This window comes from Pararhizobium sp., assembly GCF_035497515.1.
Lineage (GTDB): Bacteria > Pseudomonadota > Alphaproteobacteria > Rhizobiales > Rhizobiaceae > Pararhizobium.
Genome location: NZ_DATJDJ010000166.1, coordinates 1 through 42183 on the forward strand (window position 1 = coordinate 1; position 42183 = coordinate 42183).

Here is a 42183-nt window from a genome sequence, read left to right on the forward strand (position 1 = left end):
ATGGCCGACCTGATGGACGTGATCGACAAGGGCGTCGGCCGCCTCGTCGACGCCGACATGAACGAAGAGTCGACCCGCCTCAAGGCCCTGCAGACGCAGCAGCAGCTCGGCATCCAGGCGCTCTCGATCGCCAACTCCAACTCGGAAAACATCCTGTCGCTCTTCCGTTAATCGGATCCGCATGCAGGAAAGAGACAGCGGGCGGTGCATATCGCCGCCCGCCATATTCAAAAGGCCGCGCCCCGCAAGGAGCGCGGCTTTTGCGTTGTTTCCAGGGGGAGCGATCTTAATCTTTTGGCAATCGAAATTTATTTTTCTTCATTCTCATTACCGACTTGCTAATGCCCTTAATGGTTTGTTAACCATGAGATTGTTAAGTGTCCGTTAAGAGCGATAGGCTGTCCCTGGGCTAAACATTGGACAGTTTGCATGACGCTGGTCCCGTCGCTACCGGTTCTCGATCCGGAATGTTCCGTTTAATTTTCGAACTGGGGCAATGACCATGACCAGCATTTTGACCAATTCCGCCGCGATGGCGGCTCTCCAGACATTGCGTTCTATCAATACGAACATGGAAACGGTCCAGAGCCGTATCTCTTCGGGTTATCGCGTCGAGACCGCAGCCGACAACGCTGCCTACTGGTCGATCGCGACGACCATGCGCTCGGACAATGCAGCGCTCTCGACTGTTCAGGACGCGCTCGGGCTGGGCGCGGCGAAGGTCGACACGTCCTATGCCGGCATGAGCTCGGCGATCGACGTCGTCTCCGAAATCAAGGCCAAGCTGGTCGCCGCACGCGAACCGGGCGTCGACAAGACCAAGATCAACAAGGAAATCACCGAACTCAAGAACCAGCTCGCCTCGGCAGCCGAATCGGCATCGTTCTCAGGCGAGAACTGGCTCTACAATTCGTCGATCACACCGCCCGGCATCAAGTCGATCGTTGCATCGTTCAACCGCTCCACCGACGGCAGCGTTTCGGTTTCGACCCTCGACTTCGACACCGCAGCGTCGGTCCTGATCGACACCCAGGATGCATCGCTCGGCCAACTGACCAAGGCTATCACGGTCGAGCAGGGCGCCAATGTCGGTACCGGTACAGCCAACGGCACCTATCACCTGATCATCGCATCCGGGGGGACGGCTCCCACCGGTTCCGTCGCGGTCGAACTGGACACCAACACAGCCGACGACGATATCGAAGGCATGATCAGTGCCGTCGATGCGATCTTCAGCTCGCTGACGGACGCCGCCTCGACCCTTGGCGCCATCACCAGCCGCATCGACATGCAGGAGAACTTTGTCGCCAACCTGATGGACGTGATCGACAAGGGTGTCGGCCGCCTCGTCGATGCCGACATGAACGAAGAATCGACCCGCCTCAAGGCTCTGCAGACGCAGCAGCAACTCGGCATCCAGGCGCTCTCGATCGCCAACACCAACTCCGAAAACATCCTGCGCCTGTTCCAGCAGTAAGCATGATCCTGGCGGACCCGTGGGCATCAATCCGGTTCTTGCCATCTCTGCGCACCGTCGCCTCGTTTCAGGCGACGGGCACGCCCTTCCGCCGCGTCGCCGGTCATCGGTTCGGTGGAAACGGTTGGACCGCGCTCATTGCCCAAGCGCGGTCCAACACCCTACATTTTCGCGCAAGTTTGGCCGGATAGTCTCCAACCGCAGCCATCCTCGTCCCGGTTGCCAGCCAATATGAATGTTGCGCTGCCGTTGTATGCGGCCCCATGCCTCCGGTCAGCCGGGCATTGAGCTGATACGGATAGAAAATGTTCGGGCCAGGCCTGTCGGCAACAGCCGCTTGCAAGGTCCTGAAGGAGACATTCCGGAAGTGTCACAGTCTTATGTTTTCAGGTCTCCGGGCCAAATGCTGTCGGCAACCGAGAGGGGGCCTGGACGGACCGTGACTTTGACCCCGTTCACGGGAGCGCGCCCATGAGCGCATCCATCTCACGCTATCTGAAGGATTTCAGCACTCCGAAGGTCGATTTCTCCATCGTCCCGCCGCGCTATTTTCCGGATCTGGATGACGATGTTTCGACCGAACGCGTCTTCGCGATGAAACAGCAACCTCATATCCCGCAACAGCCGCCTCAGCCGCAGGTCGATCTTGAAGCGGAGCGCCGCGAGGCGTTCGCGCAGGGTCGCAGCGAAGCCGAGAGCGAGCAGGCCGCCTTGCATGCCAGGGACATCGCGACACTGACCGGGCGTCATGCGGCAGAACTCGAAGCCATGCGCATGCGCTGTGACACCGAGATCGCCGCGATGATCCACGATCGCTTTTCCGAGATCGGGTCGCAGATGGTAACCATGCTGTCCGACCAGACCGCACGCGTGCTGGCGCCGGTCATGGATCAGACGCTGCAGCAGAAATCGATCGCCGACCTCGCGCACATGATCAACCATTTGATCAATGCCGGCGAAGGCTGCAAGATCCACGTGAAGGGGCCGCTGTCGCTGTTCGAAGCGCTGAAGCGTCATCTCAAGGACGAAACCCTGATTTTCCGCCACCAGGAATCCACCGATATCGACCTGTCGGTCGAGTTCGGCGAATCGATCCTAGTGACGAGAATGGCCGCATGGGCCGATACCGTAGGTAAGGTGCTGGCATGAATGAGAATGAAGGCCATCATCACGGCAAGAACGAGATCATCATCATCAAACGCCATGGCGGTCATCACGACTCTCATCACGGTGGCGCCTGGAAGATCGCCTATGCCGACTTCATGACGGCCATGATGGCGTTCTTCCTGGTCATGTGGTTGATCAATGCGGCCAACCCGCAGACCAAGGCAGCCCTTGCCTCCTACTTCAACCCCGTCCAGCTGAGCGATGCCAAGCCGTCCGAAAAGGGCGTCAAGGCGCCGGCCAGGGACGCCAAGGGTGAAGAGGACCAGATGAAGTCGAAGGTTGACGGTACCGAGACCAAGACCGGCGGTTCGGCCAAGAGCGGCACCGACATGACGGCGACCTCGGGCGAGGAAACGCGGTATTCCGACGCCGACTTCTTCGAAAATCCCTATTCGGTCCTGTCCGAGATCGTCAACGAAACCGGCCATCAGGCGAATATCAGCGCCAAGGGCGAGGGTGGCGCGTCGATGTCGGGCCCGGCCACCGGCGCCGAGGGCGGCGAAGCCTATCGTGATCCTTTCGATCCGGACTTCTGGACGAAGCAGGTCGAGCTTCAGAATGCAGAAAAAGGCGGCGAAAGCCTGCAGGCGAAGGCGGGCAATGGCCCGACCGACGACGCGAAGGATGCCGCTGGCAAGGAAAAGTCGCCGGAGGAATTGAAGGCGGAGGCAGAGAAGGCCGCGTCACAAAAACCGGACGAGAAGGCGGCCGAGGCGTTGAAGGCGGAGATCCGCAAGGAAATCGGTGGCGCCGCCGGCAAGCTGTCCGAAGGACTGCTGGTGACCCCGACCGAAGGCGGACTTCTGGTCACGATCAGTGAGCAGGGCGATGCGCCGATGTTCGGCGTCGGGTCGGCCGTACCGCAGAGGGACATGGTCGTCGCCATGGAAAAGATCGGCGAGTTGCTCGCCGCCCGCAAGGGAAGCGTCGCCATCCGTGGCCATACCGACGGACGCCCTTTCAAGAAGGGTGGCTATGACAACTGGCGGCTTTCGTCCGATCGCGCGCAGAGCGCCTATTACATGCTCCTTCGCGGTGGCCTTGCCGAAGGTCGCGTCAGCCAGATCAGCGGCTTTGCCGACAAGCGCCTGCAGGTCACCACCGACCCGCTTGCGCCGGCGAACCGGCGCATCGAAATCCTGTTGCAGACGAATCAGGGCTGAGCGTGATGTTGAAGGCGATCCGTACACTTCTTCTCTGCGCCAGCGCGATCGGGGCCCTTTCGGGCCTCGTGGCGCATGCAGGCGAGCTTGACGATCTGCCGCCCTACAAGATGCTGCGTTCCTTGCAGCATATTCAGGATTCCATCGTGCTCGGCGACCACTCGGCCGCCGAGATGCAGCGCTTCATGCTGGCAGCGATCGACAAGAGCCTGCGCGACGCCGATCCGTCGGTGTTCGACGACCCGCGAAATGTCGATGCAGCCTTCATCTATGCGATGAGCGGTGGTAACCCGGCGACGCTTTCCTATCTCGCCAACCACGACCTCGAAGGCAATTTCGACAGTCGCATCATTGATGCGCTCAATCATTACCTCGCCGGCAAGGGTGGCCTGATGGTCACCAATCTCGAGAAGGCGATACCGGAATACCGCAATTCGCGGATTGGTCCCTATCTCTACCTCGTCCTCGGCAACGCCATCGCGATGCAGAATCCCGCTGACTCACTGAAATATTATGACTGGGCGCGGCTGACCTCGCCTGGCACCAATATCGAGGAAGCCGCCCTGCGGCGTTCGATTGCGCTGGCGACACGCGGCAACCGTCCGGATAAGGGCTTCGCTTATTCCCTGTCCTATGCCCGTCGCTTCCTGACGTCTCCCTATGCCAGCCAGTTTGCCGATGTCTTCGTCGAACTCGCAGTGACCAACTACGGTGCGGAGACGGAAGCGAAGATCCAGGAAATCCTCGGCTTCATGGACAAGCCGCGCCAGCGCGAGGTTTACCTCCGCATTGCCCGGCGCGCCGCGATCGGCGGCATGCAGGAACTGGCGACGCTTGCTTCCTCGCGCGCCGAAGCGCTTTCTGATGGCACGGATGCCGGTCCGAACGCCCTGGCCAGCCTCTATTCCGGTCTCGTCGGTATCCCGTCGAAGGGGATACTCGAAGCCGTCAAGGATATCAGTGCCATTCCCGAAGCCGAACTCTCGCCGCGAGATCAGGCGCTGCGACAGGCGGCGACCGTGGTCGCCGAGGAAGTGTTGCGCGCTCCGGATCCAGAAAGCCTGACGCAAGCGACTGTTTCTAAAGTCGTTCCGGAAAAGACAACAGAGGAAAACGGAGCAGAGACGGGCAGCGGCGATAGCCCGTTTGCAGCCCCGGCATCCGATGCGGCCGCAGATGCCGTGCCATCGGACGGGGAACAGCAAGTGGCATCGTCGGAAAACAGCGCGCCTGATCCGGTTCTCGATGCGTTTCTGACCCATGGTCGCTCGAAACTCGCCGAGATCGATTCTCTCCTGAAGGGGGACGAAGACAAATGACGACGGTTGACGACAACCTGCTCGCGGCGAATTTACGCTCCGCCAAGTCCGGATCGAAATTGGCCGGCAAGCACCATGAAACGGATGCGGCCAAACAGCATTCGGCTTTCGAGAACGCCTTTGCCGATGCGGGCAAGAAGAAGCAACCGTCGATCGCCATCGATGGCAAGGCCGACGCGGAAGCCACCCCGCGCGCCAATATTGCAATTGCACAAAAGCTGACGGCCGGAGCCGCCAGGACGGCGACGTCGCAGCATGAAACGATCAACAGCAAGTCTCAGGTTCACGACGAACCTATCGCCAATGCGGAAATCAAACTGGCGGCGAAGGAAAATGCAAAGGCAAATTCAAAAGGCGACGCAAGGACGACGACCGTCATTTCCGATGACGACAAGGTCAGTCCGGCCCCCATCGGCGTGGATGACAGGACAACTGTCGCGAACAGATCGACCGTATCCAGCGATGTCGGGGGCGCCGATACGCGCATGACCACGGACCCTCTGCCGGTGTTCGATCTGAAATCGGATGTGAAGTCGGGCCTGTCGGTTGCCGACGATACGGATCTGCAGCCGGCACCGGTGCTGTCGAAGCCTGACGTCAAGGCGCGTGACGTGCCGTCCATCAGCCTGCAGCACATCGGCGCGAACGCCGAGGCCGGAAAGACCGGGAATCCCGCGGTTGGCGAGAAGGTCGCCGATCTGATCAGGGACCCTGCGGTGAAGACGACGGAGGCGAACGACGCAGGAAGCGAAAAGCCGGTCCACACCGCCGCGTCCAAGGCTGCTGATCACGACGCACCGGCCGCCACGGATGTCAGCCACCTGCTGACGCTGCTGAGCCCGCAAACGTCGCCGGCACCGGCAATCTCGGCGCCGCACGGGGAGGCGACGCCAACCATGTCGGAATTCCATGCGCTGGCGGTTCGCGCCGGCAAGGCCACGACGCTGCCGCAGGATGCGACAACGGCGAAAACCGAGGCCGCCGACAAGCCCGCAGCGACCACTGATACCGACACGGCCGCCTCGGCGGACACCGACCAGATCTTTCGTTTCGCCCGCGCCGACGGCAAGGGGCAGGCGGTTTCGATGAACGTTGCCTCGGACGGTGACAAGGCCATGGTCAAGAACGACGTGACCGGGGTCAGCGCCAAGGCCGAAACCGTCACCGTCGTCGAGGCCCGGCGTTATCTCGGTCTCGCGCCCGCCAGCAATGCATCCGCCGTGACCAGCCAGATCGTCAGCAATCCGGAATGGGCAAAGGCGCTGCAATCGACAGAGGCTGCCGGGCCTCTGGCGCAGGACTCCACGGGCAAGGTTCTCAACACCCTGAAGATCCAGATGCATCCGATCGATCTTGGCACCGTCACGGCCACGTTGCGGCTCAAGGAAGACGAACTGCATGTCGAACTGAAGGTCGAGACGGGTGATGCCTTCCGGCAGTTCAGCGACGACCAGAATGCCATGGTGAAGGCGCTGCGGGCCCAGGGCTTCGCCGTCGACCAGGTGAGCATCGTTTTCAACGCACCGGATTCGTCCGACGGCACGACACAACAGCAGGCGCAGTCTCAGACCGGCCAGCAGGGCCGTGAGGCGTCGGCGGATGGCACTTCACAGGGCAAGGGCCAGCGCAACGACAATGGCAGCCAGCAGCAAAGCGGCGGAAGGTGGACCGGGAATGAAGGCACGAGCGACCCGTCTTCTGGGACTGACGCTAACCGGACTGGTGACGTCTATATGTAATGCCCATGCGAGCGTCGGCGCCTGCGAGGGCGAGATCACGGCGGCCGCGGCCAAGTATCAGGTTCCGCCGGGCATCCTCTATTCGGTCGGCCTGACCGAGACGGGGCGCAAGGGGGCGCTCCAGCCCTTCGCCATGAATATCGAGGGAAAGGCCTATTTCGAAAACAGCGTCCAGGACGTTCTGCAGCGTTTCGCCGAGGCACGGGCGCAGGGCGCCAAGCTGATCGATCTGGGCTGCATGCAGATCAATTATCATTTCCACGGGGAGAATTTTTCCTCGCCGAGCGAGATGCTGGACCCGAAAAAGAACGTCGAATATGCGGCGCGCTTTCTCTCCAATCTTCACGCCAGGCATGAAACCTGGACCATGGCAGTCGCCCGCTATCATGCGGGACCGAATAACGACCCCGCGCAGAAGAAATATGTCTGCCGGGTGATCGCGAATCTGGTTGCGACAGGCTATGGAAAGTGGACGACCAACGCGTCTGCGTTTTGCCAGTAGCGCAACTTTAAAGGGAATTTTGGGTGCGGCTTGACTCGCTTGGAGGAGTCTGGCGAAATGTGGAGAAATTTTGAGCACAAGCCACTTCTTAAGGACGCGTTAACGTTTCCACAAAAAAATTAGTGCTCCATTTTGATGCACCCACTACATCTAGCCCAAATCGGCACAGAAATCTTAATCTACTATTAATTTCACCCACTAACTTTCCATAGTTGTTCGAGAATCCCCCGATTCGTACCTCTTGGTCATTGAAGCACCATACTGATTCGGAGGCGGACGAATGATCGTAGTGGTTGATGAACGTGAGCTCGTGAAAGACGGGTATACTTCTCTGTTTGGACGTGAGGGCGTGCCCTCCCAGGGGTTTGATCCGAAAGAATTTGGCGACTGGGTCTCCACGGCTGCCGACAGCGATATCGATGCTGTCGAAGCCTTCCTGATCGGCCAGGGCGAACGGGCGATGGCCCTCCCCCGGGCGATCCGGGACCGGACGACCGCACCGGTGATCGCGATCAGCGATTCACCGTCCCTGGAACAGACACTGGCGTTCTTCGACTGCGGCGTCGACGACGTCGTGCGCAAGCCGGTTCATCCCCGGGAAATCCTGGCCCGAGCTGCGGCTATCCGCCGTCGCCTGAAGGCCCTGGTGAACTTCACCGACATCGGTCCGATCCGGGTCTTTTCCGACGGCCGCGACCCTGAAGTTCAGGGCGATGTCTTCGCACTGCCGCGCCGCGAGCGCCGCATTCTCGAATATCTGGTCTCCAATCGCGGACGCCGCGTTTCCAAGTCCCAGATTTTCAACGCGATCTACGGCATCTTCGACGAGGACGTCGAAGAGAACGTCGTCGAAAGCCATATCAGCAAGCTGCGCAAGAAACTGCGCAAGAAGCTCGGCTTCGACCCGATCGATTCCAAGCGGTTCCTCGGTTATTGCATCGACTGGGAATAATCGTTTGCGAACCGGTGGTTCGGATGTGGCGGCACCCACCTCAAGACAGGTTCACGCAAGGCCCACCTCCTAGTCTTGCGATAACGACTAAAACGAGGATCGGACATGAGTCTTTACGGAATGATGAGAACCGGTGGTTCTGGCATGAATGCGCAGGCAAACCGTCTGGGCGCTGTGGCTGAAAACATCGCCAATGCCAACACCACGGGTTACAAGCGGGCCTCGACGGAGTTCTCCTCGATGATCCTGCCGACGACCAACGGCTCCTACAATTCCGGTGGCGTCGAAACCAAGGTCCGCTACAGCATCGGCACCGAAGGCGCCAAGGTCTACACAACCTCAGGCTCCGATCTGGCGCTCGACGGCGGTGGCTTCTTCGTCGTCCAAGGCGGCAACGGCCAGGAATATCTGACCCGCGCCGGTGCCTTCACCGAGGATGGCGATGGCAATCTCGTCAACTCGGCCGGCTACAGCCTGCTCGGCTACGATTATGCCGCTGGCGCTGACCCGACAGTCGTGGTCAACGGCTTCGATGGCCTGACCAAGGTTAACCTCGCTTCCGACGGCTTGGTCGCCAAGGGCTCGACAGTGGGTACGATGGGCGTCAACCTTCCGTCCGATGCTGCTATCGGCGGCATATCGACCACGTCGCTGATCGTCTATGACAGCCAGGGCAATACCCGCATTCTCGACTTCAACTACGAAAAGACGGATGTGAACGAATGGTCGGTTGAAATCGTCGATCGCGACACCGGAACATCGCTTGGTACCAAGACGCTGGAATTCGATTCCGCCGGTGACCTGACAACGACGCCGACGACGATCTCGACCGCCGCGATAACCGGCCTTGCCGTCACGGGCGCCGATCTCGGTGCCCTCTCGATCGATCTCGGGAATACCCTTCAGAAGGGCTACAAGTTCGAACCGGCTGACGACAAGAACGGCGTCGACGGCAGCGCGCCCAGTAAGGTTGCAGGCTTCCAAATTGACGACGACGGCATCGTTTACGTCAAGTACGAGAACAACACGCTCGAGCCGCGCTACCGCATCGCTCTTGCTAACGTTCAGAGCCCTGACAATCTCGTGCCGCAGTCGGGCAACGTTTACTCGCAGGGTACCGATTCAGGCGTCATCATCACCGGCTTTGCCGGCTCAGGCGACTTCGGCAACATCATTTCCGGTGCGTTGGAAAGTTCCAACGTCGACATCGCGGAAGAACTGACGGCGATGATCGAATCCCAACGTAGCTACACGGCAAACTCGAAAGTGTTCCAGACAGGCGCCGATCTGCTGGACGTTCTCGTGAACCTGAAGCGTTGATCAGTAATCATTAAGGGACGGACTGCGCATGTCGCTCGCTGCCGCAATATCAACGGCCCAGACGATATTCAGCAATACGGGGCAACAGACTGCCATCGTATCGAAGAATATCGCCAATTCCGGCAACGCAGACTACGTGCGCCGTCTCGCCATGATGGGCGTCGATTCCCAGGGCTCGCACTATATCAAGATCGAGCGGGCCCAGAACGATGCATTGTTCAAGCAGAACATCTCCAATATCTCGATCGCATCCTCGCAGTCCCGTCTCCTCGACGGGCTGCAGTTGATGCAGTCGGTCTTCGGCGGCAACGAATATCCTTCTTCGCCGTCCAACTATCTCGCGACCTTCCGGGCCAGCATGCAGACCTATGCAGCGGCTCCGGGCAATGTCACGATCGCAGCATCGACCATCGCCGATGCAAAGGATCTCGCATACTCGCTGTCTACCAGTTCGGTCGCGATCCAGGACGTTCGCGCATCCGCCGACAAGGAAATCCTTGAACAGGTCGGCCAGCTCAACGATTACCTGACGCAATTCGGAACGGTCAACAATGAGATCGTCGGCAAGATTGCAACGGGCAAGGATGCCAGCGATGCGCTGGACCAGCGCGACAAGCTCTTGAAGGCGATGTCGGAAATCATCGGCCTATCGACCTCCACGCGCAGCAACATGGATACCGTCATCTATTCGTCCGACGGTACCGTGCTGTTCGAAACGATCCCGCGCAAGATCACCTTTGCGCCGACACAGGCTTATAATGCGACGGTCACCGGCAACAAGGTCTATGTCGATGGCATAGCGCTCAAGGGCGGAACCGGCGGCAACACGACCGGCGAAGGCTCGCTTTCGAGCATGCTGCAACTGCGCGACGATCTGGCGCCGAAGATGCAGTCGCAGCTCGATGAAATCGCGCGCGGTCTGGTCACCATGTTCCAGGAAGGCGGGGCTCCCGGCCTTTTCACCTGGTCCGGCGGCACGGTTCCCGCGGCAGCGACGCTCGAGCCAGGCATGGCAGCCAGCATCCAGGTCAATCCGATGGCCGATGCCGATCCAACCATCCTGCGCGATGGGGGCTTCAACGGCGTCGTATCCAATACGGATGGGAATGCCGGTTACACCGCTTTGCTCGATAGCTACATCGTGGCCATGGATACGACCATGTCCTTCGATACGGCGGCTGATCTCGGCGGCACAAGCACGATCATGACCTATGCATCGTCGTCGATCGGCTGGCTTGAGCAATTGCGCAAGGCCGCGACCACGGGGAACGAAAATAAGACCGCCATGCTGGCGCAGACCCAGCAGGCACTCAGCAACGAGACTGGTGTCAGTCTCGACGAAGAACTTTCGCTGATGCTCGATCTCGAGCAGTCCTACAAGGCATCGGCGAAGCTGCTCAGCACGATTGATGAGATGCTGACAACACTCCTGGATACGGTGAGGTAATCATGAAGACGTCCTTCGTTTCCAACCTGGCAGTTCAAAATGCCATGCGGATCACGATCCAGCAGGGACAGCTGGAAGTCATCAAGCTGCAGCAGGAAGTCACAACCGGCAAATACGCCGATAGCGGCGCCGAACTCGGCGCCAGCTCGTCGCGTGCGGTGAACCTGAAAAACGAGCTGTCGCGCCTGGGAAATCTCAAGGAAACCAATGCGGTCGTCACGCAGCGCCTGTCGGCGTCGCAGATGTCGCTGGAGACCATGCGCAAGGCGGCCGAGCAGATCAACACGACGCTGATCGCGTCGCTCGGCAACGACGACGCATCGCGCCTGAACATCGCCCGGACGGATATCAATGCCGCGCTCGATTCGTTCGTGGCCGCGGCCAACGTACAGTTCAACGGCGAATTCCTGATGTCGGGCATCAACACCGACGTGAAGCCGCTGGCGGAATACGGTGCCGGCTCGGCCGCCAAGGCCACCTTCGATACGGCGCTGTCGGACTTCATGACGACGAACGGCATCGCTTCCATGAGCGATTTTACTCCGGCGCAGATGGACGATTTCATCGAGACCACGCTGGAGCCGCTCTATACAGGCACGCAGTGGGATACTGACTGGTCGGAAGCCTCCGATCAGAACGTGATGAGCCGTATCAGCGCCAGCGAGGTGATCCCGAGCACGACGAACACCAACACCGAAGGCGTTCGCAAGTTTGCGCTGGCAGCGGTCCTGACGACCGAATTGCTTGGTGCCAACGTGTCGTCCGCGGTGCGGTCGACGATCAATTCCCATGCGCAGAACTACGTGCAGCAGAGCGTGACCGGCTTGATCGAGACGAGCAGTACGCTCGGTATCTCCGAATCCCGGGTCAAGAAGGCGAACACATCGCTGGAATCCCAGATCAAGCTGATCCAGACGCATGTCAACGACATCGAGGGCGTGGACCCTTACGAGGCGTCGACGCGCATGAACACGCTGCTGACCCAGATCGAGACCTCTTACACGCTGACGTCGCGGCTTCAGCAACTGAGTTTGATAAATTTCCTCTGATGCGGTGAGGACCAGGACAAACATGAAGGATGTCTGAATGTATCAGTTTTCATACGCCGAGATTATGGAGGACGGCGTCGCTGACTCCAAGGATCGCGAGCGGCAAGTACTCGACCGCTCGATTGCGCTGCTTGCAGCCGCAAGAACGCAGAAGGGCTACTCGAGGGAAGCGATCGAGGCGATCTACTATACCAGGCGCGTCTGGATCCGGTTCATCGAGGACCTTCGGGCCTCGGACAACCAGCTGAACGATGAGTTGCGCGCCAATCTCATCTCCATAGCCATCTGGATACTCGGCGAGACGGAGAAGATCCGCAAGCGCGAGTCCTCGAATTTCCAGGGCATCATCGATATCACAACCATCATCAGGGATGGACTCAAATGAAAAGCACACTGCGTATTTCGCTGAAGTCGGGCGAACGGATTTTTGTCAACGGGGCGGTGTTGCGTGTCGATCGCAAGGTCGCGGTCGAATTCCTGAACGACGTGACGTTCCTGCTCGAAAACCACGTCCTGCAGCCGGAGGATGCGAATACTCCGCTCAAGCAGCTTTACTTCATCGCCCAGATGATCCTGATCAACCCGGAAGGCGCCGAGCAGTCGACGATCATGTTCCGCAAGTCGGTAATCATGCTGCTCAACTGCTTCAAGAACGAAGATATCGTTTCGGAATTGAAGCGGATCGACGGCATGGTGACGCAGGGCCGTGCGTTTGACGCACTGAAGGCCATTCGCGGCCTATATGCTGCCGAGGACCGGATTCTCAACAGCCAGGAGATCACGCCTGCGACGATCGAGCAGATCCGCAAGGAGATCGCACCATGGCGGTAAGCGGCGTTTCGGCGAACAAGACAGCGTCAAACACGACGGGGACGGGTTCCGACGCGTCGAACGCGTCTGCCTCGGCCAGCCTGAACTATGACAGCTTCCTGAAGCTGCTCGTGGCGCAGATGAAGAACCAGGATCCGACGGAGCCGATGGATTCGACCCAACAGATCGCGCAGCTTGCCACCTTCTCGCAGGTCGAGCAGACGATCAAGACGAACACCAACCTGGAAAGCCTGTTGCAGCGCACCTCGCTCAGCGAAGCCAATGCGGTGATCGGCAAGACGGTGACCAGCGCCGACGGCAAGACGACTGGCGTCGTCAAGGAAGTGAAGCTATATTCGGACGGAATCATTGCCGTTCTCGATAACAAGGAAGAAATGGTTATCGGGCCCGGCGTTACCATAAAGTGAACGTCCATGAATGAGGCAGATGCCCTCGATATCGTGCAGGCGGCGATCTGGACCGTGGTCGTCGCCTCCGGGCCTGCTGTTCTCGCCGCCATGGTGGTCGGTGTCGTCATCGCCTTCATCCAGGCGCTGACCCAGGTTCAGGAAATGACCCTGACCTTCGTGCCGAAAATCCTCGCCGTCCTGGTGACGGTCGCACTTTCGGCCTCCTTCGTCGGATCGCAGATTTCGATCTTCACGAATATCGTCTTTTCCCGCATTCAAAGCGGCTTTTGACGATCCGGTGTCCGTTTTGCGGCATCGTCGCTCCCGGAAATGCCCTTCGTCTCTTTCCGACCTGGATGCCACCCTCGCGCAAGCTTGGGGCGTTAAATCTGCCGCCAGTATGGGCAGCAGGTATGAATGCTGTCCGCCTCTCATGAAGAGACGGAATTTCCGATGGCACAACCACCTGCACTCGTCATCCCGAAACTGGCGCCACAAGGCCGGGATATCGGCTTCGCGCTCGGCATCGTCGCGATCCTGTCGATCCTCTTCCTGCCGATACCGCCGTTTCTGATCGACATCGGGCTGGCCTTCTCCATCGCTTTCTCCGTTCTCATCCTGATGGTTTCGCTGTGGATCCAGAAGCCGCTGGATTTCTCGTCCTTTCCAGTCATCCTGCTGATCTCGACGATGACCCGCCTGTCGCTGAATATCGCGACGACGCGCGTCATCCTATCGCACGGTCATGAGGGACATGATGCGGCCGGCGGCGTTATTGCCGGGTTCGCCGAACTGGTCATGGGCGGCGACTTCGTCATCGGTCTGATCGTTTTCCTCATCCTGATCACGGTGAACTTCATCGTCATCACCAAGGGCGCGACGCGTATCGCGGAAGTCGGCGCCCGCTTCACCCTCGACGCCATTCCCGGCAAGCAGATGTCGATCGACGCCGACCTGTCGGCCGGCCTGATCGACGAGAAGGAAGCGCAGCGCCGCCGGCGCGAGCTGGAAGAGGAAAGTTCCTTCTTCGGCTCGATGGACGGTGCCTCGAAATTCGTTCGCGGCGATGCCATCGCCGGCCTGCTGATCACGGCCATCAACGTTTTCGGCGGCATCATCATCGGTTACGTCCGCCATGACATGTCGATCGGCGAAGCGGCCGATGTCTTCGTCAAGCTCTCGGTCGGCGATGGTCTGGTCTCGCAGATTCCGGCGCTGATCGTTTCGCTGGCCGCCGGCCTGCTCGTGTCGCGCGGCGGCACGTCGGGCTCGACCGACCAGGCCGTCGTCAACCAGCTGGCCGGTTATCCGCGCGCGCTCATGGTCGCATCCGGCCTGATCATCATGCTCTCCTTCATGCCGGGCCTTCCCTTCCTGCCATTCGCCACGCTTGGCGGCGGCATGGCGTTCATCAGCTGGGTCATTCCCCGCAAGCTCGAAGCCGCCAACAGGATCAAGCACGAACAGGAACAGCAGACCGCGCAGCAGAAGACCGACAGCGAGAAGGACTCGGTCAAGTCAGTCCTCAAGACGGCGGAAATCGAGCTGCTGCTCGGCAAGCAGGTGTCCACGCGTCTTCTCGGCGCTCATCAGGAGCTTGCATTCCGGGTCGGCAAGATGCGCCGCAAGTTTGCCGGCCAGTACGGTCTCATCGTTCCGGAGATCAAGGTGTCCGACGATATCGCCATCCCGGACAAGGCCTATCATGTCCGTATCCACGGCACGACGATCGCCTCCAACACGGTGCGCGTCGGCGAAGTCATCGTCGTCACCGGCGGCGGCCGCAAGCCGAGCCTGCCGGGCGACGATATCCGCGAACCCGCATTCGGCATGCCGGCTGTCTCGATCTTGGAGGCATTCACCGAAGACCTGAAGCGCGAGGGTTTTCACCCGATCGACAACGTTTCGGTCGTCCTGACCCATCTGTCGGAAGTCATCCGCAACAACTTGCCGCAGCTTCTGTCCTACAAGGACGTGAAGATCCTGATCGAGCGCCTCGATCCGGAATACCGCAAGCTGGCGGACGAAATCTGTACTTCGCACATGTCCTATTCCGGCCTGCAGGCGGTGCTGAAACTGCTGCTTGCCGAGCGAGTGTCGATCCGCAACCTGCACCTCATCCTCGAAGCCGTCGCGGAACTGGCGCCGCATGTCCGCAAGACCGAGCAGATCGTCGAGCATGTGCGCGTCCGCATGTCTCAGCAGCTGTGCGGCGACCTTGCCGACAATGGCACGCTGCGGGTGCTTCGCCTCGGCAACAAGTGGGACATGGTGTTCCACCAGGCGCTGAAACGCGATGCCAAGGGTGAAATCGTCGAGTTCGATATCGACCCGCGCCATCTGGAAGAGTTCAGCGAACAGGCGACCAAGGTTATCCGTGAACATCTCGATCGCGGCATGCCGTTCGTGCTGGTAAGTTCGCCCGAATCCCGGTCTTATGTCCGCATGATCATCGAGCGCCTGTTTGCCACATTGCCGGTCCTGTCCCATGTCGAACTCGCCAAGGGTCTCGAAATCAAGATCATTGGCTCGATTTCATGATTTCCGATCCTGAAGGCACGGTGCTGGCGCTTTTCGCCGCATTTTGCCGGATCGGTGCCTGCCTGATGGTCATGCCGGGATTTTCCACGGCGCGCATTTCGGTGCAGATACGCCTCTTCGTCGCCGTGGCCGTATCCATGGCGATCCTGCCGATCATGTGGAACGACATTTATCCGCAGATTTCCGGCAAGGGGCATACCTATATCTACATCGTTGCCACCGAAACCGTGATCGGCAGCGTCATCGGGCTGATCGCCCGCTATTATGTGTTGGGCCTGCAATTCGCAGGAACGGTCGTCACCATGATGATGGGTTTCAACGCACCGCCGGCCAATGACGTTCTGGAAGACACGCCGGAAAACCAGCTGACCAACCTGATCAGCTTTGCCGGCCTGATGCTGTTGTTCATGCTGGATTTCCACCATGTCATCCTGGCGAGCATTGTCGATTCCTACACGGTCATGCCGCTAGGCAGCGGGTTTGACCAGCAGGGCGTCCTGATCACGCTCACCAATGCCCTCGAAACCACCTTCTACATCATGCTGCGGCTGGCCAGCCCCTTCCTGATCTACGGCCTCTTGTTCAACATCGCGATCGGCATGGTCAACAAGCTGGCGCCGCAGATCCCGCTCTACTTCATCTCGCTTCCCTACCTGATCATGGGCGGCATGTTTCTCCTGTATCTCGGCATCGCCGCCATGCTGAAACTGTTCGCCGACGGTTTTGCCCCGCTGATGCAAGGGAGTTGACCCCGCATGAAAACCCGCTCCGAAAAGCTCAAACGTCTCGTCGCCGTCCAGCGTCATCTCGAACAGATGGCGGAAAGTGAACTGGCCGAAACCGCCAGGCAGCGCCGTGAGCTTGCGGAGACTATCGACGTCGTGGTCGATGCCATGGGGTCGGCAAGCCCGCTGCATGCGATGTTTTCCGGGCACTATTCGTCACAGCTCGGTCGCCTCGCCCAGAAGGACCAGATGCTGCTCGGCATCCAGCAGGTACACGAAACCCGCGTCCTCAAGGAGCGCGTCAAGGGTGACCGGCTGGAAGAAAACATGAAGGACGCGCGGGCTCTCGAAGACCGCGCCACTGCCGACGAGGCGATCTACGATCTGGTGGATCAGCACGTGATGAGCAGGTCACCAGCTTCCGGTAAGGTTGACCACTCATAGTACGGCCTGAGGATCGGCCGCGACTGCGTCTGGCCCGTTCGTTCAAACTGCTGAAATTACGGATTAACGCCGGCGCTGAAGAACCGTCGGGTGATATCCGTGATCAAGAGGACACCGCATGGCAATCTCTCCTCCAAGCGACCTGGTGCTCGATGTCGTCCGCGCCGCCGATCCGGCCGAGGTTCAGGAAGCGCAGGCGCGGCTGAAGGCCAATCGCGCCGCTTTCCAGGCAACGAGCCTTGCCGAAAACGGCAACGGTTTTGCCAATACGGTAGCGGTTCTCCAGAACAGCCCGACGAACAGCCTCGGCGACATCAACAACCGCGCCGAAGCTAAGAAAATCCCCGAGACCTACCGCAAGTTCGAGGCCATGGTGCTGCAGAATTTCGTGAAATCGATGCTCCCGAGCGAGAGCGAGGAAGTCTATGGCAAGGGCACGGCCGGCGATATCTGGAAGAGCATGATGGCCGAGCAGATCGGCAATACCATGGCCAAGGGCAATGGCATCGGCATCGCCGAGAGCATGGTGACGGACCGGATCGCCGGATCCGACGGCACCGACCGGGTCAACGCCTCGCTCGGCGGCAACGACAGCAATGTCGCGATGAGCATGGTTCAGGAATACGAACGCAAGGCGGTCGCCAGGTTCACGGGAACGGAAGACAAGACCGAACAGCAATAGGATATCCCGGCTACGGCCTGGGTTAGACTGATACAGAAGTTTCGCGCATGCGCCACGCCAAGGGCCACGACCCGCGTGCAGCCAGCGCCAACGGGAGCGAAGTGATGGAAGTTGTTGCATCGGGTGACGTGCGTATTCAGAACGTGCTGGGGCGCCTCGAAATGATCCTCGACAACGAGAGCATGCGGATCGGCGTCGATCCGACCTTCGATCTGAAGTCGTCGAACGCCCGCAAGAGCCGCTGCCTTTATGAACTGACGATGCTGCATCGCGATGCATCGCCGGACGAAATTTCGCCGGCATTCGTTGCGCAGACCAAGCATATCAAGACGAAGCTCATGGCGAATTCCCAGAAGGTGAATGCGCATATGGAAGCGTGCCGCTCGGTTGTTGACATCCTCAAGGCCGCGGTTCAGGACGCGGACGCGGATGGTATCTATTCCGAACAGCAGTTCCGGTACGGCCACTTCTGATGCTCAAACTCGTTGTCACCGGCGTCTGGATTTGCGCGGTTTCGCTTGGATCCGTATATTTCTCGATCCAGCATGCTTCCACGCCGATCGTGTCGGACGCGGATGCCGAGCGCCGGGCATTGCAGGAATACGTGTCGGGTGAACTCATTACCGTGCCGGTCATCGCCGACGGTGGCGTGCAGGGATATTTCCTGACCAAGCTTTCCTTCTCGGTCGACAGGGCCAAGGCCAAGAACCTGGAAGTTCCACTGAAGGAATCGGTGACCAACGCCCTGTTCGACATTCTTGTCGGGCAGAGGCTGATCAATATCGGCGATTCCAGCAGTTTCGATCTCGCCCATTTCAAGACGGCGGTGAAGGAAGGTCTCAACAAGCAGCTTCGCGACGAGGTCATCTTCGAAGTGCTGGTCGAGCAGCTCGAATATCTGTCGAAGACCGATGTTGCCCGCATTGCCAATTCGGCGAACGAAAAACAGCGCAAGCCCGTGCCGATCGTCGACAAGAATGGCGAGACAGCCCATGACGTGCTGCCGGAGAAGGCAGCCTCCGCAGCGAACTGAGCCGACTATAGCGCCGCGCGTCGAATATGGGGCGCAAAGGTCGCTGTAACACTTTAAATATACTGCATAATTTCCCCTTGGATCGATTCTGATTTAGGGGCTTATGCAGTAGGTCGGATCAGTTCTTTTCGGGATTGCGGTACTGCTCGTTGACGAAGCCGAATTCCATCATCAGCCGCCCCACCGCGACGTAGAAATGATAGAGCCCCGCCGACGGCAGATTGGCGGAGCGCCACAGCTTGATGCCGCGAAACGGCGAGGCAGCCAGAAGCGCCAGCGATTTGGCGATGGTCTTTGACCGGCCTGCGAAACCTGGCCGTGCGCGATGCTCCAGCATGGCCGAGATGGCGCCGTTTCTCAGGCTGCGTGCCCGGATCCAGGACATCTCCGTCCGCCGGGCCGGGATCGTCTCGGCGACCCAGGCTTCCATTGCCCAGCCGAAGGTAAAATTCTTTTGCCGGCAGCGCCGATAGAAATCGCTGTCGCCGCCACCGATGAAATTGAACAGCGGATCGAGGAAGGGACGCGGCATTGCGTCGAGCACCGGCCGGGTGATCAGCACATTTCCGGAGGAATAGAGGATCGGCACCGGGCCGCTCGTGTCATAATGAGGCATGAACACGGGGTGCCGTTTACGATCGTTGCGCGCCTTGTCCTCGAAGTCGGGGAGTTGAGGCCCGCCGACGATATCCGCGCCGGTCTGCTTTTGTATCGAAACGAGACTGTCGAGCCAATCCGGTGCCGCGATCTCGTCGTCGTCGATCACGGCGATCGCTCGAAGGTTCGGATAATGGGACAGCGCCATCGACCAGCCGGCATTGTAGGCATGGCAGTTTCCGCGCTGGTGGGCGATGACCACCAGACCGTTGACGCGGTGGTCGGCGAAGAACATTTTCGCGGCATCCGCACCCTCCAGGCCGTCGGCATCATTCTCCATCACCACGATGGCGAAAGGGCAGCCAGGGGCCTGGGAAACCACGGTTTTCAGCGTTTTGATCAGGTGCTCGGGGCGGCGAAAGGTTGGTAGGGTGACGACGAGGTCGATGTTATCCGCCGCATCGACTGCCGCCTGATAAAACACGGTCACATCCTGGAGAGGCGGGGTCATGGCGGCAACCTGTTGAAGACGAGGATTTGAAGAGCACTAAACCAAATCTTCCTAAACAGATGCTGAATTTCCAATTTCGCTTTTGAATGAATGATTTAAAGGTCGTTTTACGTCGCGTTGATACTGTCGCCACAGGTATTCTCAAGTCTCGTGTGGCGACATGCATCTGGTTTTCGTTTCCTCGCTGGTCCCGGTGGAGAACCCTTCATCGGGTTTCGACATTGCAAACCGCGCCGTCCTCGACGGTCTTTGCGCCCTGGGGCACCAGGTCAGTGTCATCGGCTATCTGCAGCCGGGCCAGACCGTGGCGCCGGGTGGAAAGACGCATCTCCTCGGCGAGCTGGAAGTGGCCAATGCCAAGGTTGGCGCATCAACGAAGCTGCGCTGGCTGGCCAAGGCACTGCTGAGCCGCACGACTGTCTCGTCGGCCAAGATGCTGACGGTCGGCTCCGATCGTATGGAAGCAACCCTGCAGGAATTGCAGCCGTTCGATGGCATCATCCTCAATTCCGTGCAATTGCCCGCGGCGTTCGCCTCCGTCTTCCACAGGCATCCGACGATCTACATTGCCCACAATGTCGAGGCGGATTCGGCGCTCGAGAACGCCGAGATCGCCTCCGGCTGGCTTGAACGGATGTTGTTCCGGCGCGAGGCGCGTCATCTCGAGCTGGTCGAAAAGCAGTTGACGCAGGCGGCCTCGACGATCTGGACCTTCGCGGAAGCCGATCGTTTCGGTTTCGGCTATGCGGTCTCCGATCGGGCGGCGGTGCTGCCGCTGATCACCCGCTGGGAGCAGCCGCAGGATCGGATGGGCACGATCGTCGAATACGATCTGGCTCTGATCGGTACCTGGAGCTGGCAGCCCAATCGCATCGGCCTCGACTGGTTCCTCTCAAAGGTCGTGCCGCAATTGCCGGCCGAGATGACCATCGCCATTGCCGGCCAGCTGCCGGCGACACCCTCCGTTTCGCATCCCGGCGTCCGTTTCCTTGGCCGCGTGCCGGATGCGCGTGCCTTTGTCGAGGCTGGTGCCGTCGTTCCGCTGATCAGCCGTGGCGGCACGGGTGTCCAGTTGAAGACGATTGAGACCTTCGAACTCGGCATGCCGAGCGTTGCCACGCGTGCCTCGTTGCGCGGCATCGGCGCGCCGCCGGCAAATTGCTCCGTCACCGACGACCCCGCCGAGTTCGCGCGCCTGCTCACCGAGCGGGTGGCCGAGGTTCGCGGCGGCGATCGCAAGCGCCTGTCCGGCCGGGTTTTCCATCAGGCTCAAAAGGCAAGGCTGCTCGAAACGCTTGCGCAGGGGCTCTCCGGTCTCGGAAAACCCGTCATTGCCAAGGGCTTTGCCTCCAACGGGGAAAATCACGAGCCGGCCCGGACGGCAAAAAAGACAGCCGGTGCGCCATTCGGCTTTGCCGTGCATGAGGGAGGCAAGTCCCGATGAATGTGTTTCCAGAGACATCGATCGTCGCGTCGCAACGCGCGATCCTCGATCTGCCCGTCTGCGATTTCGGCTGGGCGGATGCATTCGCCTTTGCCGATGAGATCGCATCGCTGCCGATCGGCCAGACGGTGATTTCGTTCCTCAATGCCAACAATGCCAACCTGATGATGCGGGATGCGGAATATCGCGCTGTTCTCAGTCGTCAAATCGTCCTTCCGGATGGTCATGGCGTCGATATCGCGTCCTGGCTGTTCCACGGCAAGGTATTCCCGGCCAACCTGAACGGCACCGATTTCGTACCGGGACTGATGACCTACATGACGACGCCGCGCCGCGTGGCGATGATCGGTGCCCGCGCGGATGTGCTGGAACGTGCGGTCGAGGGTTTCCGCAAGCATTCGCCCTGGCATGAATTCATCCCCGTTGCCGATGGATTTTTCGACGAATCCCAGTCCGAGGCGATCATGGCCAAGGTTCGCGAACTCAAGCCGGATATCCTGCTGATCGCCATGGGTAGCCCGAAACAGGAAAAGTGGATCGACCGTCATGTTGGCCCCGGCCATGCACGGCTGGTGATCAGTGTCGGTGCCTTGTTCGATTTCATGGCGGGAGAAGTGCCGCGCGCATCGCTCACCGTCAGGCGTCTGCGCCTGGAATGGCTGCATCGGCTGATCCATGAGCCGGGCCGCCTCTGGCGCCGCTATCTGCTCGGAAATCCGCGCTTCCTGTTTTACATCCTGCGTCATAAACTGCTGCGGAAATCCAATGCTTCGGAGGTCGGCATTCGCCGGTCCGGCTCCAGATTCTTCTGACGGATACCAGTATGCGCACTGCTGTCGTGACAGCGTCCTACGCCAATGATTTCGAGCGTTGCCGCCTGCTGTGCGAGAGCATGGACCTGCGGCTGAAGGGCGATTGGGTCCACTACCTGCTGGTAGCGCCCGTGGACGTCACGTTGTTTCGGCAATTGGAAGGTCCAGACCGGAAAGTCATCAGTGAAAGCGATCTCCTGCCCTGGTGGCTGCGCGCCGTGCCGGATCCAACGACGGCCGGGCGCCGCAAATTGTGGATCAGCCCCTATAGCCTGCCGCTGCGCGGCTGGCAGGCACAGCAGTTGCGGCGGCTCGCGCTCGCGCGGCATATCGATGAGCCCGTGATGTTCGCCGTCGATTCCGATGTCGTCTTCCTGCGCGATTTCGATCCCGCCAATCTCTGGCAGGGCAATCGGCTGACGCTCTATCGCAGGGAGGGCGCCATCGGCCAGCGCATGCGCTCCAACCATCTGGAGTGGCTCGCCCATTCGGACCGGCTGCTTGGCATCGGTCCCTTCAGCCTGCCGGCCAATGATTACATCAACACGCTGATCGCCTGGCGCACGGATACGGCGCGTGCGCTGCTCGACCATATCGAAGCGCTGCACGGCCGCAACTGGGTCCGCGCCATCATCCGCACGCGCCAGTTTTCGGAATGCCTGATCTACGGCCGGTTCGTTGACGAGGTTTTGAAAGGGGAGGGGCATGTGGCCTCGCCCGATGGTCTCTGCCATGTGCTCTGGTTCGAGGACAGCTATACGCGCGATATCAACGGACTTCGTCATTTCATGAACGATATGGCGGCGCATCAGATCGGCATCGGCGTGCAGTCCTTCGTCGGGCACGACCTGACGGACATCCGCAACATCGTTCTCGAACGCGCCGCCTGACTCTTTTCAGATCGCTCGTCCGGATTCGCGGCGCAGAGCGCTGTAGGTGAGAGCGAAGGATGCTGCATAGAGCGCCAGGTAGACACCGTTGAGCAGCGGTGCCCAATAGGCGACATCCGTGCTTGCCTTGAAGAGGACGGTCAGCAGCGCGACCTTGACGATACCAGCAATCACGAGATTGAACATGCGACGTACGGTAAGGCCCGTCGCGTAGAGCAGTTCGGAATGATACTCGACCAGATTGCGAAACGAGGGCACCAGCAGCACCGCCATCAGGAAGGGTGCCGCTTCCGAGACGTTGTTGCCGAGACCACGCGGAAAGATCCAGAGATAGACAGCCATGGCGGCGATCGCCAGGAACGAAACCGCCGCGACCAGCCCCTCGATCGTCAGCCGGGTCCGCCAGGAGTTGATCGTGCCGGGCGTGCGCATGATCTTCTGGACCAGCAGCGTGTTGAACGAGCGCACCGGCAGTGCCGTCAGGTCGGCAAGCCGCATGATGATTGCGTAGATCCCCGAAACTTCCGGCCCGCCGATGGCCAGCACGGCGATCTTGTCGAATTCCGACTGGATATAGAACAGAACCTCGGCGCCCGCGACCGAGACGGAATCCGCCCACCGACGAAAATACAGTTTCGGACGCCAGCGCAACCGCACCTTTGGGAAGAACCAGATAACGGCGATCAGCAGGGCCAGCGCGTTGGCCCCGAGATAAAACAGCGACCATGTCCCGAGCGATGACCAGTGCAACAGCGAAAAGGCGAGCGCCGCGGCGGTGCGGACACCGGTGCCGATGACAACAAGAAGTGCAGCGCGACCGAAGCGGCCGAGACCGTTAAGCACGATGACGACGACTTCCAGCCCGCGCCAGCAGATGATCTCGGCGACCATGAAGGCAAGGAAGACATGAAGTGCGATGTCGCGCACGAAAACAGCGTAGTAGATCGCCAGGCACAGCGCGGCGAGAAGCGGCAGCGAGACAAGTGCTCCGACGATAAAGCCGGCGCTGTAAGTGCCGACCAGCAGCGGCTTGACGGTCGCGACCCGGTAGAGCGGCGACATGAAGCCGAAGGCGAGCACGCGCGAGATCATGATGCCGGCGGCCGACGCTGTGGCGAAGAGGCCGAATTCGGCAATGGAAAGGCCGTTGGCGATGCAGATGAAATAGACAAGCGACAGCACCAGCCGTCCCGCAGACCCACCCGTCATCGAGATATAAGCGTGAATGACGCCGCTGTGGCGCTTGTAGGTTGTCTTGGCAAAATCGATCACGGGGCGGGGTCCAAATGAGCTGTCCCGTTCTAGACCTTAAAGTTTAATGAGCGGTTTGGCCGAGCCTGGTGAAGGCAATTCGCCGCAATTGAAAGGTCGCGTCGTTAACGGTTTGTTTCCCATAAAAACTTAAGCTCCGTTCATATTCATTGGTGTGCCCAATTGCGGGCGTGTGCAGGTCTCGATGTTCGATCCGGATGACAATCAACGGACTACGGTTCGCCGCTCCCTCCTCGATCTCGCATCGAAGGAGCAGGTAACCCCGCGCCGTGCTGATTCGCGGCAGAGCTCCGGCTCGCTGCTCGATCGCTTGTCGAGTTCAACGGCACAACAGCAGGCCGCCCAGCCCACGGCCGAACCGGCGCACCAGCCGAAGGCCGCCGGCCGCCTGTCCTCCTGGTTCAAGGGGGGAGAAAAGAAGAAAACCTCTTCCGAGCCTGAACGTTACGCCGCCGCCCCTGCATCGAAATCCGAATTTTATAGTGACGACATGGGGGATCGTCCCCTGATCGATCTCGCGACGATCCTGACCTCGGTCTGGCAGTTGCGCAAAGCCATCCTGGTCCTGACGGTCGTCGGGGCTGTCGGTGGCGTGCTGGTCGCCATGTCCACTCCCAGCATCTACGTCGCTGAAAGCAAGCTGTACATCGATCCGCGCGAAGTGCGGCTGACGGATTCGGACCTGTCCAAGGAAAGCCTGGCGACCGAGGCGATCCTGGCGCTGATCGACAGCCAGCTCGAAGTGCTGCGGTCACGCACGGTTCTGGAAAAGGTCGCCGTCGATCTGGGTCTCGATCGCGATCCGGAATTCGGTGGAAAGACCGCAAGCAAGGGCGGTCTCGTCGCAGGCGTCGACGTCATCCGCGATATCGTCTCTCCGGGCAAGGGGCATCCCGCGCCGGCCTCCGGGGTCAACCCGCAAACACTGGAGAAACTGAGCGGTGCCGTCTCCGTGTCGCGTGATCCGAAAACCTTCATCGTCACCGTCGAGGTCGAAAGTCGCGAGCCGAAGAAATCTGCGTTGATCGCCAACCGTATCGTTGCAACCTTCCTCAACGAGGAACAGGCCGCCCAGTCCGGATTCTTCCAGCGCACCACGGAGGCGCTCGACAGCCGGCTGGCGGATCTGCGCAAGGAACTCGATGCGGCTGAAACCGCTGTGGAAAAATACAAGGCCGACCACGACATCGTCGGCGCGTCCGGCGAATTGATTTCCGACAAGCAGCTTCTGACGTTGAACGATCAGGTCGGCGCGGTGCGCAGCCGTATTGCCGATGCGCGGGCCAAGGCCGATATCGCCACCAAGACGCGGCTGAACGACGTGCTGAGCGGAGCCTTCCCCGAAGAGTTGAGTTCAGTGACGCTGCAGGAGCTTCGCAAGCAATATTCGCAGGCGCGCGCGCAGCTGAGTTCACTTGATGCGAGCCTCGGCCCGCGCCATCCGCAAAGGTTGGCGGCGGCGCAGGCGCTGGAAGTCGCCCGTTCCGAAATCGGCAATCAACTGCGCCGGATCGAAGCGACATCGCAGACCGAGCTTGATCGCGCGATCCGCACGGAGAAGGACCTTCTGCAGCAGCTTGCCGTTCAAAAGGCGCAGCAGGTCAATTCATCCGCTGGCTTCATCGAGTTGCGCGAACTCGAACGCAAGGCCAATGCGACCCGGACAATCTACGAATCCTTCCTGAAGCGGGCGAGTGAAACCGGCCAGGAAGAAAAACTGACGTCGAAGAATATCCGTGTCATTTCGTCGGCTGAGCCGCCGCTGCAGGCCAATGGTCCGTCGCGCAAGCTGATCGCCATCGGCGGCATGATCGCCGGGTTCATGGCAGGTATCGGGCTCGGTATTGCGGTGGGGGCCTACCGGAGCCTTCGCGACATGTTCCGTCGGTCGAACCGCGCTCCAGACACCGTGCCGGAACGTGATCCTCCTGGTCGCGATGATCATCCGAGTGGTCCGCTTCCCACGCGACGTTTCGAGGAGCCGCTGCCGACCAAATCGGTTGCGCGAACACGCGCACCGTCGCCGCATCATGCCGAGGCGTCTTCGGCGGCGCTGTCGGCTTTTCCTGTGCGGCAACCCGGGACGCCGGACTATGCACGCGATGACCCACGCGAAAACCGTGGTTACGAACGGCAAGATGGCAATGTCGCCAAGGTGCATGCCGATCTTCGCGCGCTGCGTTCCCGCGTCGAGCATTATGCCAGATTGCGAACCGGCACCGGTCGTTAAACCTCTTCGATAAAGGATAATCCGTACCGCGCTCCGATGCGGGTTGCGTCCATCTGCTCAGCAATGCAAGAAAATGAACGACGCTTGACCTTGGCGGTCATCATCGTTCATTCGGGTCTTGATTTATTCGATCTGGACAGCTTAGGACGCTTTGAGGCCATCGATATTGTCCGCCGACACTAGAGTGAAAAAATATAACGACCATCTGGGAGAGCACCGTGACGACCGTGATTGATGGCAAGCAAGTTGCAGCGTCGGTAATCGATGCCGTGAAGACCGCATCCGAGGCGCTGACGAAGGAAACGGGCGTCAAGACGGGCCTCGCCGTCGTCATCGTCGGCAACGACCCGGCCAGCCACGCCTATGTTGGCGCCAAGGGCCGCATGGCGAAGGAATGCGGCTTCACCTCGGTACAGCACACGCTGCCGGATGAGACGACGCAGGAAGAACTGGCCGCGCTGGTCCAGACGCTCAACGACGACGAAGCACTGCACGGCATTCTCGTCCAGCTGCCGCTGCCCAGGCACCTGAATTCCGAGCCGATCATCCAGTCGATCCTGCCTGAAAAGGACGTCGATGGTCTGCATGTGGTCAATGCCGGCAAGCTGGCGACCGGCGATCTCGATGGCGGCCTCGTCTCCTGCACCCCGGCGGGCGCCATGGTCTTCGTCAAGCGCACGCATGGCGAGGATCTGTCCGGCCTCAACGCCGTTGTCATCGGCCGTTCGAACCTGTTCGGCAAGCCGATGGCGCAACTGCTGCTCGCCGCCAATGCGACGGTGACGATCGCCCATTCGCGCACCAAGGACCTGGCCGCCGTCTGCCGTGGTGCCGACATCCTGGTTGCCGCCGTTGGCCGCCCTGAAATGGTCAAGGCGGATTGGGTCAAGCCCGGCGCCACCGTCATCGACGTCGGCATCAACCGTATCGCGGCGCCGGAGAAAGGCGAAGGCAAGTCGCGCCTGGTCGGCGACGTCGCCTTCGAGGAGGCTGCCAAGGTTGCCGGCGTGATTACCCCGGTTCCCGGCGGTGTCGGCCCCATGACCATCGCCATGCTGATGGCCAACACGGTCATCGCCGCCTATCGCAAGGCTGGCAGGAAAGCGCCGAAGTTCTGAACCGACAGGCTTGTTGCTGATCTCTATGATCTCGGAGCAGGGCCTGTGGAAGCCCTGACGATCAGCTCCGTTCGCCAGAGTTCCTGATCCGGATAGTCGTCGGTCTTCAGGATGCGCGAAATCAGTCTTGTGGCGATGCGCGAACCGGCTGCCCGCAGCGACGAGCGCGTCGTCGTCAGCGGAACGCTGAAATTTTCCGGCTTCAACATCGGCAGCACGTCGTCATGGGCAATTAGCGAGATATCGCTGCCGATCTGCAGCCCCGCCTTGTTGATGGCCCGCACCGCGCCGAGTGCCATGACCGTACTGGAACAGAGCACGGCCGTCGGCGGCCGTTCGCTGTCCAGAAACTGCTGCATGGCGCGATGACCATATTCGTCGGTCATCAGCGAGTGCTGCACCAGTCCTTCATCCAGCGCGATGCCGTTTTCCTCCAGCGCCCGCCGCATGCCTTTGGCCCGGCGGATGGCAAAGGTCAGGTTTCCCGGACCATTGATCAGCGCGATCCGCCGGTGGCCAAGCTGGATCAGCAGCCGCGTCGCATCATAGAAGGCGCCGGTGTTGTCGATGTCGAGAAACGGATAATCCGGAGCCTGCCCGATCGCCCGGCCGTGGACGACAAAGGGGATCGACAGCGATTTCAGCATGGCGATGCGCGGATCGTTGGCGCGCACATAGGCGAGGAACAGGGCATCGACATTGCCGCTGGCTGCCAGCCGCTTGAATGTGGTCTCCTCGTCCTCCGGCGAACTCGGATTGATGACGAAATGAAAATCGTGCCGGACGGATTCTTCCCCGAGTCCGGCCAGGAATTCCCCGAAATGCACGTCCGAATCGATGCCCTGCGCGATCGGCATGACCAGGCCGATGGAGCCGGCGCGGCCGGTCGCCAGCCTTTGCGCGGCGCGATTGGGACGATATCCGGTATCGCGCACGGCGCTCAGCACGCGCTGGCGTGTTTCGGCATTGACCTCGGGATAGCCATTGAGCGCCCGGCTGACCGTCGTTTGCGACAGGCCCAGCATCTCCGCCAACTGCTTCAAATTCACGTTCATTGGCAGCGCGCCCTCCCAAAGCGCTTTGATTTCTATTAGAATTTACTATTTTAAAGTCAAGGCGCAAACGATTTTGTAACACTCCATTGCATGGCAACAAAGGAAAATTGCCTTCATTGCGGCGCAAACCTACGCTGCAGTGCATAAATTCGCGGTGTTTTAGCCGATCGTTGGAAAGCACTTGACTTCCTGCCTGTCCAAATGGTTTGTTAGCAAACTCAAAGCGCTTTGAATTCTTACCGGCGCAATGGTGTTCGCCCGACAACAAGATGGGTCGGGTCTTTCTTGGGAGGAAATGACGTGAAAAGAACATTCTTGATGGGAGTGGCAGCGCTTGCGCTTGTGGCTGGTGCCCCAAATGCCGCCGAGCTGAAATTCAAGCCGGGTGAAGATTCCAAGTTCAACTGGTCAAGCTACGAGGAGTTCAAGAAGGGTCACGACCTCAAGGGTCAGACGCTGACCATCTTCGGACCCTGGCGCGGTGAGGACCAGACCCTTGTCGAATCCGTGCTCGACTATTTCCGCGATGCGACCGGCGTCGACGTGAAGTATTCCTCGTCCGAAAACTATGAGCAGCAGATCGTCATCGACACGCAGGCTGGCAGCCCGCCCGATGTCGCCGTCCTGCCGCAGCCCGGCCTCATCGCCGACCTTGCCTCCAAGGGTTATCTGACGCCGCTCGGCGACGACACCAAGAAGTGGCTGCTCGAAAACTATGCCGCTGGCCAGTCCTGGGTCGATCTCTCGACCTATGCCGGCAAGGACGGCAAGAAGGAACTCTACGCTTTTCCCTACAAGATCGACGTGAAGTCGCTTGTCTGGTACGTGCCGGAAAACTTCGAGGATTCGGGCTATGAAGTTCCGAAGACGATGGAAGACCTGAAGGCGCTGACCGAAAAGATCGTCGCCGATGGCGGCACGCCGTGGTGCATCGGTCTGGGTTCCGGCGGAGCGACCGGCTGGCCGGCGACCGACTGGGTCGAAGACATGATGCTGCGCACGCAGCCGGCCGACGTCTATGACAAGTGGGTCACCAACGCGATCCCGTTCAACGATCCGGCTGTCGTCGGCGCCATCGACGAGTTCGGCTGGTTCGCCAAGAACGACAAGAATGTCGATGGCGGTGCCGCCGCCGTTGCCTCTGCCGACTTCCGCGACAGCCCGAAGGGCCTGTTTGCTTCGCCGCCGAAGTGCTATCTGCACCATCAGGCATCGTTCATTCCGTCCTTCTTCCCGGAAGGCACGGTTGTCGGTGAAGACGCCGACTTCTTCTACATGCCGCCTTACGCAAGCAAGCCGGACCTCGGCAACCCCGTCCTCGGTGCTGGCACGCTGGCCATGATCACCAAGGACACGCCGGCCGCCCGCGCCTTCATCGAGTTCCTCGAAACGCCGATCGCACACGAAGTCTGGATGGCTCAGTCGAGCTTCCTGACGCCGCTGAAGAGCGCCAACAAGGAGGCCTATGCCAACGGCCCGATGAAGAAGCAGGGCGAAATCCTGCTCAACGCCACGACCTTCCGCTTCGACGGTTCCGACCTGATGCCGGGCAAGATCGGTGCGGGCGCATTCTGGACCGGTATGGTCGACTATGTCGGCGGCAAGTCGGCGCAGGACGTCGCCGACGGCATCCAGAAGGCATGGGACTCGATCAAGTAAGGTTGGACAGGCTTGTCGCGCGTGAAGCGTAACACTTCTTGAACAGACCGGCCCCGGATCACATCCGGGGCCGGCAAGAAAAAGACTGCCAGGCCTGAAACCCATCGCGCCGCGTCCACCCGGGACGCATCCGACGGTGAGGAAGCCAAGACAATAAGCGCCTTGGAAAAGGGCATCGCTGCCGGTGGGTATCCCACCCGGCAAGGCGGTGGTGCGACCATTCCGATGACGCGTGGAGCCTCCGGCGTCGGGGACCACGCCGCAGAAGGGGCCAGGCCGCGCATCCGGCCTTACATTCCTGGGGAGGAAGTTGCCATGCAGCAGTTGTTATTCGCCATCGCCACGATGGCTGCGGGGGTTCTGGCCTGCGCCGCCTATTTCTTCGGCACGAACTGGATTCTCGACAAGATTTTTCCATCAAAGGGACTGAGCGGCCCGGTCGCCTCGCGCAACCTGCGCATCACCAATGCCATCCGGCCCTGGCTCTTCCTCGGTCCCGCGCTGTTTTCGCTGACCATCTACCTGATCTATCCCGTCATCGCCTCCGTCTGGCTCAGCCTGCATGACAGGGCGGGTGAGAATTTCGTCGGGCTGAACAACTTCATCTGGATGTTCAACGACGGCGAATTCCGCCAGTCGATCTACAACAACTTCCTGTGGCTGCTGGTCGTTCCCGCCGCCGCCACCTTCTTCGGCCTGATCATCGCGGCGCTCACCGATCGCATCTGGTGGGGCAATATCGCCAAGACGCTGATTTTCATGCCGATGGCGATCTCGTTCGTCGGCGCGTCCGTCATCTGGAAGTTCATCTACGACTACCGCGCAGAAGGCACCGAGCAGATCGGTATTTTGAACGCGATCGTCGTCTATTTCGGCGGCTCGCCGGAAGCCTGGGTGACGCTGCCCTTCTGGAACAACTTCTTCCTCATGGTCATCCTGATCTGGATCCAGACCGGCTTCGCCATGGTCATCCTGTCGGCCGCGCTGCGCGGCATTCCGGAAGAGACCGTCGAAGCCGCCGTCATCGATGGTGCCAATGGCCTGCAGATTTTCTTCAAGATCATGATCCCGCAGATGTGGGGCACGATCGCCGTGGTCTGGACCACCATCACCATCCTGGTGCTCAAGGTCTTCGACATCGTGCTCGCCATGACAAACGGGCAGTGGCAAAGCCAGGTTCTCGCCAATCTCATGTTTGACTGGATGTTCCGCGGGGGCGGTGACTTCGGTCGTGGTGCTGCGATCGCCGTCATCATCATGGTTCTGGTGATCCCGATCATGATCTGGAACATCCGCAATGCTACCAAGGAAATGGAGGGCCATTGAGATGATTGCTTCTTCCCGCTCGCCGCTCGTCTGGATCGTTCATCTCTCCGTCATCCTCCTGGTCGTGCTCTGGACCTTGCCGACCGCCGGCCTTTTGATCTCGTCGCTGCGTGACAAGGACCAACTGGCCGTCTCCGGCTGGTGGACGGCCCTTTCCACCTCGTCGCAGAACCTGACCGGCCGTGCAGCCTCGCCGGAAACGCAAGTCGAACGTGACGGCAAGTTCGTCATCACCGGCAATCTGCTGGAGGACGGCAATGCAAAGGTTTCGGCCTTCGGTTTCCGGCCGCTGCAACCCACCGCATTCGTGGTCGGCACGCCCGCCGACATCGGCGACGGCCAGACCCTGACCGTCAAGGACGACGGCAGCTACGAAATCGTCTCGCCGACCCGCATGGAAGGCACGCGCGGCCAGCGCATCTTCTATACCGCCGCCGTTCCGCCGCGCTTCACCTTCGACAACTACCGGGAGGTCATGCAGGCGGAGGGAATCGGCGCGTCCTTTATCAACTCGCTGACCGTCGCCATTCCGGCAACCATCATCCCTATCCTGGTCGCCGCGTTTGCAGCCTATGCACTCGCCTGGATGAAGTTTCCCGGCCGCGCGATCCTGATTGCCGTCGTCGTCGGGCTTCTGGTCGTGCCGCTGCAGATGTCGCTGATCCCGCTGCTGAAGCTCTACAACGGCGTTGGTGCCTTCCTCGGTGTGCCCGCCAAGACCTATGTCGGTATCTGGCTGGCGCATATGGGTTTCGGCCTGCCGCTGGCGATCTACCTGCTGCGCAACTACATGGCCGGCCTGCCGCGCGAGATCATGGAATCGGCACGGGTGGACGGCGCAAGCGATTTCGATATCTTCATCAAGATCATCTTGCCGCTGTCCTTCCCGGCGCTCGCCTCCTTCTCGATCTTCCAGTTCCTATGGACATGGAACGACCTTCTGGTCGCCATGGTCTTCCTCGGCACTGGCAATAACGAACTGGTTCTGACCGGGCGTCTCGTCAACCTCTTGGGGTCGCGCGGCGGCAACTGGGAAATCCTGACGGCATCGGCCTTCATCACCATCATCGTGCCCCTGATCGTCTTCTTCACGCTGCAGCGCTATCTGGTGCGCGGCCTGCTGTCAGGCTCGGTCAAGGGCGGCTGATATTTTTCAAATCCAAGGGACTTCTACAGAAATGAATATGAGCATGACCCAGGCAAGTGGTTCGACATTGCAGGCCGACCGGGACTGGTGGCGGGGCGCGGTGATCTACCAGATCTATCCGCGTTCCTACCAGGATTCGAACGGCGACGGCATCGGCGACCTGAAGGGGATCACCGCGCGGCTGCCGCATGTCGCCTCGCTGGGTGTCGATGCGATCTGGATTTCGCCGTTCTTCACCTCGCCGATGAAGGATTTCGGTTATGACGTGTCGAACTATACCGGCGTCGATCCGATCTTCGGCCTGCTTGTCGATTTCGATGAACTGATTGCCGAGGCGCACCGGTTGGGTATCCGCGTCATGATCGATCTGGTCCTGTCGCACACGTCGGACCAGCATCCCTGGTTCGTCGAAAGCCGCTCCAGCCGCTTCAATCCGAAGGCCGACTGGTACGTCTGGTCGGACTCCAAGCCGGACGGCACGCCGCCGAACAACTGGATGTCGATCTTCGGCGGCTCGGCCTGGCAATGGGACCCGACGCGGCTGCAATATTACATGCACAACTTCCTGACCTCGCAGCCGGACCTCAATCTCCACAATCCGGAAGTGCAGGATGCGCTGCTGGCCGTCGAGCGCTTCTGGCTGGAGCGCGGTGTCGACGGTTTCCGGCTGGATACGATCAACTTCTACTTCCACGACCTGGAACTGCGCGACAATCCGGCGCTGGCTCCGGAACGCCGCAATGCCAATACCGCGCCGGCCGTGAATCCCTATAACTATCAGGAACATCTCTACGACAAGAACCGGCCGGAAAACCTGGAATTCCTCAAGCGCTTCCGCGCCGTGATGGACGAATTCCCGGCGATCGCCGCCGTCGGCGAGGTGGGCGACAGCCAGATTGGTCTCGAGATTGCCGGCCAGTACACATCCGGCAACGACATGATGCACATGTGCTACGCCTTCGAATTCCTGGCGCCCGATCCGCTGACACCGGCAAGCATCGCGCAGGTGCTGCACGATTTCGCCCGGGCGGCACCGGAAGGCTGGGCCTGCTGGGCCTTCTCGAACCATGACGTGGTGCGCCATGTCAGTCGCTGGGGCATCGGCATTACCGATCAGGATACGTATGCGAAATTCCTCGTAAGCCTGCTGACGACGCTGCGCGGTTCGGCCTGCATCTATCAGGGCGAGGAACTGGGCCTGACGGAAGCCGATCTTGCCTTCGAGGACCTGCAGGATCCCTACGGCATCCAGTTCTGGCCGGATTTCAAAGGCCGCGACGGCTGCCGCACGCCGATGGTCTGGGACAAGGATGCCGTCAATGGCGGCTTCGGCGAGGGCAAGCCCTGGCTACCGGTGCCGAAGGAGCATCTTGAGCGGGCCGTCTCGGTGCAGGAATTGGACCAGCAATCGGTGCTCAATCATTACCGGCGCTTCCTGGCATTTCGCAAACAGCACGCGGCTTTTGCCAAGGGCGAGATCGAGTTCCGGCCCTATACCGCGCCCGTGCTCGGCTTCGAGCGGACATTCGGCAACGAGGCGATCCTCTGCCTGTTCAACATGAGCGGCGAGCCGACGAGTGTCGAGCGGCCGATCGAACGGCTGGAGGTTCTCGATGGTCACGGCTTCGCATCGCAGTTGATGGACGACAGGATCACGCTTCCGGCCTGGAGTGGGTTCTTTGCCCGTGTCGAATAAATCGGATCAAGCCGGCCCGCGCAAAGGTCCGGCCAAAAATGAGAGAATGAAGGGGAGGATGACATGGCAGGTCTGCAACTGAAGAATATCCGCAAGTCCTACGGTGCGGTGGATGTCATCCATGGCATCGATCTCGATATCAGGCAGGGCGAATTCGTCGTCTTCGTCGGCCCGTCCGGCTGCGGAAAGTCCACCCTGCTGCGCATGATCGCCGGTCTTGAGGAAATCTCCGGCGGCGAGATGTATATCGCCGATCGCCTCGTCAACGACGTACCCCCTTCGCAACGCGGCATTGCCATGGTCTTCCAGTCCTATGCGCTCTATCCGCACATGACGGTCTACGACAACATGGCGTTTGGCATGCGCATCGCCAAGGAGAGCAAGGAGGAGATCGATCGCCGCGTCCGTTCCGCCGCCGATATCCTGCAACTCACCAAATATCTCGACCGCCTGCCCAAGGCGCTCTCCGGCGGTCAACGCCAGCGCGTCGCCATCGGTCGCGCCATTTGCCGTGACCCCAAGGTCTTCCTGTTCGACGAACCGCTGTCGAACCTTGACGCGGCACTGCGTGTCGCCACCCGCATCGAGATCGCCAAGCTGAATGAGTCGATGCCGGATACGACGATGATCTACGTCACCCACGACCAGGTGGAGGCGATGACGCTCGCCGACCGCATCGTCGTCCTCTCGGCCGGCCATATCGAGCAGGTCGGCCCGCCGCTGGAGCTTTACGAGCGCCCGGCCAACCTCTTCGTCGCCCGCTTCATCGGCTCGCCGGCGATGAACATCATTCCCGCGAGGATCGTTGCCACAGGCGCTGAAACGACGGTCGAACTGCCCGGCGGAAAAACGGATGTCCTCGACATTCCAACAACTGCATCTGAAAACGGCAAGTCGGCCAGCTTCGGCGTCCGTCCGGAGGACCTGCGTGTCTCCACCGGCGACAGCTTCCTGTTCGAAGGCACAGTGGCGATCATCGAAGCACTTGGCGAAGTCACGCTTCTCTATATCGAAGGCCTGGTCGCCAACGAGCCGATTATCGCCAAGGTGCCCGGTATCCTCGATATCAAGCGCGGCGAAAAGGTCCGCTTCACCGCGGACAAGGCCAAGCTGCATTTGTTCGATGCGAACGGCAAGACGTATCGCGTCTGAGCCGAACCGACCTGAGCTCAAAGCCCGTCTGGATTACGGTTCAGGCAGGCTTTCTCATGATCTAGCTGAAACTGAGATGTCGAAATTACTTCCTCTCCCGCAAGAGGAGAGTTAAAAGCGGCGCCTTCCTGCTAGGCCCCCACGTCCTCTCAGTGAAAAAACACGCTGGCGCCGTGCTCCGCCGAACCCACGGCCGCGCGGAACGGGGCGAACATCTCGCGGCCCATGCCGAAATCGTTCCCGGACAGGTCTGCTTCCGCCGGCGTACGTTCGGCAAGCTCGCTCGCGTCGACCAGCACCTGGATCGTACCGTGCACGGCGTCGAGACGAATGATGTCGCCTTCGCGGATCTTGGAGATCGGGCCGGCGTCCTTGGCCTCCGGCGTCATGTGGATCGCCGACGGAACCTTGCCGGAGGCGCCGGACATGCGGCCATCGGTGACGAGGGCGACGGTCTGGCCGCGGTCCTGCAGGATGCCGAGCACGGTGGTCAGCTTGTGCAGTTCCGGCATGCCGTTGGCCTTCGGACCCTGGAAGCGGACGACGGCGATGAAGTCGCCTTCGAGCTTGCCGTCCTTGAAGGCCGTTTGCAGTTCCGATTGATCGTGGAAGATCTTGGCCGGCGCCTCGATGATGTGGCGCTCCGGCTTGACCGCCGAAATCTTGATGACGGCCTTGCCGAGATTGCCGGACAGCATCTTCAGGCCGCCCGAATGCTGGAAGGGGTGCTCGACGGTCGAGAGCACCTTCGGGTCGTGGCTGACCTCGGGGGCCGGTTCGCGGGCCACCGTGCCGTTCTCGCCGAGCTTCACGTCGATCGCATAGGCATCGAGCCCCTGGCCAAAGACGGTGCGCACGTCGTTATGCAGCAGGCCGTGCTTCAGAAGCTGGCTGATCAAATAGCCCATGCCACCGGCTGCGTGAAAATGGTTCACGTCGGCAAGACCGTTCGGATAGACGCGGGCAAGCAGCGGGATGATGTCAGACAGTTCTGATATATCCTGCCAGGTCAGCGCGATGCCGGCCGAGCGGGCCATGGCGACGAGATGCATCGTGTGGTTGGTCGAGCCGCCGGTGGCATGCAGGCCGACGACGCCGTTGACGATCGAGCGTTCGTCGATCATTTCGCCGGCCGGCGTGTATTCGTTGCCGAGCGCGGTGATGGCGAGCGCCCGCTTGGTGGCTTCGCGGGTGAGCGCATCGCGCAGCGGCGTACCCGGATTGATGAAGGAGGCGCCGGGCAGGTGGAAGCCCATGATCTCCATCAGCATCTGGTTGGAATTGGCGGTGCCGTAGAAGGTGCAGGTGCCGGGGCCGTGATAGGACTTCGATTCCGCCTCGAGCAACTCCTCGCGGCCGACCTTGCCTTCGGCGAAGAGCTGGCGGACGCGGGATTTCTCGTCGTTCGGCAGGCCGGATGTCATCGGGCCGGCGGGAATAAAGACGGCCGGCAGGTGGCCGAAGGTCATGGCGGCGATCATCAGGCCGGGCACGATCTTGTCGCAGACGCCGAGATAGACGGTACTGTCGAACATGTTGTGGGACAGGCCGACACCGGCAGCCATGGCGATCAGGTCGCGGGAAAACAGCGACAGTTCCATGCCCGGCTGCCCTTGTGTGACGCCATCGCACATGGCCGGGACCCCGCCGGCCACCTGAGCCACGCCGCCCGCTTCATGGGCCGCCTGGCGGATCAGCGCCGGATAGGTCTCGAACGGCTGGTGAGCCGAAAGCATGTCATTATAAGAGGTGATGATGCCGAGGTTAGGCACCTCGTCGCCCGAAAGGGCTGTTTTCTCAGAGGGGGAACAGACGGCGAAGCCATGCGCGAGGTTGCCGCAGCCGAGAACCGAACGCGTCACCCGCTTGGAAGCGGCAGAGCGGATGCGGGCGAGATAGGGCTCGCGGTAGGGTTTCGAGCGTTCGATGATGCGGGCGGTGATCGCGGTTATGCGGCTGTCGGCGGACATGACAATCCTGTTCCGGAGTGTACGCCACTCCTGTGATCTCACATGGTTTCGGTCAACCGGGTCTTGGGTCCCCGGATCTGTGTGTCAGGCGGCCCAGTAGATCTGGAGTGGCGAGGCGGCCCGGCGCAGGACCGCGCGGACCGGCATCTCGGCCTCGTCTCCGGACGCTTCGGCCTGAGCGAGAACATCCTTCTTGGCCGCCCCTTCGATATGAAGCACCAGAAGTCGGGCATCCTGAAGGCTGGAAAAGGTAAAGGTCAGGCGCGGCTCGCCGGCGCCATCTGCTTCCATGGTCATGACGCCACGCGGCGTTGACGGATCAAGCGCCTCGGAGAGCCGCGAGCCGCCGGGAAAGAACGAGGCCGTATGGCCGTCGCCACCCATGCCGAGGATGACGACATCGAACGGCGTGCCGAAGTCGGAGGTCTCTCTGCTCGCAGCAGCGGCCGATTCCTCGGCCGTCGCCGTGGGATAATAAAGCGGCTGAAAGATTGCCTTGGCCGCAGCGTTGACAAGCAGGTTGTCCTTGACGAGCTTCTCGTTGGAACGGTCGCTGTCCGGCTCGACGAAACGTTCGTCGACCAGGGTCACGGTGACTTTCTCCCAGTCAATCGGCTCTGCCGACAATGCCTTGAAAAAGGCTTTCGGGGTCGAACCGCCGGAAACGGCGATGCAGGCTTCGCCGCGTGCCGCCACAGCTTGCGAAAGTGCCAAGGCCACGTCAGTGGCCAGTCCTTCCGCAAGAGCGGCGCCATTGTCGAATACATGCATCGCAGTCGTCATCGCATTCGTCCTCAGATCACTTCATGCCAGGTGCGACCGTCGCGTTCGATCAGTGCGATGGCCTGGCTCGGGCCCCAGGTGCCGGCCGTATAGGCCTGGACCTGCTGGTTCACCGCTTCCCACGACTTCAGGATCGGATCGACCCACTTCCATGCGGCCTCGACCTCGTCGCGGCGCATGAACAGTGTCTGGTTGTTGCGCACCACGTCAAGCAGCAGGCGTTCGTAGGCGTCGGCGCTGCGGGCGTTGAAGGCCTCGGCAAAGGTCATGTCGAGCGAGACGTTGCGCAGCCGCATGCCGCCCGGACCCGGATCCTTGATCATCAGCGACTGCTTGACGCCTTCGTCCGGCTGGAGGCGGATGATCAACTGGTTGGCCGCGATGCGGCCGGCGGCCTCGTCGAAGATCGAGTGCGGGATCGGCTTGAAGGTGATGACGATTTCCGACATGCGGCCGGCCATGCGCTTGCCCGTGCGGATGTAGAAGGGTACGCCGGCCCAGCGCCAGTTGTTGACCTCGGCCTTGATGGCGACGAAGGTTTCCGTGTTGGAAACGCCGCCTTCCAGTTCCTCGAGGTAACCCTTGACCGCACCACCGGCGGAAGCGCCGGCCTTGTACTGGCCACGAACGGTCATCTTCTCGACATTGCCGGGGGTGATCGGCTTGAGCGCGCGCAGCACCTTCAGCTTTTCGTCGCGCACGGCCTCCGCGTTCATCGACGGCGGCACTTCCATGGCGACGAGGCAGAGCAGCTGGAGGATATGGTTCTGCACCATGTCGCGCAGCGCGCCGGCCTTGTCATAGTAGCCGGCGCGGCTTTCCAGGCCAACGGATTCGGCAACGGTGATCTGCACATGGTCGATATAGGACGAGTTCCACAAGGGCTCGTAGAGAGCGTTGGCAAAGCGCAGCGCCATCAGGTTCTGCACGGTTTCCTTGCCGAGATAGTGGTCGATGCGGAAGATCTGTTCTTCCCTGAAGACCCTGCCGATCGTGTCGTTGAGTTCGAGCGCCGAGGCGAGATCACGGCCGATCGGCTTTTCAACGACGATGCGGGTCGATTTGGTGATCAGCTTGTGGTCGCGGATCTTCTCCGAGATGTCGCCGAAGATGCCAGGTGCTACGGCGAGGTAGAAGGCGCGCACGCGCTCCTTGCCTTCATCCAGCAGCGCCTTCAGCTTGTCCCAGCCGTTGTCCGACTTGGCATCGACGGAAATATAGAACAGGCGCTCGGTAAAGATCTTGACCTGCGCCTCGTCGAATTCATCCTTCTTCAGGTGTTCCTTGAGCGCGTCGGTGGCGAACTTGCGGTATTCCTCGTGGCTCAGCGCACTGCGCGATGCGCCGATGATGCGGGTCGGATCGCTCAACTGTCCATCGAGCTGGCGATGATAGAGGGCGGGAAGCAATTTGCGTTCGGCAAGGTCGCCGGTGCCTCCGAAAACCACATAGTCAAAGGGTTCCACAGGGATGATCTGGCTGCTCATGAGAAATCTCGATCTCGTTCTAGTCTGAGGAGTGTATAATCTAATCGATTTAAAAGCGAAAGGGTGCGACGCAACAAAATGAAGATTGCCGCATCCGAAGGTCGCTTTTAGAACTTGTCGCGCAGGGCATACCAGCTGAGCGCGAGGAACAAAAGCACGGAACGGAACCGCGAGCCTCCGGGGAATGCCGGTATGTCCAGCTCTTTGAAAAGATCGAGGTCAGAACGGTTTCCGGTGACGAGGTCGGCGTAGAGCTTGCCACAATAATTTGACAGCATGACGCCATGGCCGGAATAACCGCCAATCGAGGTCACGCCCGGCATCACCTCGCGCACGAAAGGCTGGCGGGGCATGGTAATGCCGACGGAGCCGCCCCAGGCATGGGTGATCTCGATATCGGCAAGGGCGGGGTAGATTTCGCTGATCTGCCGGCGGATATGGGCGGAAATTTCGCGTGGATTGTCCGCCGTATAGGCTTCGCGACCGCCGAACAGCAGTCGTCCGTCACGGGATTTGCGGAAATAGCGCACGACGAAACGCGAATCGGCGACGGCTTCGCCGCCCGGCAGGATGTCGGGAAAATCGCTCAGCACGCGGGTCGCGCCGATGAAGGAGCGAATCGGCATGACATGGCGCGCGGTGACGGGTTCGAGATTGCCGATATAACCATTGCAGGCAATCAGCGCCCGATCGGCCCGGATGGTCCCGTGATCGGTCTCGATGCTCACCTTGCCGCCGGCCTGGGTGATCTTGAGCGCCTTGGTTTGTTCATGAAGCGAAGCGCCGGCCAAGGCCGTCTGCTTTGCCAGCCCGATCAGCAGTTTCATCGGCTGGATATGGCCGGTGCCGGTGTCGCGAATGCCGAACAGGTAGCGCATCGAACCCAACCGGGAGACGGTCTCGTCCCGGTCCATGAAAGCCTGATGCGTGTATCCGTAGCGCGATGCAGCGATCTCGACGCTTTCGCGATAATCCTTCTCGTGGCTCGGCTTATGGCAGACATTCATCTGCCCCGGCACAAATTCGATATCGATGCCGTGGCTGGAGGAAAAGTCGAGAAGATATTTCTTGGCGTCCTCGGCGAGATCGAACAGCGCCTTGGAGCGTTCGAAGCCGAGGCTACCCTCAAGCTCCTCCGGCGACCAGCGCTGGCCGGTGCCGAGTTGGCCGCCGTTGCGGCCGGATGCGCCGTCGCCGAAGCGACAGGCGTCGATCAGCGTCACCCGCACGCCTTTCGACGCCAGGTTATAAGCGGCTTGCAGGCCGGTAAATCCGCCGCCGACAATGGCGACATCAGTATCGACCGAGCCGGGAAGGGCCGGATAGTCCGGCCGTTCCGGCGCATTGGCTTCATACCAGGAGTAACCGGGCGAGATCGGGCTTTGCCAGGGCATGGCCGCGCCTTTCCTGTCAGACATTGAGAAGCAGGTATTCGCGTTCCCAGGGGCTGATCACCTGCATGAAGGTCTCGAATTCGCCCCGCTTCACGCCGCCATAGATGGCGATGAATTCGGGGCTGAAGATCTCCGCGAGCGCGGGCTCCGATTCGAGCAGTGAAATAGCTTCGAGCAGGCCGCGCGGCAGGTCGATCGTGCCGCCATTGGCCGTGTCCTCCGCCGGTGCCGAGGGTTCGAGTCCCTGGACGATGCCGAGATAGCCGCAGCCGAGCGAGGCCGCCAGCGCCAGATAGGGATTGGCGTCGGAACTCGGCAGCCGGTTTTCCACGCGGCGAGCAGCGGAATCCGATACAGGAACCCGGAATGCCGTCGTCCGGTTGTCGTAGCCCCAGGCATTGTTGACCGGAGCGGACATGTCGGGCGTCAGGCGGCGGTAGGAATTCACGTAGGGCGCCATCATCGACAGGGTCTTCGGCACGTATTTCTGCATGCCGCCGATGAAGGCGAAAAACTCCTTCGACGCTGTTCCGTCGGCATTGGAAAACAGGTTGCGTCCAGTGTTGATCTCGACGATCGACTGGTGGATGTGCATGGCGGAGCCCGCCTGGCCCTGCATCGGCTTGGCCATGAAGGTGGCGTAGATACCATGCTTCAAGGCGGCCTCGCGGATGGTGCGCTTGAACAGGAACACCTGGTCGGCAAGCTCGATCGGATCACCATGGCGAAGGTTGATTTCGAGTTGTGCTGGTCCTTCCTCATGGATCAGCGTGTCGATCTCCAGGCCCTGCTTTTCGGAGAAATGATAGATGTCGTCGATCAGTTCGTCGAATTCGTTGACGCCGGCGATCGAATAGCCC

39 protein-coding genes are annotated in these 42183 nt (G+C 60.5%); 31 read left to right on the forward strand and 8 right to left on the reverse strand.

The features are described from left to right. The 21 genes from VL202_RS16830 to VL202_RS16930 form a co-directional block, all read left to right on the forward strand. A partial coding sequence (locus VL202_RS16830) for a flagellin (RefSeq protein ID WP_325465276.1) occupies positions 1 to 171 on the forward strand: 171 nt, incomplete at its 5' end. A 331-nt stretch (positions 172 to 502) separates the two neighbouring features. Continuing rightward, positions 503 to 1477 (forward strand): flagellin, encoded by a 975-nt coding sequence (locus VL202_RS16835; RefSeq protein WP_325465239.1) that lies wholly within the window; start codon positions 503 to 505, stop codon positions 1475 to 1477. 471 nt (positions 1478 to 1948) lie between these two features. Further along, positions 1949 to 2626 (forward strand): hypothetical protein, encoded by a 678-nt coding sequence (locus tag VL202_RS16840; protein ID WP_325465240.1) that lies wholly within the window; start codon positions 1949 to 1951, stop codon positions 2624 to 2626. Then, complete coding sequence (locus VL202_RS16845; protein ID WP_325465241.1) at positions 2623 to 3807, forward strand: flagellar motor protein MotB; 1185 nt, start codon at positions 2623 to 2625, stop codon at positions 3805 to 3807. The genes VL202_RS16840 and VL202_RS16845 overlap by 4 nt, the downstream gene beginning before the upstream one ends. A 5-nt stretch (positions 3808 to 3812) precedes the next feature. Next, positions 3813 to 5126: a chemotaxis protein MotC gene (gene motC / locus VL202_RS16850; RefSeq protein WP_325465242.1), complete on the forward strand. Its 1314-nt coding sequence runs from the start codon at positions 3813 to 3815 to the stop codon at positions 5124 to 5126. Continuing rightward, on the forward strand, positions 5123 to 6865 hold the full coding sequence (locus tag VL202_RS16855) for a flagellar hook-length control protein FliK (protein WP_325465243.1): 1743 nt from the start codon (positions 5123 to 5125) through the stop codon (positions 6863 to 6865). Before motC ends, VL202_RS16855 begins: the two co-directional genes overlap by 4 nt. Beyond that, positions 6801 to 7367: a transglycosylase SLT domain-containing protein gene (locus tag VL202_RS16860; RefSeq protein ID WP_325465244.1), complete on the forward strand. Its 567-nt coding sequence runs from the start codon at positions 6801 to 6803 to the stop codon at positions 7365 to 7367. Before VL202_RS16855 ends, VL202_RS16860 begins: the two co-directional genes overlap by 65 nt. Before the next feature lie 280 nt (positions 7368 to 7647). Continuing rightward, positions 7648 to 8319, forward strand: coding sequence for a transcriptional activator Rem (gene rem, locus VL202_RS16865; RefSeq protein ID WP_325465245.1), 672 nt, complete (start codon positions 7648 to 7650; stop codon positions 8317 to 8319). A 105-nt stretch (positions 8320 to 8424) separates the two neighbouring features. Then, positions 8425 to 9639, forward strand: coding sequence for a flagellar hook protein FlgE (locus VL202_RS16870; protein WP_325465246.1), 1215 nt, complete (start codon positions 8425 to 8427; stop codon positions 9637 to 9639). Positions 9640 to 9667: 28 nt separating this feature from the next. Next, entirely contained in the window at positions 9668 to 11086 is a 1419-nt protein-coding gene (gene flgK / locus VL202_RS16875) for a flagellar hook-associated protein FlgK (protein ID WP_325465247.1), read from the forward strand. Between the two features lie 2 nt (positions 11087 to 11088). Beyond that, positions 11089 to 12135 (forward strand): flagellar hook-associated family protein, encoded by a 1047-nt coding sequence (locus VL202_RS16880; RefSeq protein WP_325465248.1) that lies wholly within the window; start codon positions 11089 to 11091, stop codon positions 12133 to 12135. Positions 12136 to 12172: 37 nt separating this feature from the next. Beyond that, on the forward strand, positions 12173 to 12520 hold the full coding sequence (flaF, locus tag VL202_RS16885) for a flagellar biosynthesis regulator FlaF (protein ID WP_325465249.1): 348 nt from the start codon (positions 12173 to 12175) through the stop codon (positions 12518 to 12520). Beyond that, on the forward strand, positions 12517 to 12966 hold the full coding sequence (gene flbT, locus VL202_RS16890; RefSeq protein ID WP_325465250.1) for a flagellar biosynthesis repressor FlbT: 450 nt from the start codon (positions 12517 to 12519) through the stop codon (positions 12964 to 12966). The genes flaF and flbT overlap by 4 nt, the downstream gene beginning before the upstream one ends. After that, positions 12957 to 13373 (forward strand): flagellar hook assembly protein FlgD, encoded by a 417-nt coding sequence (flgD, locus tag VL202_RS16895; protein WP_325465251.1) that lies wholly within the window; start codon positions 12957 to 12959, stop codon positions 13371 to 13373. Before flbT ends, flgD begins: the two co-directional genes overlap by 10 nt. Positions 13374 to 13379: 6 nt before the next feature. Further along, positions 13380 to 13646, forward strand: a complete 267-nt coding sequence (gene fliQ, locus VL202_RS16900; protein ID WP_325465252.1) for a flagellar biosynthesis protein FliQ — start codon at positions 13380 to 13382, stop codon at positions 13644 to 13646. Between the two features lie 162 nt (positions 13647 to 13808). After that, positions 13809 to 15896, forward strand: a complete 2088-nt coding sequence (flhA, locus tag VL202_RS16905; protein ID WP_325465253.1) for a flagellar biosynthesis protein FlhA — start codon at positions 13809 to 13811, stop codon at positions 15894 to 15896. Next, positions 15893 to 16645: a flagellar biosynthetic protein FliR gene (gene fliR, locus VL202_RS16910; protein WP_325465254.1), complete on the forward strand. Its 753-nt coding sequence runs from the start codon at positions 15893 to 15895 to the stop codon at positions 16643 to 16645. The genes flhA and fliR overlap by 4 nt, the downstream gene beginning before the upstream one ends. 6 nt (positions 16646 to 16651) lie before the next feature. Next, complete coding sequence (locus tag VL202_RS16915; RefSeq protein ID WP_325465255.1) at positions 16652 to 17065, forward strand: hypothetical protein; 414 nt, start codon at positions 16652 to 16654, stop codon at positions 17063 to 17065. 118 nt (positions 17066 to 17183) lie between these two features. Continuing rightward, entirely contained in the window at positions 17184 to 17747 is a 564-nt protein-coding gene (locus tag VL202_RS16920; RefSeq protein ID WP_325465256.1) for a rod-binding protein, read from the forward strand. Between the two features lie 104 nt (positions 17748 to 17851). Next, positions 17852 to 18220 carry a hypothetical protein gene (locus tag VL202_RS16925; RefSeq protein ID WP_325465277.1) on the forward strand — a complete coding sequence of 123 codons (369 nt, stop codon included), beginning with the start codon at positions 17852 to 17854 and terminating at the stop codon, positions 18218 to 18220. Then, entirely contained in the window at positions 18220 to 18780 is a 561-nt protein-coding gene (locus VL202_RS16930) for a hypothetical protein (RefSeq protein WP_325465257.1), read from the forward strand. Before VL202_RS16925 ends, VL202_RS16930 begins: the two co-directional genes overlap by 1 nt. A 118-nt stretch (positions 18781 to 18898) precedes the next feature. Here the strand turns inward: VL202_RS16930 and VL202_RS16935 are convergent, their stop codons facing one another. Further along, positions 18899 to 19888 carry a glycosyltransferase family 2 protein gene (locus tag VL202_RS16935; RefSeq protein WP_325465258.1) on the reverse strand — a complete coding sequence of 330 codons (990 nt, stop codon included), beginning with the start codon at positions 19886 to 19888 and terminating at the stop codon, positions 18899 to 18901. A gap of 160 nt (positions 19889 to 20048) precedes the next feature. Between VL202_RS16935 and VL202_RS16940 the strand changes: the two genes are divergently transcribed. The 3 genes from VL202_RS16940 to VL202_RS16950 are packed head-to-tail and all read left to right on the forward strand — an operon-like array spanning position 20049 to position 23034. Continuing rightward, positions 20049 to 21332 carry a glycosyltransferase family 4 protein gene (locus VL202_RS16940; RefSeq protein ID WP_325465259.1) on the forward strand — a complete coding sequence of 428 codons (1284 nt, stop codon included), beginning with the start codon at positions 20049 to 20051 and terminating at the stop codon, positions 21330 to 21332. Then, positions 21329 to 22144, forward strand: coding sequence for a WecB/TagA/CpsF family glycosyltransferase (locus VL202_RS16945; protein WP_325465260.1), 816 nt, complete (start codon positions 21329 to 21331; stop codon positions 22142 to 22144). Before VL202_RS16940 ends, VL202_RS16945 begins: the two co-directional genes overlap by 4 nt. A gap of 11 nt (positions 22145 to 22155) precedes the next feature. Beyond that, positions 22156 to 23034: a DUF6492 family protein gene (locus VL202_RS16950; RefSeq protein ID WP_325465261.1), complete on the forward strand. Its 879-nt coding sequence runs from the start codon at positions 22156 to 22158 to the stop codon at positions 23032 to 23034. A 6-nt stretch (positions 23035 to 23040) separates the two neighbouring features. On the opposite strand, the gene VL202_RS16955 is transcribed toward VL202_RS16950, so the two are convergent. Then, on the reverse strand, positions 23041 to 24306 hold the full coding sequence (locus tag VL202_RS16955; RefSeq protein ID WP_325465262.1) for a lipopolysaccharide biosynthesis protein: 1266 nt from the start codon (positions 24304 to 24306) through the stop codon (positions 23041 to 23043). Positions 24307 to 24490: 184 nt separating this feature from the next. Here VL202_RS16955 and VL202_RS16960 point away from each other — a divergent pair, with 184 nt between their 5' ends. Together VL202_RS16960 and folD are read left to right on the forward strand one after the other, a co-directional pair. Next, positions 24491 to 26536, forward strand: a complete 2046-nt coding sequence (locus VL202_RS16960; RefSeq protein ID WP_325465263.1) for a GumC family protein — start codon at positions 24491 to 24493, stop codon at positions 26534 to 26536. Between the two features lie 218 nt (positions 26537 to 26754). Next, a complete protein-coding gene (gene folD / locus VL202_RS16965; protein ID WP_325465264.1) occupies positions 26755 to 27654 on the forward strand; it encodes a bifunctional methylenetetrahydrofolate dehydrogenase/methenyltetrahydrofolate cyclohydrolase FolD in 900 nt (299 codons plus the stop codon). A 23-nt stretch (positions 27655 to 27677) separates the two neighbouring features. Here folD and VL202_RS16970 read toward each other — a convergent pair whose 3' ends face one another. Further along, the gene (locus VL202_RS16970) at positions 27678 to 28709 is read right to left on the reverse strand and encodes a LacI family DNA-binding transcriptional regulator (protein ID WP_325465265.1); all 1032 of its coding nucleotides are present in this window, start codon (positions 28707 to 28709) and stop codon (positions 27678 to 27680) included. Positions 28710 to 29009: 300 nt separating this feature from the next. Between VL202_RS16970 and VL202_RS16975 the strand changes: the two genes are divergently transcribed. The 5 genes from VL202_RS16975 to VL202_RS16995 all read left to right on the forward strand — a co-directional run bounded on the left by VL202_RS16975 (position 29010) and on the right by VL202_RS16995 (position 35689). Continuing rightward, entirely contained in the window at positions 29010 to 30368 is a 1359-nt protein-coding gene (locus VL202_RS16975) for an ABC transporter substrate-binding protein (protein WP_325465266.1), read from the forward strand. Between the two features lie 315 nt (positions 30369 to 30683). Beyond that, positions 30684 to 31694: a sugar ABC transporter permease gene (locus tag VL202_RS16980; RefSeq protein ID WP_325465267.1), complete on the forward strand. Its 1011-nt coding sequence runs from the start codon at positions 30684 to 30686 to the stop codon at positions 31692 to 31694. A 1-nt stretch (position 31695) separates the two neighbouring features. After that, positions 31696 to 32841 (forward strand): carbohydrate ABC transporter permease, encoded by a 1146-nt coding sequence (locus VL202_RS16985; protein ID WP_325465268.1) that lies wholly within the window; start codon positions 31696 to 31698, stop codon positions 32839 to 32841. A 37-nt stretch (positions 32842 to 32878) separates the two neighbouring features. Continuing rightward, the gene (locus tag VL202_RS16990; protein ID WP_325465269.1) at positions 32879 to 34537 is read left to right on the forward strand and encodes an alpha-glucosidase; all 1659 of its coding nucleotides are present in this window, start codon (positions 32879 to 32881) and stop codon (positions 34535 to 34537) included. Positions 34538 to 34600: 63 nt separating this feature from the next. After that, on the forward strand, positions 34601 to 35689 hold the full coding sequence (locus tag VL202_RS16995) for a sn-glycerol-3-phosphate ABC transporter ATP-binding protein UgpC (RefSeq protein WP_325465270.1): 1089 nt from the start codon (positions 34601 to 34603) through the stop codon (positions 35687 to 35689). 149 nt (positions 35690 to 35838) lie between these two features. Here VL202_RS16995 and edd read toward each other — a convergent pair whose 3' ends face one another. The 5 genes from edd to VL202_RS17020 all read right to left on the reverse strand — a co-directional run. Beyond that, the gene (edd, locus tag VL202_RS17000; protein ID WP_325465271.1) at positions 35839 to 37659 is read right to left on the reverse strand and encodes a phosphogluconate dehydratase; all 1821 of its coding nucleotides are present in this window, start codon (positions 37657 to 37659) and stop codon (positions 35839 to 35841) included. Between the two features lie 84 nt (positions 37660 to 37743). Further along, positions 37744 to 38442: a 6-phosphogluconolactonase gene (gene pgl / locus VL202_RS17005; RefSeq protein ID WP_325465272.1), complete on the reverse strand. Its 699-nt coding sequence runs from the start codon at positions 38440 to 38442 to the stop codon at positions 37744 to 37746. A gap of 11 nt (positions 38443 to 38453) precedes the next feature. Next, positions 38454 to 39929 carry a glucose-6-phosphate dehydrogenase gene (gene zwf / locus VL202_RS17010; protein ID WP_325465273.1) on the reverse strand — a complete coding sequence of 492 codons (1476 nt, stop codon included), beginning with the start codon at positions 39927 to 39929 and terminating at the stop codon, positions 38454 to 38456. A 107-nt stretch (positions 39930 to 40036) separates the two neighbouring features. Beyond that, positions 40037 to 41323, reverse strand: a complete 1287-nt coding sequence (locus VL202_RS17015; RefSeq protein ID WP_325465274.1) for an FAD-binding oxidoreductase — start codon at positions 41321 to 41323, stop codon at positions 40037 to 40039. 16 nt (positions 41324 to 41339) lie between these two features. Next, positions 41340 to 42183: glutamine synthetase family protein (locus VL202_RS17020; protein ID WP_325465275.1), on the reverse strand; the 844-nt coding region annotated here is incomplete at its 5' end.

What these genes read in the sequence shown, in the direction of transcription:
- VL202_RS16980 (WP_325465267.1), top strand. Translation starts at nt 30,684, where the DNA reads ATGCAGCAGTTGTTATTCGCCATCGCCACGATGGCTGCGGGGGTTCTG.
- VL202_RS16860 (WP_325465244.1), top strand. Translation starts at nt 6,801, where the DNA reads ATGAAGGCACGAGCGACCCGTCTTCTGGGACTGACGCTAACCGGACTG.
- VL202_RS16970 (WP_325465265.1), bottom strand. Translation starts at nt 28,709, where the DNA reads ATGAACGTGAATTTGAAGCAGTTGGCGGAGATGCTGGGCCTGTCGCAA.
- VL202_RS16915 (WP_325465255.1), top strand. Translation starts at nt 16,652, where the DNA reads ATGAAAACCCGCTCCGAAAAGCTCAAACGTCTCGTCGCCGTCCAGCGT.
- fliR (WP_325465254.1), top strand. Translation starts at nt 15,893, where the DNA reads ATGATTTCCGATCCTGAAGGCACGGTGCTGGCGCTTTTCGCCGCATTT.
- VL202_RS16930 (WP_325465257.1), top strand. Translation starts at nt 18,220, where the DNA reads ATGCTCAAACTCGTTGTCACCGGCGTCTGGATTTGCGCGGTTTCGCTT.
- VL202_RS16940 (WP_325465259.1), top strand. Translation starts at nt 20,049, where the DNA reads ATGCATCTGGTTTTCGTTTCCTCGCTGGTCCCGGTGGAGAACCCTTCA.
- rem (WP_325465245.1), top strand. Translation starts at nt 7,648, where the DNA reads ATGATCGTAGTGGTTGATGAACGTGAGCTCGTGAAAGACGGGTATACT.
- VL202_RS16835 (WP_325465239.1), top strand. Translation starts at nt 503, where the DNA reads ATGACCAGCATTTTGACCAATTCCGCCGCGATGGCGGCTCTCCAGACA.
- fliQ (WP_325465252.1), top strand. Translation starts at nt 13,380, where the DNA reads ATGAATGAGGCAGATGCCCTCGATATCGTGCAGGCGGCGATCTGGACC.
- flgK (WP_325465247.1), top strand. Translation starts at nt 9,668, where the DNA reads ATGTCGCTCGCTGCCGCAATATCAACGGCCCAGACGATATTCAGCAAT.
- flbT (WP_325465250.1), top strand. Translation starts at nt 12,517, where the DNA reads ATGAAAAGCACACTGCGTATTTCGCTGAAGTCGGGCGAACGGATTTTT.
- motC (WP_325465242.1), top strand. Translation starts at nt 3,813, where the DNA reads ATGTTGAAGGCGATCCGTACACTTCTTCTCTGCGCCAGCGCGATCGGG.
- VL202_RS17015 (WP_325465274.1), bottom strand. Translation starts at nt 41,323, where the DNA reads ATGCCCTGGCAAAGCCCGATCTCGCCCGGTTACTCCTGGTATGAAGCC.
- VL202_RS16945 (WP_325465260.1), top strand. Translation starts at nt 21,329, where the DNA reads ATGAATGTGTTTCCAGAGACATCGATCGTCGCGTCGCAACGCGCGATC.
- VL202_RS16845 (WP_325465241.1), top strand. Translation starts at nt 2,623, where the DNA reads ATGAATGAGAATGAAGGCCATCATCACGGCAAGAACGAGATCATCATC.
- VL202_RS16880 (WP_325465248.1), top strand. Translation starts at nt 11,089, where the DNA reads ATGAAGACGTCCTTCGTTTCCAACCTGGCAGTTCAAAATGCCATGCGG.
- VL202_RS16995 (WP_325465270.1), top strand. Translation starts at nt 34,601, where the DNA reads ATGGCAGGTCTGCAACTGAAGAATATCCGCAAGTCCTACGGTGCGGTG.
- zwf (WP_325465273.1), bottom strand. Translation starts at nt 39,929, where the DNA reads ATGAGCAGCCAGATCATCCCTGTGGAACCCTTTGACTATGTGGTTTTC.
- VL202_RS16990 (WP_325465269.1), top strand. Translation starts at nt 32,879, where the DNA reads ATGAGCATGACCCAGGCAAGTGGTTCGACATTGCAGGCCGACCGGGAC.
- VL202_RS16985 (WP_325465268.1), top strand. Translation starts at nt 31,696, where the DNA reads ATGATTGCTTCTTCCCGCTCGCCGCTCGTCTGGATCGTTCATCTCTCC.
- pgl (WP_325465272.1), bottom strand. Translation starts at nt 38,442, where the DNA reads ATGACGACTGCGATGCATGTATTCGACAATGGCGCCGCTCTTGCGGAA.
- VL202_RS16935 (WP_325465258.1), bottom strand. Translation starts at nt 19,888, where the DNA reads ATGACCCCGCCTCTCCAGGATGTGACCGTGTTTTATCAGGCGGCAGTC.
- flhA (WP_325465253.1), top strand. Translation starts at nt 13,809, where the DNA reads ATGGCACAACCACCTGCACTCGTCATCCCGAAACTGGCGCCACAAGGC.
- VL202_RS16840 (WP_325465240.1), top strand. Translation starts at nt 1,949, where the DNA reads ATGAGCGCATCCATCTCACGCTATCTGAAGGATTTCAGCACTCCGAAG.
- VL202_RS16925 (WP_325465277.1), top strand. Translation starts at nt 17,852, where the DNA reads ATGGAAGTTGTTGCATCGGGTGACGTGCGTATTCAGAACGTGCTGGGG.
- VL202_RS16950 (WP_325465261.1), top strand. Translation starts at nt 22,156, where the DNA reads ATGCGCACTGCTGTCGTGACAGCGTCCTACGCCAATGATTTCGAGCGT.
- VL202_RS16870 (WP_325465246.1), top strand. Translation starts at nt 8,425, where the DNA reads ATGAGTCTTTACGGAATGATGAGAACCGGTGGTTCTGGCATGAATGCG.
- flgD (WP_325465251.1), top strand. Translation starts at nt 12,957, where the DNA reads ATGGCGGTAAGCGGCGTTTCGGCGAACAAGACAGCGTCAAACACGACG.
- VL202_RS16855 (WP_325465243.1), top strand. Translation starts at nt 5,123, where the DNA reads ATGACGACGGTTGACGACAACCTGCTCGCGGCGAATTTACGCTCCGCC.
- VL202_RS16920 (WP_325465256.1), top strand. Translation starts at nt 17,184, where the DNA reads ATGGCAATCTCTCCTCCAAGCGACCTGGTGCTCGATGTCGTCCGCGCC.
- edd (WP_325465271.1), bottom strand. Translation starts at nt 37,659, where the DNA reads ATGTCCGCCGACAGCCGCATAACCGCGATCACCGCCCGCATCATCGAA.
- flaF (WP_325465249.1), top strand. Translation starts at nt 12,173, where the DNA reads ATGTATCAGTTTTCATACGCCGAGATTATGGAGGACGGCGTCGCTGAC.
- VL202_RS16960 (WP_325465263.1), top strand. Translation starts at nt 24,491, where the DNA reads ATGTTCGATCCGGATGACAATCAACGGACTACGGTTCGCCGCTCCCTC.